The organism is Mumia spirodelae (assembly GCF_050632745.1).
In the GTDB taxonomy this organism is placed as follows: Bacteria; Actinomycetota; Actinomycetes; order Propionibacteriales; family Nocardioidaceae; genus Mumia.
Map to the genome: position 1 here is coordinate 1 of NZ_JBODSD010000004.1, position 55,289 is coordinate 55,289.

52 protein-coding genes (1 of these 52 running past the window's edge) are annotated in these 55,289 nt (G+C 70.4%); 20 read left to right on the forward strand and 32 right to left on the reverse strand.

Translation table 11 applies throughout. The features are described 5' to 3' along the window. The coding region (locus tag ACQSSQ_RS17965) for an integrase core domain-containing protein (protein ID WP_431328490.1) at positions 1–184 on the forward strand (184 nt) is incomplete at its 5' end. On the opposite strand, the gene ACQSSQ_RS17970 is transcribed toward ACQSSQ_RS17965, so the two are convergent. The 3 genes from ACQSSQ_RS17970 to ACQSSQ_RS17980 form a co-directional block, all read right to left on the reverse strand. Next, complete coding sequence (locus ACQSSQ_RS17970) at positions 181–465, reverse strand: Fe-S cluster assembly protein HesB (RefSeq protein ID WP_431328491.1); 285 nt, start codon at positions 463–465, stop codon at positions 181–183. The two genes, ACQSSQ_RS17965 and ACQSSQ_RS17970, sit on opposite strands and share 4 nt — an antisense overlap. Positions 466–550: 85 nt before the next feature. Further along, positions 551–1,558: an amidohydrolase family protein gene (locus ACQSSQ_RS17975; RefSeq protein WP_431328492.1), complete on the reverse strand. Its 1,008-nt coding sequence runs from the start codon at positions 1,556–1,558 to the stop codon at positions 551–553. After that, positions 1,558–1,938, reverse strand: coding sequence for a metal-sulfur cluster assembly factor (locus ACQSSQ_RS17980; protein ID WP_431328493.1), 381 nt, complete (start codon positions 1,936–1,938; stop codon positions 1,558–1,560). The genes ACQSSQ_RS17975 and ACQSSQ_RS17980 overlap by 1 nt, the downstream gene beginning before the upstream one ends. Positions 1,939–2,094: 156 nt before the next feature. Between ACQSSQ_RS17980 and ACQSSQ_RS17985 the strand changes: the two genes are divergently transcribed. Then, positions 2,095–2,862, forward strand: a complete 768-nt coding sequence (locus ACQSSQ_RS17985) for an IclR family transcriptional regulator (protein ID WP_431328494.1) — start codon at positions 2,095–2,097, stop codon at positions 2,860–2,862. A 19-nt stretch (positions 2,863–2,881) separates the two neighbouring features. Further along, positions 2,882–3,829, forward strand: a complete 948-nt coding sequence (locus tag ACQSSQ_RS17990) for a hypothetical protein (RefSeq protein WP_431328495.1) — start codon at positions 2,882–2,884, stop codon at positions 3,827–3,829. 19 nt (positions 3,830–3,848) lie between these two features. Here ACQSSQ_RS17990 and ACQSSQ_RS17995 read toward each other — a convergent pair whose 3' ends face one another. The 4 genes from ACQSSQ_RS17995 to ACQSSQ_RS18010 form a co-directional block, all read right to left on the reverse strand. Further along, the gene (locus ACQSSQ_RS17995) at positions 3,849–4,604 is read right to left on the reverse strand and encodes a VOC family protein (RefSeq protein WP_431328496.1); all 756 of its coding nucleotides are present in this window, start codon (positions 4,602–4,604) and stop codon (positions 3,849–3,851) included. Positions 4,605–4,622: 18 nt separating this feature from the next. Next, positions 4,623–7,436 carry a DUF2804 family protein gene (locus ACQSSQ_RS18000; protein ID WP_431328497.1) on the reverse strand — a complete coding sequence of 938 codons (2,814 nt, stop codon included), beginning with the start codon at positions 7,434–7,436 and terminating at the stop codon, positions 4,623–4,625. After that, positions 7,433–8,737 carry an MFS transporter gene (locus ACQSSQ_RS18005; RefSeq protein WP_431328498.1) on the reverse strand — a complete coding sequence of 435 codons (1,305 nt, stop codon included), beginning with the start codon at positions 8,735–8,737 and terminating at the stop codon, positions 7,433–7,435. Before ACQSSQ_RS18005 ends, ACQSSQ_RS18000 begins: the two co-directional genes overlap by 4 nt. 75 nt (positions 8,738–8,812) lie before the next feature. Then, entirely contained in the window at positions 8,813–9,577 is a 765-nt protein-coding gene (locus ACQSSQ_RS18010; protein ID WP_431328499.1) for a DUF4190 domain-containing protein, read from the reverse strand. Positions 9,578–9,936: 359 nt separating this feature from the next. Here ACQSSQ_RS18010 and ACQSSQ_RS18015 point away from each other — a divergent pair, with 359 nt between their 5' ends. After that, positions 9,937–11,418, forward strand: coding sequence for a hypothetical protein (locus tag ACQSSQ_RS18015; RefSeq protein WP_431328500.1), 1,482 nt, complete (start codon positions 9,937–9,939; stop codon positions 11,416–11,418). Between the two features lie 6 nt (positions 11,419–11,424). On the opposite strand, the gene ACQSSQ_RS18020 is transcribed toward ACQSSQ_RS18015, so the two are convergent. Further along, entirely contained in the window at positions 11,425–12,051 is a 627-nt protein-coding gene (locus tag ACQSSQ_RS18020) for a TetR/AcrR family transcriptional regulator C-terminal domain-containing protein (protein ID WP_431328501.1), read from the reverse strand. Positions 12,052–12,130: 79 nt separating this feature from the next. On the opposite strand from ACQSSQ_RS18020, the gene ACQSSQ_RS18025 reads away from it, so the two are divergent. Continuing rightward, on the forward strand, positions 12,131–12,607 hold the full coding sequence (locus ACQSSQ_RS18025) for a hypothetical protein (protein ID WP_431328502.1): 477 nt from the start codon (positions 12,131–12,133) through the stop codon (positions 12,605–12,607). Between the two features lie 18 nt (positions 12,608–12,625). On the opposite strand, the gene ACQSSQ_RS18030 is transcribed toward ACQSSQ_RS18025, so the two are convergent. The 3 genes from ACQSSQ_RS18030 to ACQSSQ_RS18040 form a co-directional block, all read right to left on the reverse strand. Continuing rightward, positions 12,626–14,002, reverse strand: a complete 1,377-nt coding sequence (locus ACQSSQ_RS18030) for a T3SS (YopN, CesT) and YbjN peptide-binding chaperone 1 (RefSeq protein ID WP_431328503.1) — start codon at positions 14,000–14,002, stop codon at positions 12,626–12,628. 116 nt (positions 14,003–14,118) lie between these two features. Next, on the reverse strand, positions 14,119–15,216 hold the full coding sequence (locus ACQSSQ_RS18035) for an NAD(P)H-binding protein (protein WP_431328504.1): 1,098 nt from the start codon (positions 15,214–15,216) through the stop codon (positions 14,119–14,121). A 55-nt stretch (positions 15,217–15,271) separates the two neighbouring features. Further along, the gene (locus tag ACQSSQ_RS18040) at positions 15,272–16,204 is read right to left on the reverse strand and encodes a serine/threonine-protein kinase (RefSeq protein WP_431328505.1); all 933 of its coding nucleotides are present in this window, start codon (positions 16,202–16,204) and stop codon (positions 15,272–15,274) included. Here ACQSSQ_RS18040 and ACQSSQ_RS18045 point away from each other — a divergent pair. The 3 genes from ACQSSQ_RS18045 to ACQSSQ_RS18055 all read left to right on the forward strand — a co-directional run bounded on the left by ACQSSQ_RS18045 (position 16,203) and on the right by ACQSSQ_RS18055 (position 21,121). Continuing rightward, positions 16,203–16,760 carry an RNA polymerase sigma factor gene (locus ACQSSQ_RS18045; RefSeq protein WP_431328506.1) on the forward strand — a complete coding sequence of 186 codons (558 nt, stop codon included), beginning with the start codon at positions 16,203–16,205 and terminating at the stop codon, positions 16,758–16,760. The two genes, ACQSSQ_RS18040 and ACQSSQ_RS18045, sit on opposite strands and share 2 nt — an antisense overlap. Before the next feature lie 94 nt (positions 16,761–16,854). Further along, positions 16,855–17,568 carry a hypothetical protein gene (locus ACQSSQ_RS18050; protein ID WP_431328507.1) on the forward strand — a complete coding sequence of 238 codons (714 nt, stop codon included), beginning with the start codon at positions 16,855–16,857 and terminating at the stop codon, positions 17,566–17,568. A gap of 148 nt (positions 17,569–17,716) precedes the next feature. Then, a complete protein-coding gene (locus tag ACQSSQ_RS18055; RefSeq protein WP_431328508.1) occupies positions 17,717–21,121 on the forward strand; it encodes a M14 family zinc carboxypeptidase in 3,405 nt (1,134 codons plus the stop codon). Between the two features lie 83 nt (positions 21,122–21,204). Here the strand turns inward: ACQSSQ_RS18055 and ACQSSQ_RS18060 are convergent, their stop codons facing one another. Both ACQSSQ_RS18060 and ACQSSQ_RS18065 read right to left on the reverse strand, forming a co-directional pair. Next, positions 21,205–21,630, reverse strand: a complete 426-nt coding sequence (locus ACQSSQ_RS18060; protein WP_431328509.1) for a type II toxin-antitoxin system VapC family toxin — start codon at positions 21,628–21,630, stop codon at positions 21,205–21,207. Continuing rightward, positions 21,627–21,881, reverse strand: coding sequence for a type II toxin-antitoxin system Phd/YefM family antitoxin (locus ACQSSQ_RS18065; protein ID WP_431328510.1), 255 nt, complete (start codon positions 21,879–21,881; stop codon positions 21,627–21,629). Before ACQSSQ_RS18065 ends, ACQSSQ_RS18060 begins: the two co-directional genes overlap by 4 nt. A 123-nt stretch (positions 21,882–22,004) precedes the next feature. Here ACQSSQ_RS18065 and ACQSSQ_RS18070 point away from each other — a divergent pair, with 123 nt between their 5' ends. Genes ACQSSQ_RS18070 through ACQSSQ_RS18085 form a run of 4 tightly spaced genes read left to right on the forward strand, consistent with a single transcriptional unit; the run spans position 22,005 to position 24,581 of the window. Beyond that, entirely contained in the window at positions 22,005–22,343 is a 339-nt protein-coding gene (locus ACQSSQ_RS18070) for a PadR family transcriptional regulator (protein ID WP_431328511.1), read from the forward strand. Next, complete coding sequence (locus ACQSSQ_RS18075; protein WP_431328512.1) at positions 22,340–23,272, forward strand: HAAS signaling domain-containing protein; 933 nt, start codon at positions 22,340–22,342, stop codon at positions 23,270–23,272. The genes ACQSSQ_RS18070 and ACQSSQ_RS18075 overlap by 4 nt, the downstream gene beginning before the upstream one ends. Positions 23,273–23,304: 32 nt before the next feature. Then, complete coding sequence (locus ACQSSQ_RS18080; protein WP_431328513.1) at positions 23,305–23,976, forward strand: hypothetical protein; 672 nt, start codon at positions 23,305–23,307, stop codon at positions 23,974–23,976. A gap of 5 nt (positions 23,977–23,981) precedes the next feature. Next, positions 23,982–24,581 (forward strand): hypothetical protein, encoded by a 600-nt coding sequence (locus ACQSSQ_RS18085; RefSeq protein WP_431328514.1) that lies wholly within the window; start codon positions 23,982–23,984, stop codon positions 24,579–24,581. Between the two features lie 137 nt (positions 24,582–24,718). Here the strand turns inward: ACQSSQ_RS18085 and ACQSSQ_RS18090 are convergent, their stop codons facing one another. After that, a complete protein-coding gene (locus ACQSSQ_RS18090; protein ID WP_431328515.1) occupies positions 24,719–25,303 on the reverse strand; it encodes a GNAT family N-acetyltransferase in 585 nt (194 codons plus the stop codon). A 146-nt stretch (positions 25,304–25,449) separates the two neighbouring features. On the opposite strand from ACQSSQ_RS18090, the gene ACQSSQ_RS18095 reads away from it, so the two are divergent. Further along, positions 25,450–27,531, forward strand: coding sequence for a chymotrypsin family serine protease (locus ACQSSQ_RS18095; protein ID WP_431328516.1), 2,082 nt, complete (start codon positions 25,450–25,452; stop codon positions 27,529–27,531). Between the two features lie 22 nt (positions 27,532–27,553). On the opposite strand, the gene ppk2 is transcribed toward ACQSSQ_RS18095, so the two are convergent. Continuing rightward, the gene (gene ppk2 / locus ACQSSQ_RS18100) at positions 27,554–28,375 is read right to left on the reverse strand and encodes a polyphosphate kinase 2 (RefSeq protein ID WP_431328517.1); all 822 of its coding nucleotides are present in this window, start codon (positions 28,373–28,375) and stop codon (positions 27,554–27,556) included. Between the two features lie 61 nt (positions 28,376–28,436). On the opposite strand from ppk2, the gene ACQSSQ_RS18105 reads away from it, so the two are divergent. Beyond that, the gene (locus ACQSSQ_RS18105; RefSeq protein ID WP_431328518.1) at positions 28,437–28,802 is read left to right on the forward strand and encodes a cupin domain-containing protein; all 366 of its coding nucleotides are present in this window, start codon (positions 28,437–28,439) and stop codon (positions 28,800–28,802) included. Between the two features lie 4 nt (positions 28,803–28,806). Here the strand turns inward: ACQSSQ_RS18105 and ACQSSQ_RS18110 are convergent, their stop codons facing one another. After that, positions 28,807–29,148 (reverse strand): YciI family protein, encoded by a 342-nt coding sequence (locus ACQSSQ_RS18110; protein WP_431328519.1) that lies wholly within the window; start codon positions 29,146–29,148, stop codon positions 28,807–28,809. 182 nt (positions 29,149–29,330) lie between these two features. On the opposite strand from ACQSSQ_RS18110, the gene ACQSSQ_RS18115 reads away from it, so the two are divergent. Both ACQSSQ_RS18115 and ACQSSQ_RS18120 read left to right on the forward strand, forming a co-directional pair. Next, positions 29,331–31,241 carry an amidase gene (locus ACQSSQ_RS18115; RefSeq protein WP_431328520.1) on the forward strand — a complete coding sequence of 637 codons (1,911 nt, stop codon included), beginning with the start codon at positions 29,331–29,333 and terminating at the stop codon, positions 31,239–31,241. Between the two features lie 61 nt (positions 31,242–31,302). After that, on the forward strand, positions 31,303–32,562 hold the full coding sequence (locus ACQSSQ_RS18120) for an acetamidase/formamidase family protein (protein WP_431328521.1): 1,260 nt from the start codon (positions 31,303–31,305) through the stop codon (positions 32,560–32,562). Positions 32,563–32,748: 186 nt separating this feature from the next. Here the strand turns inward: ACQSSQ_RS18120 and ACQSSQ_RS18125 are convergent, their stop codons facing one another. The 12 genes from ACQSSQ_RS18125 to ACQSSQ_RS18180 form a co-directional block, all read right to left on the reverse strand. Further along, positions 32,749–33,534, reverse strand: coding sequence for an SDR family NAD(P)-dependent oxidoreductase (locus ACQSSQ_RS18125; RefSeq protein WP_431328522.1), 786 nt, complete (start codon positions 33,532–33,534; stop codon positions 32,749–32,751). Between the two features lie 5 nt (positions 33,535–33,539). Next, positions 33,540–34,493, reverse strand: a complete 954-nt coding sequence (locus ACQSSQ_RS18130) for a carbohydrate ABC transporter permease (protein ID WP_431328523.1) — start codon at positions 34,491–34,493, stop codon at positions 33,540–33,542. Then, positions 34,474–35,352 carry a carbohydrate ABC transporter permease gene (locus ACQSSQ_RS18135; protein ID WP_431328524.1) on the reverse strand — a complete coding sequence of 293 codons (879 nt, stop codon included), beginning with the start codon at positions 35,350–35,352 and terminating at the stop codon, positions 34,474–34,476. The genes ACQSSQ_RS18130 and ACQSSQ_RS18135 overlap by 20 nt, the downstream gene beginning before the upstream one ends. A 75-nt stretch (positions 35,353–35,427) precedes the next feature. Beyond that, on the reverse strand, positions 35,428–36,771 hold the full coding sequence (locus tag ACQSSQ_RS18140; protein WP_431328525.1) for an ABC transporter substrate-binding protein: 1,344 nt from the start codon (positions 36,769–36,771) through the stop codon (positions 35,428–35,430). Between the two features lie 56 nt (positions 36,772–36,827). Beyond that, positions 36,828–37,817 (reverse strand): dihydrodipicolinate synthase family protein, encoded by a 990-nt coding sequence (locus tag ACQSSQ_RS18145; protein ID WP_431328526.1) that lies wholly within the window; start codon positions 37,815–37,817, stop codon positions 36,828–36,830. A 116-nt stretch (positions 37,818–37,933) separates the two neighbouring features. Then, positions 37,934–38,665, reverse strand: a complete 732-nt coding sequence (locus ACQSSQ_RS18150; RefSeq protein ID WP_431328527.1) for an amidohydrolase family protein — start codon at positions 38,663–38,665, stop codon at positions 37,934–37,936. After that, positions 38,662–39,543: an amidohydrolase family protein gene (locus ACQSSQ_RS18155; protein WP_431328528.1), complete on the reverse strand. Its 882-nt coding sequence runs from the start codon at positions 39,541–39,543 to the stop codon at positions 38,662–38,664. Before ACQSSQ_RS18155 ends, ACQSSQ_RS18150 begins: the two co-directional genes overlap by 4 nt. Before the next feature lie 30 nt (positions 39,544–39,573). Then, the gene (locus ACQSSQ_RS18160; protein ID WP_431328529.1) at positions 39,574–41,322 is read right to left on the reverse strand and encodes a family 43 glycosylhydrolase; all 1,749 of its coding nucleotides are present in this window, start codon (positions 41,320–41,322) and stop codon (positions 39,574–39,576) included. A gap of 21 nt (positions 41,323–41,343) precedes the next feature. Beyond that, entirely contained in the window at positions 41,344–42,450 is a 1,107-nt protein-coding gene (locus tag ACQSSQ_RS18165; protein ID WP_431328530.1) for a mandelate racemase/muconate lactonizing enzyme family protein, read from the reverse strand. After that, positions 42,447–43,211, reverse strand: coding sequence for an amidohydrolase family protein (locus ACQSSQ_RS18170; protein WP_431328531.1), 765 nt, complete (start codon positions 43,209–43,211; stop codon positions 42,447–42,449). Before ACQSSQ_RS18170 ends, ACQSSQ_RS18165 begins: the two co-directional genes overlap by 4 nt. Further along, a complete protein-coding gene (locus ACQSSQ_RS18175; RefSeq protein WP_431328532.1) occupies positions 43,205–43,942 on the reverse strand; it encodes a creatininase family protein in 738 nt (245 codons plus the stop codon). The genes ACQSSQ_RS18170 and ACQSSQ_RS18175 overlap by 7 nt, the downstream gene beginning before the upstream one ends. A gap of 78 nt (positions 43,943–44,020) precedes the next feature. After that, positions 44,021–44,842 carry an IclR family transcriptional regulator gene (locus ACQSSQ_RS18180; RefSeq protein WP_431328533.1) on the reverse strand — a complete coding sequence of 274 codons (822 nt, stop codon included), beginning with the start codon at positions 44,840–44,842 and terminating at the stop codon, positions 44,021–44,023. A 206-nt stretch (positions 44,843–45,048) separates the two neighbouring features. Here ACQSSQ_RS18180 and ACQSSQ_RS18185 point away from each other — a divergent pair, with 206 nt between their 5' ends. After that, complete coding sequence (locus ACQSSQ_RS18185) at positions 45,049–45,681, forward strand: bifunctional 4-hydroxy-2-oxoglutarate aldolase/2-dehydro-3-deoxy-phosphogluconate aldolase (RefSeq protein WP_431328534.1); 633 nt, start codon at positions 45,049–45,051, stop codon at positions 45,679–45,681. After that, positions 45,674–46,615 carry a sugar kinase gene (locus ACQSSQ_RS18190; protein ID WP_431328535.1) on the forward strand — a complete coding sequence of 314 codons (942 nt, stop codon included), beginning with the start codon at positions 45,674–45,676 and terminating at the stop codon, positions 46,613–46,615. Before ACQSSQ_RS18185 ends, ACQSSQ_RS18190 begins: the two co-directional genes overlap by 8 nt. Positions 46,616–46,642: 27 nt before the next feature. On the opposite strand, the gene ACQSSQ_RS18195 is transcribed toward ACQSSQ_RS18190, so the two are convergent. From ACQSSQ_RS18195 to ACQSSQ_RS18210, 4 genes are all read right to left on the reverse strand, one after another. Next, positions 46,643–47,038 carry a RidA family protein gene (locus ACQSSQ_RS18195; RefSeq protein ID WP_431328536.1) on the reverse strand — a complete coding sequence of 132 codons (396 nt, stop codon included), beginning with the start codon at positions 47,036–47,038 and terminating at the stop codon, positions 46,643–46,645. A gap of 28 nt (positions 47,039–47,066) precedes the next feature. Further along, on the reverse strand, positions 47,067–48,923 hold the full coding sequence (locus ACQSSQ_RS18200) for an FG-GAP repeat domain-containing protein (protein WP_431328537.1): 1,857 nt from the start codon (positions 48,921–48,923) through the stop codon (positions 47,067–47,069). Continuing rightward, the gene (locus ACQSSQ_RS18205) at positions 48,920–51,307 is read right to left on the reverse strand and encodes a hypothetical protein (RefSeq protein WP_431328538.1); all 2,388 of its coding nucleotides are present in this window, start codon (positions 51,305–51,307) and stop codon (positions 48,920–48,922) included. The genes ACQSSQ_RS18200 and ACQSSQ_RS18205 overlap by 4 nt, the downstream gene beginning before the upstream one ends. Before the next feature lie 260 nt (positions 51,308–51,567). Then, positions 51,568–53,583: a sulfatase gene (locus ACQSSQ_RS18210; RefSeq protein WP_431328539.1), complete on the reverse strand. Its 2,016-nt coding sequence runs from the start codon at positions 53,581–53,583 to the stop codon at positions 51,568–51,570. A gap of 199 nt (positions 53,584–53,782) precedes the next feature. Here ACQSSQ_RS18210 and ACQSSQ_RS18215 point away from each other — a divergent pair, with 199 nt between their 5' ends. After that, positions 53,783–54,508, forward strand: a complete 726-nt coding sequence (locus tag ACQSSQ_RS18215; RefSeq protein WP_431328540.1) for a hypothetical protein — start codon at positions 53,783–53,785, stop codon at positions 54,506–54,508. A gap of 91 nt (positions 54,509–54,599) precedes the next feature. Beyond that, a protein-coding gene (locus ACQSSQ_RS18220) for a hypothetical protein (protein WP_431328541.1) crosses the window boundary here: on the forward strand, positions 54,600–55,289 show its 5' portion. It continues 258 nt past the right edge of the window; the window shows 690 of its 948 coding nt (coding positions 1–690); it begins with the start codon at positions 54,600–54,602; the stop codon falls past the right edge of the window.

Sequence of the window (55,289 nt, forward strand, 5' to 3'; positions counted from 1 at the left end):
AGAGCGCTTCCACCGCACCCTGGCCGAGGGCTGGGCCTTCAAGAAGTTCTACAACTCCGAATCAGCCCGCCTCGCCGCCCTGCCAGCATGGCTCCACGAGTACAACCACCACCGGCCCCACTCAGCACTCGGCAAAGCCGCACCCATCACCAGGTTGAACAACCTGGCTGGACATCACAGCTAGCGCGGCGGCTGCGGCGCGAGCTGGAACTGCACGTCCCCGTCGGGAGTGACCTGGGCGTCGAGGATCTTGTCGTCGAGCAGCTGCGAGGCCGTCTCCTCGAGGTAGACCTTCGCCTCCCCGTCCTCGACGAGCGTGTCCCCCGGCTCGCCGGTGAGCACGGCGGCGATGGCGAACCCACCGTCATTCGGTCCGCTGATGCGGAGGCCTCCGTTCTCGGACGGGACCTGCTTGTTGACGAGGGTCGTGACGATGTCGCTGGCGTTCTCGGTGAGGGTGAGCACGAGCTCTCCTTCCGTGGCGGTCAGATCCCCTCCACCGTTCGTCGCACCATCGACTCGTTCAAGCGCGAGTCCAGTGGGTGGACCTTCACGCCGCAGGGCGACCGAGCCGCGCCACCGTCTCCTCGACGTCCATGCCGTGCAGCCGGAGCAGGTTCTCGCCCAGGATCTTGCGCTTCGCCTGCTCGGTCAGCGGCGGATAGCCGTACCCCTCGACGAGGTCCTGCGGGATCTCGAAGTCCCAGAACGCCTGCAGCGCCCACTGCGGCTGCCAGATCGGCGCCTCGCTGCCGTAGACGATCTTGTCCTCGCCGCACCAGAACAGCAGCTTGCCGAGGATCTCCGCGAACTGGCGAGGCGCGCGGACCACGAAGTTGATCGTGGCCGCCAGCGACGCGTACAGGTTCGGGAAGCGGATCAGCTGCCAGCACGTCTCGTCGAGGAACGGCAGCCCGACGTGGTAGATCACGAAGTTGATGTCCGGGAAGGCGTCGGCGGCCCCGTCCATGTCCCAGGTCTGCGTGTGCTCGATCATCTGCGGGCCGAGCGGGACGCCCTTGTGCACGCCGACGAGGTTCACCCCGAGCTCCTGCATCCGCTCGAACACCGGGAAGGCGACCCCGGGATCGTCCATCCGCCAGGGCACCTGACCGCCGTCCTCGTAGCGGACGTTGTAGAACTTGAAGGCCTTCGCCCCGAACTCCTCGACCTGCCGCGTGACCTCGTCGAGCGCCCGTTGTCCCTCGAGCGGGTTGACGGTGCCCCACATGACGGTGCGGTCGGGGTCGCGCTCGGCCATCTTGGCGCACTCGGTCCACGGCGAGAGCCCGTCCTTGTAGAGGTCGGTGAGCGGGAGCGGCATCGCGACGAGCATGTCGGTGTCCGAGTTCTCGTACACCATCTGGTGGATCTCCTCGGGCGTCCACCTGTGCAGGAACTCGTCGGCCGACATGAGCGGCTGGCCCTCGGGGGTGAGCACGGTGTGGAACGCGTACAGGTGGTTGGAGAACATCTGGCCGGCCGGACCGCGGGCGTTGTCGGCCTCGAAGTTGAACGGGTGGGCGACCCCGTCGAACACGAACGCGTCACCGATCATCACGAACCTCCTGCTGGTGTCTTGTCGCGGACGTACGCCGCGGGGTCGCCGACCGCCGCCGGGTCCGGGAGGAACCGCAACCGCTCGCGCGCGCCGGCGCTGAGCCGCTCAGGGGTCCACGCCTGCGACCACACGACCTCGACCGACGCGTCGGTGACGCCGGGCAGGGCGCGGACGGCGGACTCCGCCTCGGAGAGGACTGTGGTGGCGAAGGGGCACCAGCCCGACGTGAGCAGCAGCTCGACGCGGGCGACCCCGTCCTCGACCTCGGCGCGGTGGAGCAGCCCCATGTCGACCACGGAGATGCCCTTCTCGCGACAGCACGGGTCGTACACGGCGCGCAGGGCGTCGCGGATCGTCGTGTCGACCGTCTCGGCCATGGTCCCTCCCGGTACGCGGCCATCGTCGCGCGGCGCCACGCACGTCGGTAGGCGTCTGGCGCGGGCGGGATTTCGCATGGCGAAACGGGCGGGCGGGTGGATCAATCCCTCGTACGACGGGGGCCGGCGGGTCTAGATTCGGGTCGAGGAGCCCCCATGAACGAGGTGTCGTCCGGTCGTCCCGAGGACTTCGTGCAGAGCGTGGCGAGAGCGCTGCGCGTGCTCGAGACCGTCGGCGCGCACCCACGTCTGCCGGTCAAGGCGATCGCCCGACGCTGCGGGCTCAACCTCTCGACGACGTACCACCTGGCGCGCACCCTCGCGTACGAGGGATACCTCGAGCGCTTGGAGGACGGGACGTACGTCGCGGGACCGGAGGTGGCGCGCCGGTTCTACGACCGGCTGGCCGGACTCGGCGAGCCTCGCGCGGCGCACGACGTGCTGCGGACGCTCACGGCGCGGACCGGCTACAGCTCGTACCTCGGCCGGATCAGCGGCGGTGAGGTCGTGGTCGCCGACTGCGTTGAGGGGCCGCTGTCGCCGTACCTGGAGGAGTTCGAGCGCGGCCTCGCCGTCTCCGCGCACGCGACCGCCCTCGGGCAGGCGCTGCTCGTGTCCTTCCCGGCACGCGAGAGGCGCGCGTACCTCGCCGAGGTCGGCCTTCGCCCGTTCACCGCGCACACCCGGACCGACCTCGAGACGCTCGACGCCGCCCTCGCCTCGCTCGCCCCGTCGGCGGTGGTCGTGGAGCACGGCGAGTTCCGCGACGGGGTCTCGTGCGCGGCCACCCTCGTACGACCGGGGCCGGGGTTCGCGGGACCGGTCTGGGCCGTCGTGGTGAGCGCGCGGGGCGAGGACGTCCCGCAGCCGGTGCGCGAGGAGCTGCTGGCGGCCGGGGTCGCGCTCGCGGCAGCGGCGGCGTGAGGCGAGAGGAGGCGGTCGCGTGACCCATCCGCCGGGGCCGCTGAACCCGCCGTCACCGTCGGGCGACGTCGAGCTCATGAAGCGGTCGCTCATCACCGTGCTCGACCGCAAGCCGGCCGCGCGCACCTCGCGCGTCCATCCGGAGGTGCGGAAGGTCCTCGAGCGCGCGGTCGACCGGCTGACGGCGCTGACCGGCATCTCCGGAGACGGCTCGGACTCCACGACACGCGACGCTCGGCTGGGGGCGATCCGCCGCGAGCACGCGTGGTTGACGACCGCGACGCCGAAGAACCCGCCGTCCGAGGAGCAGTCGTGGATGCTGGTCGACGAGCTGCAGACGCTCTGGATCACCACGGCGAGCACGGTGGCGATCGCCGACGCGGTCACCCGGGCGAGCGACCCGGCGGCACCGGAGGGACTCGCCGCGACGGCGCAGCGTGACTGGCTTCTGGGCAACCACCTCGAGCACCAGCGGGGCCGGTCGCGCGCCCGTGCACGGCACGCGCTCCGCGCACGCTACCTCCGCAACGCCGGATACATGCTGACGTCGTTGGTGGTCGTGGCGACCGTCGTCGCGCTGGTCATCAGCGACGACGACGGCGTCATCCTCCTCTGCGGGCTCGCCGGGGCGATCGGAGGGACGCTCGCTGGGGCGCTCAGCATCCGCGACACGCGCAAGCTGCGCGACGCCCTCTTCTTCCAGACCTGGTGGTGGGTGCAGCCGGCGGTGGGCTTCGCCGTCGGGCTCTTCGTGTACGCGGTGCTCTCGTCGCAGGTGATCATCCTGCCCGGGTCCGATGCGACCGAGACCGTCGTGCGGTCGACGAGCCTGATCGCGTACGCCTTCGTCGGCGGCTTCTCCGAGCCCTGGCTGCTCGGCGTCATCAGCCGCATCGGTGGAGTCGCGGACAAGGCCGCCACGGACAAGGAGCGGACCTCGGCAGAGCCCCCGGGCAGCTCTCCGTAGCCGACGGTGATGAGCCGTTCTACGGGTGCGTGAGCCGCGTACGCGACAGGAACGCCTCTGGGCTGCGTGACTCGAGAAGCTCGACGAGCACACCGTCTCCCGTCGTGCCGTAGCAGACGGCCGCGATGCCACCGCTCGACACCGTGACGTCGTGGTGCCAGCCCACGGACTCGAGACCCTCGCGTACGACGTCGATCCCGTCGACGTCCAGGCACAGGTGGTTCACCCCGAGGTCCACGGGGCGAGCGGGTGCCGCGGTCGCGCCGCCGGCGACCTCGACCTCGACCGGGCCGGGGATCGTGGGCAGGGTGTTCGCGTCGGCGTCGGCGACCTGGACGAGCACGCCGACGAGCCCGGTCGGGGTGTCGGGTGCGGCCGCCACGAGCGTGACGGGCGTCCCGTCAGGGCAGCTCACGCGGCGCTCCCCCAGCGACGTGCCGCCGGCGGCGATCGCACGGGCGCGGGTGTCGTCCGGGTCGGCGGTCGCCCAGACGAGCCCCGTGATCCCGGGCGCTCCCGGCTCCCGTCGGGCGGGCGCCGGTGACGAGAACGCGAACAGCTCCATGAACGCGGCGTCCGTGCGGACGAGCACCACCTCCGCAGCGGTCCCCTCGGTCGCGAGCGACTCGTCCGCCGGCACCGTGCCGACGGGCCACCCGAACGCGCCGTGCTCGGCCGCGGCCAGGCCCTCACTCCAGAACCGGCGTGCCGCCTCGAGGTCCGCGACGCTGATGCCGACGTGGTTGAGGGCGACCACGCGCCCGGCGTTCTCCATGGCGGGAACCTACCGGTCCTACCAGCGGTTGTGGACCTCCTCCGCCCAGCCGACGATCTCGTCGACGCGGATCCACGCACCTCCCTCGTCGCGGACCGCACCGGACCAGTGTCCGAAGCACTGGTGGGTCCGCGACGAGAACACCTTGAGGTCCGTCGCCGCCGCCTTCACGTGGAAGGGCGTGAACGTGAGGTCGACCGTCTCGCCGGTGACGCGCCACGGCGCCATCCAGTCGTCGGTGTCGTAGCTCCAGACGAGCTCCTCGCTGATCTTCGACAGACGGCCGTCGACCAGCAGGGAGTTCTCGACCGAACCCGTCCCGTCGGTCCACGTGCCTCCGACCTGGATCCCTATGGGCCGACCACCGGTGCGTCCGGAGCCGGCACCCCAGTTCCAGGTGACGGCGTACGGCCAGCGGCCGCGCCCGTGGTCCAGCGTGGCCCAGGACTCGCCCTCCGGGACGACGTACGCCACGCCGTCGACGCTCACCGTCCCGGTGGCCGGCCGAGCGACGTCCTTGACGGTGTACTGGAAGAGCCGGTCGGTCCACGGCACGACGACGCCCAAGCACTCGTGGCCGGCTGGCCGGTGGGCGAGGACGTCGAGCGCGATGCGCTCCCCTCGTGCCCGCAGGCGCGTGCCTCCTTCGACCTCGTCGATGGCGATCTGCACCTGCTTCGTCCGAGCACGCGCCGGGCCCGCGCCGAGCGTGCCGGGCAGGGTGGCGCTGCGCCCGAGCACGCAGATCGCGTCGTGGGAGATCGTCTCGCCCGTCGCCCGGTCGAGCAGCCAGATGCCGTGCACCGCCGCGTAGTCGATGTCGGAGACCACCAGCGACGCGATGTGCGTCGGCGTCGTCACCGCCCAGTACTCCCAACGCTTGTTGCGTCCGCGCCCGACGCGACCTCGGCCTATCCCGTCGGTGATGACCTGCGGCGTACGGGTCCAGCCGACCGCGTCGGGGTTGAGACGCCCGTCCGGCCGCGTCAGGGAGACGGGTGCCGTGATCTCGCGCTCGTGAACCGGCACCGGAAGGGCGGGCCCGCCTGCTGCCCGAGCGAGGCGTTGCCGGAGCCGCTGGTTGGACGTGCGCACGGCGTCGGCGTCCACCTTCAGCACACGACGGTCGTACGTCATGAGACCGTTCGTCTCCTCCTCGACGTCCGCGAGCTGGGTGTAGACGAACGCCGCAAGGCCCTCGTCGACCGCCCGGCCGATCTCGTGGTGCTGGAGGCGGAGGAACGCGTACGCGAACGCGTCGCGGTCGGCGTACCGGCGGTAACCGAACTCCTTCTCGCTCCACACGTGGCCGGGGACGCGGTGGGAGTAGCCGCCGTACTCCGACAGCACGGCTGCACGGGCGTCCTCGGCGTCTGCACGCGACAGCCGGTAGGGCCGGAAGTAGACGTGCCGGCTCGCGAGGTCGCCGCCGCCCTGGTCGTGCCAGCCGCTGGCGTGGTCGACCACCCTGGTCGGGTCGAGGCGCTTGACCCGGTCGGCCACGCGGCGAGCGTCGAACTGCCCCCACCCCTCGTTGAACGGGACCCAGACGGCCACGCTCGGGACGGACTGCAGCAGTTCCACCGTCCGGTCGAGCTCGTCTGCGAACTCGGCGCGCCCCTCGGCATCCTGCCGACCGAACAGCCGGTGCCGCGTGTCGTCCAGCCGGACCGGAGCGACGACCGGCGTCGTGATCACTGCCGCGTGGTAGGGCCGGCCGCCGTTGACCATGTCCTGCCAGACGAGCATGCCGAGGCGGTCGCAGTGGTGGTACCAGCGCAGCGGCTCGACCTTGATGTGCTTGCGCAGCATCGTGAAGCCGAGCTCCCTGGCCGTGCGGATGTCGTGGACGAGGGCCTCGTCCGACGGCGCGGTGTACAGACCGTCGGGCCAGTAGCCCTGGTCGAGGAGTCCCGCGTGGAGGTACGGCTCGCCGTTGAGCAGGAGGCGGGTGCGCCCTGCGGTGTCGGGTCCGATCCCGAACGAGCGCATCCCGACGTAGCTGGTGACGTGGTCGTCGCCGAGGCGCGCCGCGACGTCGTACAGGAACGGGTCGTCCGGGGACCAGGGGCGTACGCCGGGACCCAGCGGCACGCGCGTCGGGACACCGACCGGCACGTCACGTCGCACCACCTCGTGCCCGCCGGCGCTGACCACGACCTCGGCGAGCTCCTCCCCCGCGTCGGCGCCGCCGGCCGCGACCACGCACACCTCGACCGCGCCGGTCGCCAGGCGTGGGGTGAGGACCAGGCGCTCGATCCATCGCCGCGGGACGGACTCGAGCCACACGGTCTGCCAGATCCCGGACTGCGGCGTGTACCAGATGCCTCCCGGGCGCAGCGTCTGCTTGCCGCGGCTCCGCCAGGAGGTGTCGGTGACGTCGCGGACACGGACGACGACCTCGTGCGTGGCGCCGTCGAAGCCGTCCGCCTCGAGCGCCGGCGTGATGTCGAGGGCGAACGGCAGGTAGCCGCCCCGGTGTCCGCCGACCGCGATGCCGTTGACCCAGACCTCGCAGTCCTGGTCGACGGCGCCGAAGTGCAGCAGGACCTGGTCGCGGACGAAGCCGTCCGGCAGGGTGACAGTACGCCGGTACCAGAGCGCCTCGTCCGGCTGCAGCGTGCGCCCGACTCCGGACAACGGTGCTTCGGGCGAGAACGGCACGAGGATCTGGCCGTCCCACCGGCTCGGTACGTCGGGAGCGGTCGCGCCCGTGACGGCGTACTCCCAGCGGCCGTTGAGGTTGAGGTAGGAGTCGCGGACCAGCTGGGGTCGCGGGTACTCGGGCAGCACGGCATCGGGGTCCAGCGTCTCGCCCCACGGCGTCCTCACGAGGTGACCTTCACGGGAGCATCGGCCGGCGTGAGCCGACGGAGCCGGGCTGCCGGGACGAGGATGAGGAGCACCACCAGCACAGCGGCCGGGAAGATCCACGGCGTCGGCACCTGCTTGACCACGCCGAGGTCGACGTACGTCTCGTCGGCGCTCGCGATCACCGCGGCGCCGATGAACGGTCCGACCACCATGGGGATCAGGATCGCGAAGATCATCCGTAGTCCTTGGACCTGCCCGGCCCGGTCCACCGGCGTGAGGTTGCGGACGGTGGCGGAGATCGCCGCGACGCCGAGCATGAAGCCCGACATCATCACGATGCCGGCGCCGATCACGGGGAGCAGGCCGCGGGCGAAGAACATCAGGACCAGCCCGACGGCGTACACGGCGGCGACCGGCACGATCGCGCGCGACGGCCCGACCCGGTCGAGGACCCGCCCTCCGAGGATGCTGACGACGGCGGCTCCGAGCAGCACCGCGGCGAGGACGACCGCGTAGCTGTCGATCTCGAGGTAGCGCTGGACGTAGATGATCAGGTACGGCAGGAAGACCTGCGTGCTCGTGCCGAGGACCGCCCAGGTCGCCAGCGTCAGGTAGAGCCGGGGGTTGCCTCGTACGGTGCTCGGTCGCAGTCCGTGGAGGACCGACGCGAGGTAGGTGTCCGTCGCCCGGGGGTGCCTCGGCTCGCGCACACCGAACCACGCGATGATCCCGACCACCGCGGTGACGCCGCCGACGATCGAGAAGAACAGCAGCCACGCGCCGTCCTTCGTCAGCGGGTCGAGCGCGCCGAAGACGAGCAGCATCGCGAGGAGCGGCATCGTGGCGAGCACGCCGTCGACCCGCCCGCGGTTGCCGGGATGCGTCGAGTCGGTGACCCAGGCGTTGAAGGCGGCGTCGTTCGCCGCCGAGCCGAGCACGCTCATCACGCAGTCGAGCACGATGATCGTGATCACCGCGACGGTGACGGCGTCGAACGCCGGTGCCAGCGATGCCGCCGTGTCGAGGCTGACCAGGCCGAACCCCGCCGTGCACGCTCCCCACAGGACGTAGCCGGCCGCGATGAGCTCACGCCGCCGGCCGCTGCGGTCCGACGCCGCGCCCGCGAGCAGCGTCGCGACCGTGGCCGCGACGGCGCTGAACGCGACGAGGGTCGCGAGGACCGTCGGGGAGTCGGTGATCGTGTCGTAGACGAAGACGTTGAGGTACATGTTCTCGACCGTCCAGGCCAGCTGGCCGGTGAGACCGAGGAGAACCACCCACGTCCACAGGCGTCTCCCCGCCGGGGGGCTGTCGTGCATGGACGCACCCTAGTGGGGGACGCGCAGAGCCCGCCCTGGGTCATCCCGGGCGGGCTCTCGAGCGGCGGGTGCCGGTCAGAACATCTCGTCGACCTTGATGGTGTCGAAGCCGGTCCAGCCGCCCTCGGTCGTCGAGTACGACTCCATCTTCGTGGACTGGCCCGCTGCGATCTCGTTGCCGGTCGCGGTGATCTCACCGACGTTCTCATCGCCCCGGTAGAGCCGGATCGTGAACATCGGGGCCTCGGCGTCGTCACCTTCGAGGGCGTCCTCGTGGTCGACGTTGGTCACCCGGAAGGACGTGATGGTCGGCGTGCCGAACTCGTCCTCCTGGATCTTCCACCCGGCGTCGGCCTGGAAGCCGTCGTACGTGAACGCCTCACCCTCGGTGACGGTCACGACCTCGGGCTCGTCGGTGATGTCGTCGAGGTCGTCGCTGACGTCGTCGACGACGTTGAAGAACATGACCATCCCGACCACGCCCATGACGATGGCAAGGGCGCCGGACACGACGCCGGAGAGGGCCGTCTTGCCAGCCGTCGCACGCCCCTTGCGCTTGCGCTGCCACGCGACGAAGCCGAGGACGACGGCCGTGAAGCCCGCCATGATCGCCAGCCACCCCGTCAACGGGATCAGGCCGAGGACGAGGCCGACGACACCGATGATGAGCGCGGCGACGGCGAGGCCGTTCTTGGGCTCGGGACGCGGGTCGCGCGGCGATGCCTCGTACGGGTTCGGCGGCTGCGGCGCGGATCCGGCGAGCGGGACCCACTGGCCGTCCTGCGTGAGGACGTGGCCGTTCGCGACGTCTCCGGGCTTGTAGTGCGGTGTGGTGGTCATGCTGTCTTCCTTCCCCCGGCGGCACTCCGTCGTGCCGCTCGAAGAAGGGACGGGTCCGGCGCGGCGCCATGACGTATGGCGGGGTGCGACGTGCGTCACAGGCCAGCGGCGCGGGACCAGCGCGGCTGTGGACGACGGCATCGCCTGCCACGGGATCTCTGCCACCGTGGGGCTTTCCGCGAACGTGATCCACCTGTGACGCGAAGTTGGCATGCGCGTGATGACTTCTCGATCGTGCGCGCGCGGACCCGTAACGCGGCCCCACCAGACCCCGATGCAACCTACCGTGGTCGGTCCGCTCCGCGGCCACGAGAAGGGAGTGAAGACACGTGCAGGGATTCGGCGGAGGTGTCGTCCTCATGCCGCGTCGCGCCTGGGACGCCTACCGCGACCAGATCATGCAGCCGGGCGTCGCCGCGGACGACGACGTGGTGGTGAGCCACGTCCGTGCGCGGTTCCTCGGCAGCTTCGTCGAGTCGGTCGCGCGGGTGCGGCTCGACGAGACCCATCGCGCGCTGACGCTCCCCTTCCCCCTCGAGCAGGGCCAGCGGGCCCCCGAGATGCGCCCGGTCTTCGTCGCGACGATGCCGCTCCGCGCCGGGCCGCTCGGGCATGACGTCGTCGCGGCGGCGGGGCTCCCGCGCGACGAGCTCCGTACGGTGTTCGGCCAGCCGCTCACGGACCCGGTCGCGGTGATCGACCTGGTCGGCGGCCCCGTGTCGGTGATCGAGCAGTGGTGGAACGCCGACCTTCCGTCGCTGGCCGTGCTGGTCGGGGCAGACGATCCTTCGGCGCCGGTGGTGGCCGCCGCGCGACGCCTGGTGCCGGCGGCGGCCCGTGGCGTCGTTCCCGTCCTGCTCATCCCCGAACGCGTCCGCGACGTCGTCCAGGCGGTCGTCGGCGACCGCGGGCTGGTCCTGCCTCGTACGGGGTCCGCCGTGGTCGCCGCGACCGCCCCGGACCGGACCGCCCGCACCATCGTCGAGTTCACGCCCGGGCGCACCGACCCCCGTGCCGCGTCGCTCGCCGTCGCGGCCGGCGCGATCGAGGTCGGGACGACCGTCCAGGAGGCACTGGCGGTCCACGGGACGAGCTCGGCTCTCGCTGGCGAGCTCGAGGACGACGCCGCACCCGATCCTGCGCTCCTGGCCGAGCTCGCGCGCGAACGCGGACGGATCGCCGTGCTCGAGAGCGACCTCCGCAAGGCCCGGCGGCACATACGCGCGCTCGAGCACCAATACCGACCGACGGCTGCTCCCCCGCGTGAGGACACCGGGCCGGAGCGGCTCGTACGAGGTGCCGACCCCGACGTGCCTCACCAGCCGGAGGCATCCGCGCCTGAGCGTGACTTCCCGACGTTCGCGAGGCTCCTCGAGGCCGCGGACTCCGAGCTCGCTCATGTGGTGCTGGCCGACGATCTTCGGGAGCGCTCGGCGATCCTCGACACCTATCCCAAGGCGGGACGATGGCGTCGACGGACGTGGGCGGCGCTCACGACGCTCGACGCGTACGCCGCTGCGAAAGCCGACGGTCGCACCCGCGCCCCTAACCTCCGCGCGTTCGTCGCCGGACGGCCGAGCGAGCTCCTCAACGAACGTCACGTCGCGACCGCCGAGACCGCGTACACGCGACAGAACCGCGAGCTTCGGGAGCTCCGGACGTTCCCGGTGCCGACCGCAGTCGCGCCGGAGGGGCGTGCGTTCTTCGGCCCGCACGTCCGGATCCAGCTCGGCGGTGGGCGTCCGAACCCTCGTCTGTACTTCTACGACGACACGAGCGGGGCGACAGGCAAGGTGTACGTCGGGCACCTCGGCGAGCACCTGCGCAGCCGACGGGGCTGAGCGACCTCAGTCCCCCGCGGCGGGCGCGGCTCCCGCGACCAACGCCTCGATCGCGAACGCGAAGCGCGCCTCGGGATCGGCTGCTCCCCCAGCGACGGCCTGGCTGAGCAGCGGGAAGCGTTCCTGGTCGACGGCGAGATCGTCGCCCGCGTCGGACCCGTCGCCCTGAGTGGTCAGCTGCCCGATCACGAGCGCGGTCAGCGCGTGCACCAGACGCAGGCCGTTCACGGGGTCCAGACCCGCGCGGCCGAGCGCCTCGAGGATCCCCTCCACGATGCGCGCCGTCGCCGTGGTCACCGCTGGTCGGGTGGCGAGCAGCGGGACGACCGAGGGGTGCGCGAGCAGCGATGCCCGCAGGTCGTACGCGTAGGTGACCAGCATGGCCTGCCAGTCCGCAGCGTCCGGCGGGACCCGGACCGCCTCCGCGACGACGCGTTCGACGATGCCGTCGAGGAGGGCGTCCTTGCTCGGCACGTAGTGGTAGATCGTCATCGCCTCGACCCCCACCTCCGCCGCAAGGCGACGCATCGACAGCTTCTCGACGCCGTCGCGCTCGGCCAGCGCGACCGCCGCGTCCAGGACCTGGTCGGCGGTCAGGCCCGCTCGCTCACCTTGCCGCCGACGTGCAGCCATCCGAATCTCCCTTGAACTTCTTACAGCGTATGTTTAGTCTCGCATAGTCTTACACCGTATGAATGAAGGAGGTCGACCCATGTCGACGACGGCAACCCGCAACGCCCGCCGCGGAGCGAGCACACGCAACAGGCAGGTCCGCGACGCCGCAGCGATCGGTCTCGCGCTGCAGATCGTGACGACCGTCCTGCCGCTGCTGGACCTCGCGTACTTCGGCACGATCGAGAGCCACGTACGCGACGCGTACCCCGCCTGGCCGGCGTCGGACGTCGCGCTCGACCGTGACGCGATCGCCTGGAGCCTGGTCGTGATCGGCGTCCTCGGCGTCGTCGGCTGGATCGTCACGATCTGGTCGGCGCGCCGCGGGCGGGCGGTCAGGGCGATCGTCACGTCGTTGTTCGTCGTCGGGACCGTCGTCAACCTGACCGTCGCCGGGCTCGGCGGCGAGGCGTACGACACGATCGTGCCGCTCTGGCTCGGGGTCACGACGCTCGTCCTCCCGGGCCTCGCGGGCATCGCCGCGCTGGTCGCGGCGTGGTGGGGCGGTCGGGAGTAGCGACGCGGCTCCGCTCCCTCAGCCGCCCGTCTGCTCGGACGGGTGCGAGGGTCGCTTGGGCGCCCGCACCCCGCTCGCGACGACGACGCGCAGCGCGCTGCGCAGGAGGGCGCTCGTGACCTGCCACGCGGCCGCCTCGTCGAGGCAGACCTCGGCCTCCTCGGGATCACCGGCGAACTCGGCACGCTCGGCCGACGAGTGCCACGCGATGCTCTGCTTCTCGCAGTCGCGCAGGAAGCCGAGGATGAGGTCCACGTCGTAGTGGCAGATCGCCGCGGCCACCTCGGGCTCGATCTCTCCCTCCCCCGCCGCGTCGAGCTGGATCAGGGTCAGGAGCTCCGGGCGGAGATCCTCGGCGTCGTCGACGGCGCGGACCTCCGTACGGTCGAGCGGCACCCGCCCGGGCCCGTCCTCGCTCGCCTCCTCCGACTCCTGCTCCTCGCGGGCGTCGGCAGGGGCGTCTGCACCGGCGTCGGCAACCAGGTCCGCCTCGAGGTCGATCACGTCGACGGCGCGACGTCCGCCCGTGCGGGCGACCAGGTCGTCCGTCGCGTCGGCGACAACGTCGAGCGTGACGGACAGCAGGTCACGCAGGTGGCTCGGGACGAACGGGCTCGCGGGGACGTGCACGCGGGCCGTCACCTGGTCGCCACGCAGGACGAAGGTGACGTATCGCGTGTCCCGGTTGAGGATCCCGACCTCACGCGCGGCCGCCTCGCGGTCGCGGACGTCGAGGACGACGGAGCCGAACAGGTCCACCGCCGGCTCGTCGTCCGGCACCCGGACGTAGATCCTGGCCGCAGCGGTGCGCACCGGGATGTCGCCGTCGTCGTTCTTGGTCGGCGCGTGCCCGAAGACGGACGTGAGCGCGTCGTCGACCAGCTCCGCGAGGTGGTCGCGATCGCGCGGCATGACCGCGAGCGGCTCCTCGTCCTCCTCGGCGGGCTCGACGCTCGCACCGGAACGCACGGGGATCGGGACGGTCAGCGCCTGCACCGCGGACTCGGCCCCTCGCACCTCGAGAAGCGCCGGGTGCTCGACGCCGAGGACCGCGCGGAGCACCGCGACGGCGGCGACCGCGAGCTGCTCCCCGTCGTCGGGCTCGACGGCGAAGAAGTAGTCGTCGTCGTCCTTGTCCCACCCGAGCGCGTCAAGGGCACGCTCCTGCACCTCGTCGATCGCGTACGACGATCCGCCCGCCGCGCGCCTCGGCACGACGGCATCGACGATCCCGTCCAGGAGCCCGAACTGCATGAGGGGCCCACGGTCGTCGTCCGCACCGAGCGGCGTGAGATCGAACTCCTCGCCGTCGTGCAGCTCACGGCGCACGCACGCAGAGAGCCGGTCCGTGAACTGGTACCAGCTCTGGTCGGTCGCCTCGTCGAACGCGCTCATCCACCCCCCTACGGTGGCCGAGATCCCGCGACGGGCCGCGGGGTCGAACACAAACTCTAGGGCCGCGCGGTGACGATCGGGTCTCGTTCCGGCCGCAAATGCGGGCGGAGCTCGAGTCAGATGTCGGTCGGCATCACGGCCGTGCCGTTCTTCATCCGCTCCCGGAAGCTGCCGGTTGGGAACTCACGATCCTTCAGCTTGTCCATGAACCCGCGCAGGGTGCGGGACCCGTACGCCGGCGCGACGTGGTCGACGACGGACCAGTACTTCGCGGCCTCGAGGTAGTACGCGACGGGCGCGACCTTCTTGCTCATCTTGCCGATGCGGGTGAGGCGCGCGATCTTCTTGTCCCAGGTCGCCATCGGCACGACGTCCCACTCAGGCTCCCGTCCGGTGATGTCGAACATCATCTGCCCGGCGTCCTTGAGGGTGACCACGTTGTCGGCGACCCACGGTCCGCCGACCGGCAGGACACGCCCGTACGCATCCGCCGACAGGACCTGGTTCGTGATGAACTCCGCGAGGTCCTCCCGCGCGATCGGGTTGACGACGTTGTACTCACCGTGGTCGAAGATCCGGTACGGCAGCCCGTTCTTGACGTCGCCGAACGTCATCGACAGGTACGGGTAGTACGCCGTCGGTCGCACGATCGTCCACGGGAGCGCGCCGTGGTGCTGGCCCATGAGCTCGCCCTCGACCTGCAGCTTGTAGACCTGCGGGATCAGCTCGGGCCGGTACGCGCCGTAGTCGCTGATCTGGATGAACTGCTGCACGTCGTGCGCGACGGCGGAGCGGATCCCGTTCATGACGGCGTCGTAGTCGACCTGCTTGCACTCCTCGGCATCGTTCGGGCGACGCCCGCTGAGCAGGGAGATGACGACGGCGGTCGGCGCGGCCGCGACCGCGTTCTCCACGTCCTCCGCACGCGTGGCGTCGCCGGTCACGACCTCGGCGTCGGCGAAGGCCTCGTCGTCCTTGACCGATGCGTCACGCGCCAGCACCGCCGGGCGGTAGCCGCGACGCGCGAGCTCCGGCACCAGCGCTCGTCCGATGTAGCCGGTCCCGCCGAGCACGAGCACCCGCTCGCCGTTGCCGCTGCCGGACGGCCCGGTCGCGTACGTGTCCGAGGTGCTCGAGAGGAGACGTGCGCGCAGCTCGCGGGAGTGCTGCTGGGCGGCATCGGTGTCGAGGGAGGAGATCGTGCTGTAAGCCATGGCGCAGATCGTATATCGTATTAACGATGGTGACCAGAGAACGCCGAGAAGGGCGTCAGCGGGACAACAACCCGTACGTGGCCGCGAACATCGCCACGAACACGGCCACGCAGATCACCAGCACGAGCACCGTGGAAACCTCCCTGCGCTGACGAGTCGGCTCCTCGTCCACCAAGCGCTCGAGCGCGTCCGCAAGGTCCGCCGCGGTGGCCGGCCGCTTACTCGGCTCCCAGCTCAGCGACCGCGCCATGAGCCGGTCGAGCGCGACCGGCCGACCCACGGAGGTTGCGAGAGGCGCCGGCTTGGCGTCGGGGCGGCGGGCCATCACCGCCGCCGCAGTCGGGTCGGCGAACGGAGGGCGCCCGCTGAGCAGGTGGTACGTCACCGCCGCCACCGCGTACACGTCGGCACGCGCGTCGAATCCGTCGTTCTGGTGGACCTGCTCGGGCGCCATGTAGAGCGGGGTGCCGGTGGTGACGGTGAGACCCGAAGCCTCCGCGAGGACTTTGGCGCTCCCCAGGTCCGAGACCAGGAGGCGTGGCGGCGTCGTACGGTCGTCGACGAGCAGGTTGCTCGGCTTGACGTCACGGTGCACGATCCCCGCCTCGTGCAGCACGTGGAGTGCACGCGCCGCCTCGACCCCGTACGCGAGGGACTCCCCCGCGCTCAGCGTGCCCGTCCGGTCGGCGAGCGTGCCGCCGGGGACGTACTCCATCACGAAGTACGGCCGGCCGTCGTCGCTGACGCCGACGTCGAACACCCGGACCACGCGTGGATCATCGACCCGTCGCAGCAACCTCGCCTCGGCGAGGAAGCGCTCGCGCACGTCGGCGTTGTGCGTCCAGTTGTCGGCGAGGACCTTGACGGCGACGTCCGCGTCGAGATCACGATCCTCACCGAGCCAGACGGTGGCGAAAGCGCCGGACCCGAGGACACGCACCAGGCGGTAGCGCCCGAGCACCTTCATGGGGACAAGATAGTGGGCCATGAGCTCCCCCTCGTCGCGCGAGATGCCGCCCGACCTGGTCGCACGCGCACGCTCGGGCGACCCCGAAGCGCTCGAGGACCTGCTGACGATCGTCCGGCCCGCGGTCGTACGACGCTGCTCGCGGTTCCTCCCCCACACCGAGGACGCCGAGGACGCAGCGCAGGACGCTCTCGTCGCGATCGCCCAGAACATCGGGAGCTACCGCGGCACCGGCTCGTTCGAGGGCTGGGTGACCGTGATCGCGTCCAACAGCGCACGCATGACGTATCGCCGTCTGCGCCGCCGCGCTGCGGACAGTGGCGTGCCGGACCTTCCCGAGACCGCTGACCCGCGGACGACGAGCGTCATCGCGGGGACACGCCTCGACCTCATGGAGGCGCTCGACCGCCTGGAGCAGAGCAAGCCTCAGGTCGTCGAGCCGTTCGTGCTGCGCGACCTCGGCTCACTGCCGTACGGCGAGATCGCCGAGATCACGGGCACCTCGGTCGGCACCGTACGCGACCGCATCCACACGGCCCGTACCTTCATGCGGGCCGCCCTCCGGGCAACGTCGTGACCTCTTCCGTCCTGCGCGCCAACACTTCGGCCGGTCCGCGCATCAGAGGGAGTGAACGGGCGCACGAGGTGCCCCAGCAGCAGGAGGAACGAGCATGAGGCTCGACCACGCAGTCATCGCAGCCGTCACCGCGGTCATCACCGGCGTCGGCGGGGCGGTCGCCGTCGCGCAGATCAGCGACGAGACCACGCCGAGGAGCAAGCCACCGGCCAGCACCGCACCGTCCTCGGCCCCCACCGCGACCACCGCGCCGTCGACCTCCCCCACCGCCACCGCGCCGTCAACCTCCGCAACCCCCGGTGACGACGCGCTCGACGACGAGAACCTGATCGGCGAGGCCGTCTACTTCGACATCACAGGGCACCACGTCAAGCGCCCGAAGCAGGTCCCGTGGCTGACGCTCGGCCCGTGCACGGGCGACCTCGAGATGGGCGACGTCGTCGGTGACGACGTGACGCGACTCGACGGCAGGCTGGCTGGCGAGGGTGGCCGGCACGTGATCGAGCAGCTCGCGGAGACGAGCACGCCGAACCTCGCGTCCCAGGCGGCCGACGCGATCGTGACGCTCGTCCAGCAGTGCGACGCCATCCAGGGCGGCGACTTCGGGTACGGCGACCCGGTCCTCGTGTCCTCCGAGCCGCACCACATGATCTGGTACTTCCCGGCATTCGACTCCGACCAGGCCGCGGGCGGCTACGTCGTGTTCACCACCGGCGCGCGCGTCGGTGTGGTCGAGGTCAACGACGCAGTCGACGAGGACGCGGTCAGGCAGCTCGCCCAGCAGGCGGCACGCATCGCCGGGGCGTAGGCGGGCTCGAGGCGCGGCTCCGCAACAGCGGTTCCCCCAAAGATTCTCTGCCCGTTTAATTTCAGATAACAACAGCAGTGTGACCCGTTTCACCCTACGGTTCGATCATCCGCTTTTCCTCCCCTCAAGAAAAAGGATGGAAGACCCGATGCAGAGATCCTCACCCCTGCGAAGGAAGGTCACGGCCGTCGGCCTCGCGCTGGCAGTCCCGAGCCTCATCGCAGCCATGGCGGCGAGCCCGGCGGCATTCGCCGAGCCGTCCGACACCGCGCCCGAGACCACTGTCACCCTCGAGCGCCTGCCTGACGAGGTGCCCTCCGTCGTGGAGTTCACCGTTCCCGGAGTCGACGAGCTCGATCAGCTCGTCGCGACGGGCGTCGACCTCGACCACGGCGTGGAGCAGAGCGCAGACGGCCTCAGCGTCCACGCCGTCGTCACACCCAACGAGGTGAAGGCGCTGAAGAAGGCCGGCTTCGCCCCCGGCGAGACCCTGTACACGCAGGACGACACCGAGAAGGCGCTCGCCGAGCGCGATGCGACCGTCGCGGCCGCCGTCCAGGCCAACGAGGAGTTCGCGGACGACGCGACCGATCCCGATGTCTCCGACGTCAAGATCACGCGCGCGCAGTACTTCACCTCGTTCGGGGTGCCGGTCCTCTCGGTCGAGGCCCGCTACGCCAACGGCCAGACGGAGACGGCGGCGCTGACCGTCGAGCGCGACAGCGGTCCGGGCACGGAGTTCGGCAGCGGCGGTACGCAGAGCATCACCCGGTTCGTCGACTCGGGCGTGTACCTGTACCACCGCGGAGCGAGCCCGACGAGTGGCGCGCAGGCCGTCACCACCCGGCCGGACCGGGTCCGCGTCGTCAGCCCCAGCGGCGACGTGGCGATCGCCAAGGTCCAGGACTGGCTGCCGACCGGCGACGAGAACGACCCGTTCAAGGGTGAGGGCTACCAGGAGGACTTCATCCGGTCCTACATGGACCCGACCGACCTGTACGACCGGATCAAGCAGCTCGCCAAGCAGTTCCCGGACCTCGCCGAGATCGTCGAGCTGCCGTACCAGACGAACGGCTACCGTCGCCTCGCGCAGGCCGTCATCCCGGCCGGCACGAGCACGGCTGACAACGCACGGCGGATCGCGATCGACTCCAAGGCGTACGGGTCCGAGGGCGGCAACGGCATCACGGTGACGGTCGTGCACCCGACCGCGGCCGACCAGGCGTTGACGATCAGCGTCGCCGACAAGGCGATCACCGTCTCGTCCGCGACCGACTCCGCGGGCGCGGCCACCAGCACGGCTGCTCAGGTCGTCGCCGCGCTGAACGCCGACGCCGCAGCGAGCGCCCTGGTCAACGCGTACACCTACCGCGGCAACGCGGGCGACGGCGTCGTCCCGGCGACGGCGGCGACCACGCTGACCGACGGCCTGCAGGCGCCGGCGAAGGTCACGCGCGGGCCGCAGCAGGTCTACGCGATCAAGATCGGCAAGCACCGCGACGGCTCCAAGCCGGGCGTGTTCTTCTACGCCCAGGAGCACGCGCGCGAGTGGGTGCCGCCGCTGGTGACGCTGGAGACCGCCGAGCGGCTGCTGCGCAACTACGCGCTGCACCCGGCCACCAAGGATCTCGTCGACAACCTCGAGATCTGGGTCCTCCCGTCGGTCAACCCCGACGGTGGCCACTACTCGTTCTACGACTTCGCGTCGCAGCGCAAGAACATGGCCAACCACTGCCCGCTGACCGGGAGCGCCGACGCGAACTCCCGCACCTCGTGGGGTGTCGACGTCAACCGCAACTACGACGAGTACAGCCTGTTCGACGGCTACTCCGGCGCCAGCGACAGCTGCACGAGCGGCACCTACGCTGGTCCGGCCGAGCTCAGCGAGCCGGAGTCGCGCAACGTCGACTGGGTCGTCGCGAACAACCCGAACATCAAGTGGTCGATGAACGTCCACAGCTCGGGCAACTACTTCATGTGGTCGCCGGCGGCGTACAAGGCCGACGGCCGCGTCACCGCTCCGGAGCCCACCATGGAGCAGGAGGAGAAGTTCCAGTACTCCTCGTCGCGCATCCTGACCGCGATCAAGCGCTACCGCGGTCTGACGGTGACCCCGGCGCGCACGGGCCGCGTCGTGGACACGCTGTACTCCGCGGCGGGCAACTCCGGCGACATGCTCTGGTACAAGTACGGCCTGTACGCGTGGGACTTCGAGGTCGGTACGACCTTCCAGCCGCCCTTCGAAGCCACGACGCCGACCGGCGCCGGGGCACACCAGGAGGCGATGGAGTTCGCGAACGGCCTGGTCGAGATGGCGCGCCTCGCGCGTGAGCACGACCTCGACGACGTCACCCCGGTCTCCGAGATCAAGGTCAGCCCGAGCTCGGTCGAGGGCAAGGTCAACGTCGAGTTCAGCACCAACGAGCCGGCCGCGATCTACTACACGACCGACGGCACGGTGCCCAACCTGAGCTCGACGGTCTACGGCTTCGCCGGTCTGCGCGACAGCGGCGAGCGCATCAAGGTCGACGAGGGCGCGGAGGTCCGCTGGATCGCGGTCGACAGCCGCGGCAACGTGGAGCGCCACTTCGTGCCGGGCACCGACGGCAACTACCGGAGCTGGATCGCGACGGTCGGGTACGAGCCGCCGCTGCCGGCGTCGGCGACCTCGGTGACGCTCGACAAGAGCACGGTCGTCGCGGGCCAGACCGGGGTCACGGCCTCGGTCCAGGTCACGGCACCAGGCCCCGGCGACCAGCCGAAGCCGACCGGTGTCGTCACCGTGTACGTCGACGGTGAGGCCTCCGGGTCGGCGGAGATCGACGACCAGGGGCGTGCGGCTGTCGCGCTGCCGGCGATCGCGACGGCGGGCAACCACCTGGTGACAGCCACGTACGGAGGCAGCGCCGAGCTGGCCGGGAGCACGTCGCAGCCCGTCGCCCTCAAGGTGACGGCAGCCCCCGGCGTACCGACGGCAGCGGTGTCGCTCGCGGTGAAGCCGACCAGCATCGCGGCCGGCGCGTCCGGCGCGGTCGCCTCGGTCGGGGTCACCGTGACGAAGGACGGCGCGGCGTCCGCAGGCTCGGGCAAGGTCGACGTGCTGGTGGACGGCCGCAAGGTCGGCACCGCGGCGCTCGACAAGCAGGGCCGTGCGAACGTCAGGCTCGCGGCGTTCGCGACGGCGGGCACCAAGGTCGTCACCGCCCGTTACCAGGGCTCGGGCGGCGTCGGCGCGGTCACCTCGGCGCCGGTGGTCCTCAAGGTCACCAAGGCCAAGGCCAGCGTCGCGGTCAAGGTGACGCCCAAGAAGGTCACGACCAAGAAGCGCGCCAAGGTCGCCATCACGGTGACGGCCAAGGGTGTGAACGCGAACGGTACGGCGCTGGTGAAGGTCGGCTCGCGGACCTTCGCGGTCAAGGTCAACGCCAACGGCAAGGCGTCGGTGAAGCTGCCGCGCCTGTCGAAGGGCACCAAGAAGGTGACGGTGACCTACCTCGGCAACGACAACGTGCTGTCGGTCAAGAAGGTGGTGACGATCAAGGTCCGGAGGTGACTCCGGTGATCGCGTAGGTACGGTGAGGGGCCGGCTGCCGGGAGGCGGTCGGCCCCTCGTCGCGTCGTGGCGACGGCAGGCCCCTAGGCGTTCGTGTCCCGAACGGCGATCCCCTCGGCCCGCCACGCCTGCAGCAACCGCGCATCGTCAGACGCGGCCACGAGGCTTGCGTCGCCGATCGCGAGAGCCGCTGCGCAGTGCGTCGCGTCATAGCCCCGGAGCCCGTGGGCGACGGCGAGCCTGGACGCCTCGGACATGAGCGCCGGGTCGAGCTCGATGACATTCACCTCGGACCACAAGGAGTCGAGCACGGCTCGACCCTCCTTGAGACCGTTCTCGGAGACGCGGCCCATCCGGCATCCCTGCGCCATCGCGGCGACGGCCTCGATGTACGCCAATCGCGTTGCCGCGACGTCGTCCGCGGCGTCCCAGACCTCACCGCACGCCTCCGAAGAGGGTTCCGCAACGAGAAGCGGGACCAGCGCGGAGGTGTCGACGTACAGGATCACCTGCGCTGCTCGTCGACGAGATCGCTCACCGTCCCGCTCGCCTTGATCGGAGCGCGACGTCGTCCCTTCCTCCGGGCCGCCGGCGTGACTTTGCCCTCGGCCACGAGCTGCTCGAGCTTGGTCGGCGCGCCGACGGGGATGATCCTCGCGACCGGCCGTCCATGGTCGGTCACCGTGATCGTGCGCCCCTCCCGCACGCTGGCCAGGTGCTTGCTCAAGCCATCGCGAAGCTCGCGGATGCCCACGTCCATGGTCGTCCTCCAATGTGGCGCTAATGGCAACCCACTATAGCGCCACACGCTGAGACGACCGTGTGAAGCCAACAATGATGTGCGACTTGCCTTCGGTGTGTGCCGCACAGTATCGTGCGAGGCATGGACGACGAACTGGTGAAGCAGCACGTGCAAGAGCTGCGCCGCGGCACCGTCGTGCTCGCGTGCTTGGTGTCGTTGCGCGACCCCGGCTACGGCTACGGCCTTCTCGAGTCGCTCGACGAGGCCGGCATCGCGGTCGACGCGAACACGCTCTACCCGCTGCTGCGCCGCCTCGAGAAGCAGGGCGTGCTCACCAGCGAGTGGAACACCGACGAGGCGCGGCCGCGGAAGTTCTACCGCACCAGCGCGGACGGCGAGCGGCTCGCCGAAGCGCTCGTCGCCGAATGGCACGACATCGACACCGCGCTCACGCGCTTCATCACCGGAGGGACCCGATGACCGCCACACTGACCGACCGCTACGTCCGTGCCGCCACCCGGTGGCTCCCGGGCGGGTCGCGGCGCGACGTCGAGGCCGAGCTGCGCGAGCGCATCGCCGACACGCTCGCTGCGCGGGGCGACTCCCCCGCCGCCGAGCGCGAGGTCCTGGAGGAGATGGGCGATCCGCTGCTCGTCGCGGTCGAGTACACCGGACGCGAGCCACGCCTGATCGGGCCTCGCCTCTTCATGCCGTGGCTTCGGCTGCTCCTGCTCCTCCTCGCGATCGTCCCGCCGCTCGCCGCCGCGGGCCACCTCATCGGCGCCCTCACCGACGACGAGGCGATCGCCCCGTCGCTGCTCGGGGCGGTCGGGGTGGCTGTCGGGGCCGCGATCCAGGTGGCGTTCTGGGTCACCGCGGTCTTCGCAGTGTTGGACTGGACCGGCGCTCTCGAGAACGAGGAGGTCGAGCCGTGGAGCGTGGACAAGCTCCCCGCCGCCAGCAGGCCCGGCCAGTCGTTCGGTGACACGATCGCGACCGTCGCCTTCCTTGCCGTGATGGCGGGCCTGCTGGTCTGGCAGCAGATCGCGTCACCTATCAGCTCCGACGGCGAGAGCATCCCGGTGCTCGACCCCGCGCTCTGGTCGTGGTGGGTCCCGGCCGTGCTGGCGCTGCTGGCGATCGAGGTCGGCTTCACCCTGTGGGTCTACCGCACCGGATGGTCGTGGACTGCCGCCGCGGTCAACGCCGCGATCGCGGTCGCCTTCGCCGCACTGACGCTCCCGGCCCTGGCCGCCGGCGACTTCCTCAACCCCGAGCTCGTCACCTCGCTCGAGTGGGACGCCTCGACGGTCGACACTGTGCTGCAGTGGATCACCGTCGGCGTCGTGCTCGTCACCGCCTGGGAGATCATCGACGACGGGTTGAAGGCGCGGCGGGCGGTGGAGTGAGGCGTGGACGACCGGTCCGCTAGTGTCGCCGCGTGGTGAATTGGCGACACAGCGGCAGGGTCCGCGTTCTTCTCCCCCTCACGGTCCTGACCGCGCTCCTCGCCGGATGCGGCGGCGGCGCATCCGACGCGCAGTCGACGTTGACCGAGGACCAGCTCGAGCAGGTGCTGGTGACGCTGGACGACCTCCCGGAAGGCTTCGTCGAGTCGGCGGGAAGCACCGACGGTGACGGCAGCGCACGCGCCAGCCTCAACGACGCCGAGTGCCTCGCGGGGCTGGACCTCGGCGACGCAGACGAGGCTGCGACGGCGGAGGTCAGCTTCGACCGGGTCGGCCTCCTCACCATCACGAGCACGGCAACCTCGTACGCGGACGACGTCGCCACGGCGTTCGACGAGACGCGCGACGCGATCGCGTCGTGCTCGGAGGTCGAGGTCAGCGCCGACAACGGGTCCGGCTTCAAGGGGACCCTCGACTCCGACGACACGGCGGCGTCGGACGACGTCGACGCTCAGATCAACGTCCGCCTCACCGGGACGCAGCAGCCGACCGGTCAACCGGTGGAGATCACGTTCGGGCTCGCTCGGATCGGCAACGACGTCGTGTCCGTCAGCGCCGAGGGTCTCGGCGGTCCGTCGGGCGAGTCGTTCCAGGAGCTGATGCGCGCGACGACCGATCGCCTCGCCGACGCGCACACGGGCTGACCTCGGTGCGCACCGACGTACCAGTCGGGTCGTGGGCACCGGCCCACGGTCCGCTGCACCGCTTCCTCTCGCCACGCCGTGGTACGGCGGTGGCGATCGGCGCGGGGATGCTCACCGTCGCCGTCGGGCTCGCCGGCGCGGGTGTCGTGCAGCGCCACACGCTGGAGGGTGAGTGGCTCACGGTCGTCGTCCTCGTGGCGCTCGTGGTCTTCCTCGGCGGGCTCGGACTCGCCGCGGTCCTCGGGTCGGTGCGCGGCGGACGCGCCGAGATCACGATCGGGCCTGAAGGGATCACGAGCAACCGCCTCTCCCCCGCGTCCTGGGCGTGGCGCGACCTCGAGCACGTCGAGGTCGAGGTCGCGCTGCGGCGCGAGCTGTTCGTCACGACGCTCGAGCCGAAGAGCCTCCGCACGCGGGCCACGATCGCGATCGTGCTCCGGCCCACCGCGCCCGCCCGACGGGAGCCCGCGCGCATCCGGGTCCTCGCGCCCGCGTTCACGTCGGGCGAGAACATCCCGATCGTGCGCGACCTCGACGCGGCGCTGCGCGCGTACGGCGGTCAGCGGTTTCTCGGCGTGCGCGAGCAGCTGACGCACACGCTCTGACGCAACACGCGCGCGCGGCGAAACATACGAGGCGCCGGTTTCGTGCACCGAGCGACACGGATACCTGTCGCTGCGTGCACGAAACCGGCGCCTTGTACGGCTCAGCGCCGCTGCAACCGCCGTCCCGCGAGCTAGCGTCAGGAGTCGCCACGCAGGTCGCGGCGGACGAGCACGCGCGGGAAGCCGTTGAGCACCGACTCGGTGTCCGCCACCTTGGTGAAGCCCGCGCGCTCGAACACCGCGAGGGTGCCGACGTACGCCATCGTCAGGTCGACCTTGGCGATGCCGTTGTCGACCGGGTACGCCTCGACCGCGGGCGCTCCGTTGTCCCGCGCGAACGCGACCGCTCCCTCGACGAGGTGGTGCACGATGCCCTGCCCTCGGTGCCCGGGCCGCACCCGCACGCACCACAGCGACCACACGTCGAGGTCGTCCACGTGCGGGATCCGGCGGTTGCGGGCGAAGCTCGTGTCGGCGCGTGGGTGGATCCCCGCCCATCCGACCACCTCGTCACCGTCGTACGCGAGCACGCCCGGTGGCGGATCCTGTCGCACGAGCGCCCGCACGCGCTCGCCGCGCGCGGGGCCGGCGAGCTCGCGGTTCTCCTTCGACGTCGTGAGGCGGTAGCAGAGGCACCAGCACACGTTGGCGTCGGGACGCTTCGGTCCGACCATGGTCGCCACGTCGTCGAACGACGTCGCCGGGCGGACCACGATACTCATGGACACCGAGCCTAGGGGGAAGCGGCGACGTCGCGCCGATGCCGTACTCGGAAGTTTCGTGACATTTTGTGTCAGATCCTGTCGCATGTGCCAGGCTGACAGCCTCTCGGAACATCCGCTGGTACAAACGACCGTTGGGGGACGTCGTGACCGACCGCGTGCAAGAGATCCTGCCCATCAAGCGGGCCGCAGAAGACGAGCTCCTGAGCAGGCCCGGCGTCACCGGGGTCGACATCGGCTACAAGTACGTCGACGGTGAACGCACCGACGAGATCGTGATCCGGGTGCACGTCGCCGAGAAGCGGGACGTACCGGAGGGCGAGCGCATCCCCGCGGAGATCGAGGGCATCCCGACGGACGTCATCGAGAGACGTTACGAGCCGCTGGAAGACTTGAGCTGGTACAACCCGCTGAAGGGCGGCATCAGTGTCGGACCCGCCGCCTTCGTCAACGGCTTCTACTCGGGAACGCTGGGTGCGATCGTCGTCGACAACGTGACCGGCGACGGCATGGTGCTGAGCAACTATCACGTGCTGTGCGTCAACGAAGGTTGGCGGGACGGAGGGCACTCCAAGGAGATCGACCAGCCGAGCGTCAACGACAACCCGATCACGTACCGCCCCATCGCAACCGTCAAGCGGGGCCTGCTCAACGGCGAGGTCGACGCCGCTGTTGCTCGCCTCGACGGACTGCTCTCGGGCTACGTGTGCGAGGTGCAGGACGTCGGAGTCCTCACCGGCACCGCCGACTCGCCCCTGCGTCTCAAGGTCCGCAAGCGGGGTCGTACGACGGGGTTGACCTACGGAATTGTTGACGGCGCCGACGCGAAGTTCACGATCAACTACGGAAACGGTGTGGGACCGGTCGAGTTCCAGCACCAGATCACCGTTCATGGTGTCTCACCCACCACGACCTTCGCTGGACCGGGCGACTCCGGATCGGTGGTCGTCGATGAGTACGACCGGGTCGTCGGGCTGCTCTTCGGTGGAGGAGGAGGCGGCGGGGCCTTCACTCCGATCGATCGCGTGCTGAAGAAGATGAACGTGCGGCTCGCCATCGCAGGAATCGGGGGCTTCGACCTGACGACGAGAGCCGATCGGGTGTTCGCGCTGAACTTCGGCGGCAAGGGCACGCTCGACCACCTCGCGCTGTACCGACCCGGCAAGGGCGCGTTCTACCTGGTGGAGCGCGACGGCTCCGGCCCCGACGGGAACGCCCGTTTCAAGCCGCTGTACCAGCAGCCCCAAGGCGGTTCAGGGATCGGCGGCTTCGACCTGACCGAGTACGAGGATCGGATCATCGCCTTCGACGGTGCCAGCACCGGAAGGCTCGACCACCTGGTCTGCTACCGGCCAGGCACAGGGATCACCTTCGTCCTGAAGCACGACGGCGCCGAGTCCGACGGCACACCCACGTTCACGCCCGTCTACTCGGAGACCGACGGCGTTGCCGGGTTCGATCTGTCGTCCAGCGCGGACCGGGTGATCGCCTACGACCTCGAGAGCGCCGGCAAGCTTGACCACCTCGTGCTGTACCGACCTGGCAAGGGCGCCGTGTACGTCGTCCGGCGCGACAGCGCGACCGGAGACGCACGCCTGAAGTTCACGGCCCTCTACCAGCAGCCTCAGGGCGGTTCCGGCATCGGCGGGTTCGACCTGACCTCGAGTCGCGATCGGATCATCGCCTTCGACGCGACGGGCTCCGGCAGCTGCGACCACCTGCTCTGCTACCGACCCGGCACCGGCATCGCGTTCGTCCTGCGGTGTGACGGGGAGAAGCCGACGGGCGGTCTCGCGTTCACCCCGGCCTTCATCGGGAGGAGCGGGATCGCGGGCTTCGACCTGTCCGAGACCACCGACCAGGTGATCGCCTTCGACTATGACGGCTCCGGCAAGCTCGACCACCTGGTGATGTACCGGCCCGGCACGAGTGCGGCGTACAAGGGCATCCTCTTCATCGTCAAGTGCAGCGGCCTGAACAGCCAAGGAGACCTCGAGTTCACGACGGTCTACCAGCAGGGCGATCACGATCCCGGCCTCGGCGGTTACGCGCTGACCTCCATCGACGACCAGATCATCGCCTTCGACGGCGCCAGCACCGGCAAGCTCGACCACCTGGTCCTGTACCGGCCGGGCACCGGGATCGCCTGCATCCTCGAGCACAACGGCTCGACATCTGATGGGACCCCTGTCTTCAAGCCGGTCTACCGCGCCGACGGAGTCTCCTGACGTCCTGGTGCGGTCGTCAGGACTAGCTTCCGTCGAGCAGCTCGGCCACGTGGTCGGGCACGTACGTCGACCGGTCGCGCGGGGGACGCTCGTACGACCTCGAGGCCGGCGGACGGTCGGGGATCTCGATGCGGGGCGGCTCGACCTCGGTGTACGGCACGGTCGAGAGCAGGTGCGCGATCATGTTCAGCCGGGCCCGCTTCTTGCTGTCCGACTCGACCACGAACCACGGGCTCGTCACGGTGTCGGTGTACGCCATCATCTCGTCCTTGGCCCGCGAGTAGTCCTCCCAGCGGTTCACCGACTCGATGTCGGTGGGGCTCAGCTTCCACCGCCGGATCGGGTCGTCGGCTCGGGAGCGGAACCGCTTGAGCTGCTCCGCGTCGGACACCGAGAACCAGTACTTGCGGAGCAGGATCCCGTCCTCGATGAGCATCTGCTCGAACTGCGGCGCCTGGCGCATGAACAGCGCGTACTGCTCGTCGGTGCAGTAGCCCATCACGCGCTCGACCCCTGCGCGGTTGTACCAGGAGCGGTCGAACAGCACGATCTCCCCGCCCGCCGGGAGATGCTCGACGTAGCGCTGGAAGTACCACTGCGTCTTGTCGCGCTCCGTCGGCGCCGGGAGCGCGGCGATGCGGGCGACGCGTGGGTTCAGGTTCTCCGTCACGCGCTTGATCGTGCCGCCCTTGCCGGCCGCGTCACGGCCCTCGAAGAGGATCACGATGCGGGCCCCGCTTGCCCGTACCCACTCCTGGAGCTTCACCAGCTCGACCTGCAGGCGCGCGAGCTCGGCCTCGTACGCCTTGGCGGTGAGCTTGGGCTGGTTCCGTGCGGCGCTCATCCTCGGACAGTAGCGCCGCGAGGGCGCGCCCGCTGCGGTCGGATCCTCGTACGATCGGCTCATGAGCGACGGCGTACGCAACCTGCAGGCGGCACTCTCGACGATCACCCAGCCCTGGCAGCCGCACCGGCTCGCGAGCATCAACGACTACGACGTGAAGGTCGTGAAGATTCACGGCGAGTTCGTGTGGCACACGCACCCTGAGACCGACGAGCTCTTCCTCGTGCTCAGCGGCGAGCTCACGATCCAGCTCCGAGACGGGGACGTGACGCTCGGCCCGGGCGACGTGTACGTCGTCCCGAGGGGCGTCGAGCACTGTCCGCGCGCCGATGCCGAGGTCGAGGCCGTGCTGATCGAGCCGATGGGCACCGTGAACACCGGGGACGCCGGCGGCGAGATGACCTCGGAGCTGCGCGAGCTGGCGTAGGCGGCTACACCGCGTCGTCGGGCAGGAGCTCCCACACCACCTGCTCGCACCGGCACGCGGCGGCGATCTTGGCGGCCCACGCACACGCCTCTTCGCGCGAGGCGACGTCGACCACCGAGAACCCGCCCACGGGGGCCGTGCGGTCCGGGTCGGAGAGGACGATCGTGCCGTCGGTGGCCGCGACGCCCGCGGTGACCTGGCCGCTGTCGATCCCGCCGCCGAAGATCCACACCCCGGCTCGTTTGGCCTCCTCGACCACGGCGTGGGACTCGACGCCGGCGCGTGCGAGCTCCTCCTCGGAGAGCTTCATCGCGCCGTCGGGGAACGAGATCAGATAACGGGGCATCCCGGGACTCCTCTTCGTGGTGGTGCGGGTGCAGGGAGGACCGGCCGGGGTGGAGAAAGTCGTCGGTGCTCGGCCTATCACCTGCCGCTACACCAACAGTTGACTGCTCGGCAATGGAAGGGAAACACCGCGTCCCTAGTTTTTCATCGACCGCTGAACCACCAACGTTCGGAGATCGGTACATGAGAAGCACGCCACGCACCCGCCTGCTGAGCCTCGCCGGCGCCGCAGTCACCCTCGTCACCGCGACCGCACTCGTCACCCCGACCGCATCCGCCGCGCCGGACGCCTCGGACGGCCGCCCTTCGCAGAGCAAGGGCAAGCACCTCGCCCGCGTCGACCTCTCGACGCTCACCATCGCGGAGACCCTGAAGGCGCTCGAGACCGGCAAGTACACGTCGGTCGAGCTCGTCGAGGCCTTCCTCGACCGCATCGAGACCTACGAGCCGTACTACAACGCGTTCACGCAGATGAACCCGGACGCGCTCGCGGACGCCGCCGCATCCGACGCCCGGCGCACGAAGGGCAAGGGCAAGAAGCCGCGCGTCCGTGCTCTCGAGGGCGTGCCGATCGTCATCAAGGACTCGATGGACGTGAAGGGCATGCCCACCACCTCCGGCTGGTCACTCACCTCCCCGATCTCGGGCGGCCTCTCGCTGATCCCGGAGACCGACGCGCCTGCCGTCGAACGCCTCCGCGAAGCCGGCGCCATCATCATCGGCAAGACGAACCTGCCGACGCTGGCGAAGAGCGGCTCGAACGCGAACACCAGCTCGTACGGCCCGACGTACAACGCGCTCGACCAGGCCTGGGCACCCGGCGGCTCCTCCACCGGCTCGGCGACCTCCGTCGCCGGCGGCTTCGCCGTCGCGGGCATGGCGGAGGAGACCGGCGGCTCGATCCAGAACCCGGCGTCGGCTCAGAGCCTGTACGCGGTCAAGCCGACGTTCGGCCTGATCCCGAACACCGGCAACTTCCCCCTCCAGGGCGTCACGCGCGACGTCCTCGGCCCGCTCGCCAAGACGGCCGAGGACGCCGCGATCATGCTGGACGTCCTCGCCGGGTCCACCGCGGACGACCCGAAGACCGAGGACGCGGTCGTCCCGAAGGGCGGCTTCACCTCGAAGCTCTCCACGAAGGCGCTGAAGGGCAAGCGGATCGGCCTGTACGGCCCGGGCTGGCGGACCGGCGCCAACAGCGAGCTCTCCCCCGAGACCGCCGAGCTGTACGCCGACGCCGTCCGCAGGCTCGAGAAGCAGGGCGCGACCGTGGTCGAGGACCCGTTCGAGGGGTCCGGCTTCAACGCGCTGCGGACCAACGGCGCCGCGACCGGCGGCGGCAACAACTGGGCCGTCGACCAGTACCTGAAGCGCCTCGGCGCGAGCGCGGCCGTCAGCTCCGCCGCCGAGCTCAAGGCGTGGGGCGACGCCCACGGGTTCGAGGAGGACCCGCACATCGGCGCGATGCTCGACGGGGCCACCGAGGAGCCGGACCTCACCCCGTTCCTGGAGAACCGCGACGCGTACCTCGAGATCTTCGACAAGGTGCTCGAGGACAACGACCTCGACGCGCTGATGTTCCCGCAGCAGGTCCGCGAGGTCGGCCCGGTCTTCGGCGGCAGCGTCTCGGCCAGCACGGTGTCCGAGATCAACATCGCCCAGCTGCCCGGTGTCGTCGTGCCGGACGGGACGTACGACAGCGGCAAGCCGTTCAACCTCATCTTCATCGACGAGAAGTGGAGCGAGGCCGAGCTGCTCGGGTACGCGTACGACTACGCGAAGGCGTACGGCGGTCGGACCGTCAACCACGACCTCTCGACCACTCCCCCGGACACGACCGCACCGACGGTCACCGTGAAGCCGGGCTCGGTGGGCGCGGACGGCGTCTACTCGACGGTGTCGTACAAGCTCTACGACGCGGGCAAGATCGCGCGGGCCACGATCAACGACGTCGAGAAGGACCTCGTCGACGACACCTGGTCCGACCTGAACGGCATCAAGCCGGGGGTGTTCGGTGCGAAGGCGGGGAAGAACACGCTGAAGGTCTACGACGTGTTCGGCAACGAGACGGCCGTGGAGTTCACGTTGGGGTGAGCGGCGCCATGACCACGCACCCGACTCCTCCAGGAACCCACCCTCGAAGGGAAGACCTGCCATGTCGAACACGCACTGGAGCTCCGTCAGTCGACGGAGCCTGATCGCCGGGAGCGTCGCCGCCGGACTCACCGCGAGCGTCGCCGCCGCCTCCCCCGCCTCGGCCGGCCAGAAGGGTCGGCCCGGCCGTCCCGGCCGCGCGAAGTGGGACCACCACCTCAAGTCCACGCCCGACAACCTCCACCTCGGTGGCTTCCCGATCGGCTGGGAGCCGGGCCTCACGATGCGGTCCGGCCAGACCGTCCGGGTCGACGCCGTGTCCCACCAGGGCTTCACCGGCGCGTCCGTCCATCCTCACGACTACTTCGGGGCCTTCGGCGTGAAGCCGAAGGAGGTCCTCGAGGACGGCGTCGCCTTCTGGGAGACGCTCCCGGAGCGGGACGCCACCGGACGACGCTACGGCGGGCACGTGCTCACCGGGCCGATCTACGTCGACGGCGCCGAGCCGGGTGACACCATCGCCATCGACATCCTCGACATCGACACCCGGGTCCCGTTCGGCTTCAACAACACCGCACCGACGGGCGGGGTGATGGCCACGTTCTACCCGGGCTGGCGCGAGGGCGACAAGGGACTCGACATCCCGGCCGAGATCCCGCCCGGGTTCCCCGCCGGCGTCTGGCCCGACGTCCGGACGCACCTCTACCGGACCGGGATGCACCGCGGCGAGGAGGTCGTCTTCTTCTCCGACGACATCATCATCCCGACGCACAAGTTCATGGGGATCATCGCGGTCGCTCCCCCGACCGGAGAGTTCATCGGCAACACCGAGGACGCTCCCCCGCCGGCAACCGGGGTGCAGAGCTCGACCCCACCCGGCAAGTTCGGCGGCAACATGGACGTCCGCGACCTGACCGTCGGCACGACCCTGTACCTCCCGGTCTTCCAGCCGGGCGGGCAGATCTTCGTCGGGGACCCGCACAGCTGCCAGGGCGACGGGGAGGTGAGCGGGACGGCGGTCGAGCACTCGCTCGCCGGCACGTTCCGGATCACCCTGCACAAGAAGGTCGAGACCGAGCTCCCCTGGGCCGAGGACGACGACCACTGGATCATGATGGGCATCCACTGGGACCTCGACCGCGCCATGCGCATCGCCGTCGAGAAGACGGTGGACTTCCTCGTCACCAGGCAGGGGCTCACGGTGCCGAAGGCGTACTCGTTCGCCTCGATCGCCGTGAACTACCACAACGCCGAGGTCGTCGACCGTACGCAGGTGGTGACGGGCTACATCCCGAAGTCCGTGTTCAAGCGCCGGCGGTGACGGAGACGGAGTGACGTCGTGGGGGCTGGCTCGGGCCGGCCCCCACCGACGAACGTTCAGACCACGTCATCGAAGAAGATCGCCGGGTTCAGGAACTGCCGCTCCCACAGCGCCTGCTTCTCCACCGCCGTCAGCCGTGCGAGCTCGGCGGCGTCATCCCAGGAATCACGGATCGTCGCGATGGCATCAGCGCCGTCCGCCTGGGCGCGGGACGGTCGCAGCGCCGATGTCGTCGGCGAGCCCGCGCGAGCCGGCGAGCAGCCCGCCGTCGACCGGCAGGTCGGCGCCGGTGATCCAGGCGGCGCCGTCCGACAGCAGGAACGCGACTGCCGCGGCGACGTCGTCGGGTGTCCCGACCCGGCCCAGCGGGTACCAAGCGGCCGCACGGTCGAGCGCGTGCCCGTCCTCCACCGATCGCGACCCCCACGCCTGCGTCGCGATCGTCCCCGGCGACACCGCGTTCACACGTACGCCGTGCGGGGCGTACTGCACGGCGAGCGAACGGGTCAGGTTCAGGAGACCGGCCTTCGCGGCGCTGTACATGTCGTTGCCGAAGAACGCGTGCCCGTTGACCGACGCGACATTGACCACGGCCCCGTGGCCGACCTCGCGCATCGCGGGGAGCACCGCCTGCAGCACCCGGAACGTGCCCCCGAGCACGACGTCGAGGTCCTGCGACCAGGTCGACTCCTCGATCGTCTCGAACGGTACGTTGCTGCACACGGCGGCGTTGTTGACGACGTACCGGGGCGCGCCGAAGCGTGCGACGACGTCCGCGACGCCCTCGGTGACGGAGGCGGCGGACCGCAGGTCCATCTCGACGACCTCGGCGTGCGTGAGTCCCTCGGCCGCGACCTCCGCCGCACGCGGATCGCGGTCCGCGAGAACGACGCACACGTCGTCCGTGCCCGCCGCCCGCGCGATCGCGGTCCCGATGTCGCCACCTGCTCCGGTGACCAGGGCGATCTCCATGGACATCAGCCTTTCAGCGCTCCGACGGTCAGTCCCTTGGTGATCTGCTTCTGCAGCAGCGCGAACACGAGCAGCACCGGGGCCACGGTGATCATCATCCCGGCGAACAACGTCACCCAGTTCGTCCCATAGCTCGCGGCCTGGCCGAGCTGGAACAGCCCGAGCGGCAACGTCATCTTCTCCGGGCTGTGGATGAGCAGCAGTGCGTAGAAGAACTCGTTCCAGTTCTGGAGGAAGCTGATGATCGCCACCGAGGCGACACCCGGGCCCATCAGCGGCAGGATCACCGACACGAACGTGCGCGACGGTGAGGCCCCGTCGATCGCGGCGGCCTCCTCCAGCTCGTACGGGAGGGTCTTCATGAAGCCCGTGAGCACGAAGACGTTGAACGGGATGTTGTACGTGGCGTACACGACGATGAGCCCGATGCGGGAGTCGAGCAGCCCGAAGTCCTGCATGAGGTTGTAGAGCGGCGCGAAGGTCACCATCCACGGGATCATCAGCCCCATCAGGAAGACGCTGAGCACGATCGTGCTCCCCCGGAACCTGATGCGGGCCAGCGGGTACGCCGCGAAGACCGACACCAGCACACCCAGCACGGTCGCGGTGACCGTCACGAAGACGCTGTTGCCGAAGTACGCGCCGATGTCGGCGTCGTTCCACGCGCGGGTGTAGTTCTCCCAGCGCCAGGTCTCGGCGAGGCTCCAGGGCGAGGTGCCGAGGAACTCGCGGTTCGACTTCATCGACGCGTTGAACACCCACGCGAACGCGGCCGTCGTCGACAGCACGACCGTGCCGAGCATCAGGTAGAGCGCGAGGTGGTACGGCCGGAACGGGGCCGGCGCCCGGCCTGACCGTCGCCGCCGGGGACGCGGGGGTACGGAGGGTTCCGTCGCGGACGGAGCGGCGCTGGCGGTCGGCGACTCGGTGGGTGCGAGGTCAGTACTGGAGTTCGTCACGCTTCATCACCTTGTTCAGGAGCTTGGCGACGACCAGCAGGAGGACGACGAGCACGGCGCCCATCGCGGCCGCGTACCCGAAGTCGCCCTGGTCGAACGCGATGTTGTACATCAGCGTGCCGACGGTCTCGGTCGACCCGAACGGGCCGCCGTTGGTCATGATGTAGATGAACGCGAACGCCTGCATGCTCTGCACGAACCACAGCACGAACAGCATCCGCAGCAGGTCGCCGAGCATCGGCAGCATGACGCCGAAGAGGATCCGCACCTCCCCCGCGCCGTCGATCCGAGCCGCCTCGATCACGTCGGTCGGCAGGCGTTCGAACCCGGCGCACAGCAGCACGACCCAGATGCCGATGCCGTGCCAGACCGACACGAACGTGACGGCGGCGAGCGCGGTGGCGGGGTCACCCAGCCAGGTACGGGCGAGCGCGCCGAGGCCGAGGCCCTCGAGCGCCGGGTTGACGATGCCGAGCGTCGGGTGCAGCAGGAACTTCCACATCAACGACACCACGGCCACCGACAGCACAACCGGCGCGAAGACGAAGAAGCGGAAGAACCGCTCGCCGCGCAGGCGGTGCGACAACGCCCACGCGAGGGCGATCGCGGGCGGGAAGAGCATCACCGCGCCGATGATCGTCAGCAGGAAGGTGTTCTTGAGGGCGTTGTAGAAGTCGGGGTCGCCCGACAGGCGCTCGTACTGGTCGAGACCGACGAAGGTGAGCGTCCCCGTGCGGGAGAACTCGTTCATCGACAGGTCGACCGTCCGCACCAGCGGGTAGAGGAAGAACAGGGCGAGCATCACGAACGCGGGAAGCAGGAACGGGATGATGATGCGTCGCTGTGCCGAACGGTACATGGCACCTCCGGGTGGTCTGCCGCTGTCGCGGCCCGTCCTCGTCGACGGGCCGCGACAGCGTGCGGGGGTCGTCGCTCAGTTGCCGTACACGCGCTTCAGACCGGCGTCGATGGCGTCGAGCGTCTCCTCAGCGTCCTGCTTGCCGAAGAACAGCTTCGCGACCTCGGGGTACACGATGTCCTTCGCCTTGGACTGGAGGATGCCGTAGTAGGCCGGATAGAGCTGGTCGACCGAGCCGACGACGTCGGAGATGCCCGGGAGTCCCGGCGGGCTGGGAACACCCGTGACCGCGGAGACCTCACCGATCTCCTCGGCGCGGGCCGTCTGCGTCTCGACGGTCGTCATGCGCCGCGTCCACTCGAGCGCCAGCGGGATGTTGTCGCTGTCGGCGGCGACCGACATCAGCTGGGCCATCGCCATCATGCCGTTCTCGTCGCCCGCACCGCCCTCGACGGTCGGGAACGCGAGCACACCGAGCTCGAAGTCGGCGGGGATGACGTCCTTCATCTCGCTGACCAGCCAGCTGCCCATCAGGATCATGCCGGCCTTGCCCTGGAAGAACTGCGCTTGGGCAGCGGTGAAGTCGGTGCCTTCGAACCCCTCCAGGAAGTCACCGTTGTCGCGCAGGTCCTGCACCTTCTGCAGGCCGTCGAGGAAACCGGGGTCGTCCTTGACGCTCCCCTCGCCCTCGATCAGGACGTCGTGCACCTTGTCGTAGCCGACGGTGCGCATCCAGAGGTTGTCGGTCCACATCCCCATGTACGGCTCGAACAGCCCGGTCACGGCGATCGGGTCGACACCGGCGGACTTGAGCTGCGCCGAGGCTGCCGTCAGGTCGTCCCAGGTCTTCGGGGGCGTGATGCCGTTCTCCTTGAAGATCTTGGCGTTGTAGAAGAGGACCTGCAGCGACAGCTCCGACGGGATGCCGTAGATCTCCTGCGTCTCCGGGTCCTGCATGAACTGCATCGCCGCCGGGCTGAAGGAGTCGATCCAGGGCTTACCCGTCTCCTTGTCCTCCTGCTCGAGGTACGGCGTCAGGTCGAGCAGCTTGCCGTCGCGCGCCCAGTCGAGAAGGGCCGGGTTGGTGCCGTCGAACATGCCGTAGTCGACGTCGAGCGGATCACCCGAGCGCCACCGCTGCTCGATCGCCGGCCGTGCCTCGGTGTTGGCGAACGTGAGCTTCACCTCGGCGCCGTCGACGTCCTTGCCCATCGAGTCGGCGATGTCCTCCAAGAACGCCAGCGACGGTGTCCCCTTCGCGGGGAGCACGCCGACCTCGATCTCGCCGCCCTTGATCTCGTCCTGCCATGCCGACGCCTCAGGGGCGTCTGCCTTGTCGTCCCCGGAGCCGCACGCGGCCACCGACGTCATCGCAGCGAACAACGCTCCGACGACCACCATCTTTCGCCAGGTCCTCACCGCTGGTCCTCCCTTGTCTGTCCTTGCGTTGGGGGTTGTGCCGCGTCGTCGCGGCGTCACATCTCCGAGAGATCGGGCAGCAGCTCCGCGAACTCGGCGAGGAAGACCTCGATCCGGCGGAGCTCCTCGGCATCGAGCACGTGCGAGGGGGCGCGGCAGTAGTCGCTGCCGATGAGGCCGCGCCGGTACGAGATCCTCTTCTCGGCCGCGATGATCAGCTCGGTGTCGAGCATCCAGTACGAGATGTACGGCAGCAGGCGCCGGTGGAGATCCTCGCCCGCCTCGACCTCGCCGCCGCTCAGCAGGCGCCAGATCTCGACGTAGATCTCGGTGAACGAGCAGCCCGGCTGACTGCCGACCGCGCCGCGGCGCCACGCGTCGGGCAGCTGCACGCCGGCGTAGCCCTCGATCGCGGGCAGCGGCGGCTCGGCGTCGGCCAGCTCACCGATGAGACGCCCCGGAGGGCTCGACTCGACCTTGACCAGACGCAGGTTGGCGTGCTTGCGGGCGAGGTCGCCGATCACCTCGGCGTCGAGGCTGGTGCCGGTCTCCGACGGCGCGTACTGGAGCACCACCGGCGTCGGCGCCACCGCTGCGAGCACGGCGTCGACGTGGCCGACGATCGCGGCCCGCGACGGAGAGAGCAGGTGCGGCGGCAGCAGGTTGATCAGGTCGGCGCCGGCCTCGACCGCGTCGCGCGAGCGAGCCGCCGCGACCATCGTCGCGTGGTCCTGCACCGCGACGATCGCGGCGACGTCGTCGCGCGGTCCGGTCGTCGACAGCAGGATCGCCAGGAGGCGGCGACGCTCGTCCTCGGTGAGCTTGTAGAACTCCGACGCGAAGCCGGGGAACATCATGCTGCTCACTCCGGTGCCGATCACGTACTGGACGACGCGCGCGAAGCCCTCCTCGTCGACCTGACCGCTGCTGGTGAACGGGACCTCGAGCACCGGCGAGATCCCGCGCACCAGGGCCGCGGCATCGCCCGCCGTCGCAACTGACGCCCGAGACTGGGTTGTCGTTGTCGGCGTTGCGTCAATGGTCATGTGCTGCGGTTCCTCACTGTAGAAGCTGCGTCGGTTCTCGAAGGTATCTACGCGATTTCGAAAGCATCTTCGCGTGGGTAGATGATAGAACGCCCGTGACGACGGCCACAAGGGGTTCAGCCGAGCAGTCGGCGTACGACGTCGCCGAGCACCTCGGCGCGCTCTGCGTCCGAGATCGGCCAGTCGACGACACGGCCCAGCTCGGCGTCCGGGACCGTGTACGGGGCGTCGGTCGAGAAGACGAGCCGGGACGCCCCGATCTCGGGATCACGGGCGAGCTCGGACAGCACGGTGTCCCACGGGGCGTAGCACGTGTCGCCGTAGACGTTCGGCGCGTGCCGCAGCGCCGGTGCCGCGTCGATCCAGAAGTCGGTCGCCCCGCTCCTGCCCATGACGAAGGCGAGGTCCGGGAAGCGCCGGGCCAGCGACGCGAGCGGCAACGGCAGCGCACTCGGTGGCGTCCCGGTCCGGACGTACACGAACCACCCGACCTCGCGGGCGAACTCGAGCAGCGGGTCGACCAGCCCGTCGAGCAGGTCGAAGCCCTGCAGGACGCTGTCGACGTTGAGGGCGCGGGCGCCGGCGTCGTACGCGCGCCGCAGGTCGTCGACTGCCGCCGCGCCGCGCCACGGGTTCGCGACGGCGTACGGGATCAGCCGTCCGTCCGAGCGGGCGGCCGCCTCGGCGACGTACGCGTTGCCCTCGTCGTTGTCGTACGCGATGCAGCGCTCGCCGGGCGCGACGAGTGCGGCGTCGATGCCCAGGCGGTCCATGGTGGTGAGGAGCGTGTCGGCCTCGAGCGCGACCTCGCGTCCCTGCCCGAGGCGTACGTGGGCGTCGACGATCATGCGGTCACCGCCGTCGAGAGGCCGAGCGCACCGAGCGCGTCGGCATGGATGACCTGCTCGATCAGCTCCTGCGGCACGCGCGGCAGCGCCGTGCCCTCGAGGATGTCGTTGACGCGGCGCAGCCCGGCGATGGCCTCCCCCGTGTTGGCGATCGGGAAGTCGGAGCCGAGCAGGAGCTTGTGCGTGCACCCCCACTCGACAGCCGCCAGCAGGGACTCGTAGCAGACCCAGGGACGCAGGTAGATCGACGAGACGTCGGCGTACACGTGCGGGTGCTTGCGGATCGTCACCACCGTCTCCTTGCCCCACGGGTGCCCCATGTGGGCCATCACGATCCGCAGCTCGGGGAAGCGGAGCGCGACCTCGTCGGTGACGAGCGGGTAGGTGTAGCGCAGCGGCGCGGCACGGATCGGCGACGCGCCCTGGTGGAAGAGGATCGGCAGCGCGTTCTTCTCGCAGTACGCGTAGAACGCCAGCGCGTCCTCGCCGAGCGGGTCGAAGTTCTGGTAGTTCGGGCCGAGCTTGACCCCGACCAGCCCGAGCTCACGGCACCGCTCGGCCTCGTCGAGCGCGTCGGTCGCGGTCGGGTTGACCGACATGAACCCGATCCGCCGGTCGGGCGCCGCCGCGACGAACTCGGCCGTCGCGTCGTTGGTCCGCTCGGGCGGGTGCGGGATGCCGGTCGACTTCAGCGGGTCGTCCACCGCGATGTTGAACACGATCGACACGTCCGCGGCCGCCATCGCCACGTCGAAGTCGTCCCACGAGCTCGTGGTGACGACCGGCCGGTCCGTACGCCAGTTCGTGAACACCTGGCGTTCGTCGTCGGGCACCGTGTCGCGGTGGGTCGGGGTGTGGGCGTGGACATCGACGATCATCGAGATGCCTTCCTTTCTCGGGGTGGCCGGCTAGTCGGCGGACACGAGCAACGCCCGTGCCGGGTCGGTGAAGCCGGCGCCGATGATGACGGAGGTGCCGTACGGGTTCGTGGTGAAGCCGCCGTCGTTGTGCCAGGCCCGGATCTGCCCGTCGGTCTGGACGAAGTTCAGCTCCGCGCGCCCGTCGGCGTCGAGGTCGGCGAACTGGACGCGGGCCGGGTCGGCGAAGCCCGCTCCGACGATGACGGAGGCGCCGTACGTGTTCCCCACGAACCCACCGTCGTTGTGCCAGGAACGGATCTGCCCGTCGCTCTGGACGAAGTTCAGCTCCGCGCGCCCGTCGGCGTCGAGGTCGGCGAAGGAGACGCGCGCAGGATCGGTGAAGCCCGCACCGATGACCACCGATGCTCCGTACGGGTTGGCACTGAACGCACCGTCGTTGTGCCAAGCCCAGATCTGCCCGCTCGGCTGGATGGAGATGAGCTCCGCGCGCCCGTCGTCGTCCAGGTCGGCGAACCGCACCCGCGCCGGGTCCGTGAACCCGTCGGCGATCTGGACCGACGTGCCGAACGGCGCGGCCGCGAAGCCGAGGTCGTTGTGCGCGGCACGGATCTTGCCGTCGGTCCCGATGTTGATCAGCTCGACGCGTCCGTCGTCGTCCAGGTCGGCCATGCGCAACCGTGCTGGGTCGTACCCGCTCGCGACCACCACCGACGTGCCGTACGGGTTCGCCGCGAAGCCGACGTCGTTGCGCCAGATGCGCAGGTCGCCGTTGGCCTCGAACCAGCCGAGGTCGGCCCGCCCGTCGCCGTCGAGCGACGCGGCTCGGGTGCCGCCCTGGACCGGGGTCAGGCCCGACCACGAGAGGTCGACGGAGAACATGTGGCGCGCACCGCTGACCCAGCCGTGGAAGACGACCTTGTCACCGCCGGTCAGGCCGGTCGTGTCGGTGACGACGTCCGCGCCGCCCGGCCCGCAGATGCCGGTGTTGCCCTGGGTCATGAACGCACCGGCGACTGACCACGGCCCGCCGAGGCTGCCTGCGGTCGCGTATCCCGTGTAGTAGCCGCACCCGCCGTAGCTGCCGCCCGAGTAGAACAGGACGTACCCACCGGGTCGGCGGACCACGTCGGGCGCCTCGATGATCTGGCCCGCCGCGCCGCTGATGAGCGGGATGTTGGAGCCGATGAGGGCCGTGCCGTTGGCGTTCGTCTGCGTCGCGTAGATCGTGCTGGTCGCACCGATGGCGTTGCCGTCGTTCTTCCAGATCAGGTAGCGCGCGCCGGTGGAGTCGACGAACGTGTTGGCGTCGATCGCGCCGCCCAGGGAGAGCGGGCAGATGAGGGGGCTGCCGGCCGGGACGAACGGGCCGAGCGGCGAGGACGCCGTGGCGGTGCCGATGCATTGACGCCCGGACGCGGTGTGCCACGCGGTATAGGTCAGCGTCACGCTGCCGTCGGGGTTCGGCTGGACGTCGGGCGCCCACGTACGCCCGCCGGTCGCCCAGCTCGGCGCCGGACCGCCGGGCATCGCGTCGCCCTGGACGGTCCACGGTCCGTCGATCGTGGGCGCGCTCGCGACGGGCACGTGGCGGTAGGTGTTGGTGGAGTAGGCGTACCAGGTGCTGCCGACGCGGACGATCTCCGGATCGGCGAAGTCCTCGGAGATGAGCGGCTTCGGCACCTCGATCGCCCGGGCCGGCGCGACGCCGAGCGCGAGGGCGAGACCCGCCACGCCGAGGAGAGAGACGGCCCGGCGGCCGAGTGCGGTGATGGTCATGGGCAGGCTCCTTGAGAGGCGTCAGCGGAACTGCTTGACGAGGTCGGCGCGCGGGACGACACCGAGCCCGGGCTCCGCTCCGAGGCGTACGACGCGACCGTCGCTGTCGAGCGGCCTCTCGAGGACGTCCTCGTCGTAGTAGTGGGCGCCGATGATGTCCGACGGGAAGCGTGCGGACAGGTCGGTGAGCGCGCAGGCGACGTGCAGCTGCGCCGCGGCACCGATGCCGAGCTCGCCGTTGGACCCGAGCAGGACGTCGATGCCGAACACGCCGGCGAGGTTGCCCATCGCCAGCGCCCGACCCGGTCCCCCGCTCTTCCCGATGTAGAGGCTGACGCAGTCGGCGGCGTCGCGCTCGACGATCCGGCGCAGGTCGGCCATCGAGAACACCGACTCGTCCGCGACGACCGGCACGCCCAGGTCGCGGATCGCGCGGAGCCCGTCGAGGTCCTCCGGTGCGACCGGCTGCTCGACGAACTCCACATCCCACTCCCGGAGACCGTCCACCGCGCGCCGCGCGTCCGACCGGCTCCACCCGCCGTTGGCGTCGACGCCGAGGAACGTGTCGTCGCCGACCAGCTCCCGCACCCGGCGTACGCGGGCGACGTCGCCGTCCACGCCCAGCCCGACCTTGACCTTGAACGCGCCGAACCCCATCCCTCGCGCCGCCGCCAGCACGGTGTCGAGGTGCTCCCCGTCGCCGGAGAGCGAGAGCTTGATGTCGACGGAGTCGCGGTACGGCCCACCGAGCGCGACCGCGAGCGGGACGCCGAGGTTCCGTGCGTACGCGTCCCACAGCGCGGTGGAGACGCCCGCCTTCGTGAACGGGTTCGCCGCGAGGACGCGGTCCATCAGCGTCTCGAGCCGCCCCACCGGCACCAGCGGCTGGCCGACGATCGCGGGTGCGACGTACGTCCGGATGAGGTGCTCGGCGCTCGCTCCGTCCTCGCCGCTCCAGAGTGCCGTCGCACTGACCTCGCCGTACCCCTCGACGTCGTCGGTCGTGACGACGCGGACGAGGAGGAAGTCCGAGCGGTCGTGGGTGCCGCGCGCGCCGCGGACGACCAGGTCGGGAGTCACCGCGAGGCTGACCCGCGCCGTGTGGACGGCCGCGACCCGCGCGGTCATCGCGTCCCCGCCAGCAGGGCGCGGGGGTTCTCCTCGAGCATCGCCTGACGCTGCTCCGGGGTGATCCCCCACCCGTCGATCTCGGCGACGCGGGCGACGGCGTAGTCCTGGCTGGCACGGTCGGACAGCCCCGCATCGGTCCCGAACAGCACCTTGCCCTCGGGCGCGTGCGCGAGGATGTGGCGGGCGGCGTACGGCGGGGTCCCGCACAGGCAGAGGTAGAGGTTCGGGGTCTCGACCGTCACCGCCAGCGCCTCGCGCCACGTGTCGTGCAGGCCGCCGTGGCCGAGGACGACGGGCAGATGGGGGTGCCGCCGGGCGAGCGCGGCGATCTGGGCGGCCGTCGAGTACGGCGGGGTGCCGTCGTGGCTGAGCAGGATGCCGCCGGTCGCGACGAGCACCTCGCAGACCGGGTCGAGGCTGCCCTCGTGCATGCTGAACCCCTGCAGCCACGGGTGGAGCTTGAGCCCGCGAAGGCCGAGTGTGCGCATCATCCGCTCGGTCTCCTCCGCCGCGTCGTCGCGCCGCGGGTGGACCGTGCCGAAGCCGTGCAGCCGGTCGGGGTAGCGCCCGACGAACGCTGCCAGGTCGTCGTTCGCCTGCGGGCTGGCGTCGAAGAGGCCGTCGTGGCTGAGCACGACCGCCTGCTCGATCCCCGCCGAGTCCATGAACGCCACGAAGTCGTCGGCGTCGAACGGCGCCCCGCCGAGCCAGCTCGTCGTACGCCAGGTAGGGGTGTGGGTGTGGAAGTCGATCACCATGCCTCCGCGAGTGCGATCAGTCGGTCCGCGGCCTGCGCCACGAGATGGTCGAGCCGACGGGCGCCCGCGTCCGCGTCGGCACGGTCGGGACGGTCGGTGTAGCCGTCGATCGCCTTCCACACGGCGGCGTCGTGGAGGCCGACGTCGGACACCTCGAGGACCACCGGCTGCGGGTCGCGAACGGCCGGCGCCGTCACGCCGTCGGGAAGGAGCGCGAGCACGAGCGAGGTCTCGAACTCCCCCGCGTGCCCGGGCACGAACAGTCCGTCCTCAGCCTCGGCGAGCGCCCAGTAGTCGAGGTGCGCGATCGCGATGCCGAGCGTCGCCGCCGCGTCGGCAGCCGCCGCGTGGCAGACGCCGACGTTGCCGCCGTGCCCGTTGACGAGCACGACGCGCCGACCGCCCTGGGTCGCGATCGAGCGGAGCACGTCGGCGAGCACCGCCATCAGCGTGCGCGGCGAGAGCGAGAGTGTGCCGCCGAACGGCAGATGGTGGTCGGACGCACCGAAGGCGATCGTCGGCGTCACCACGAGCGCGCGCGGCGAGCGGGCGGCAGCCGCCTGCGCGCCGCGCCGGGCGACCTCCTGCGCGATCAACGCGTCGGTGCCGGTCGCCAGGTGAGGACCGTGCTGCTCCGTCGCCCCGAGCGGCACGACGACCAGCGCCTCGGGCAGCAGCGTCGCGAGCGCCTCGCGGTCGGCGTGCTGCCACAGGGTCGCGTTCGCTCCCACAGGGATCGCCTCCGTACCGGTATCCGACCCGCTGGATCAGCGTTCGGAATACCAGAAATAGATTCGGATTACCGAATCCTAGGAGAGCGCGAGCGCGCTTGGCAAGGACTCCTTCGGATAGTCGAGACGACGGGAGACCACCAGCGCGAGATCGCTCAACCCGACCGCCGCATCGTGCTGCCGCTCCTCGGTGAGGTCGCGCGCGAACCCGGTCACGCCCACGGAGCCGGCGACGTGCCCGTCGGCACCGAAGAACGGGACGGCCATGCACGAGATCTCGGCCTGCTCCTCCTCTTCCTCGAGGGCGAAGCCGTTCTCGCGCACGTGGTCGAGCAGCCCGAGGAACGCCTTGCGCCCACCCTTGGGGGCGTTGGGCCCACGACCGGGGGCAAGCTTCGAGAGCAGCGGCTCGAGCTCGTCGGGATCGAGGTACGCCGCGATCGCACGCCCGAGGGCGGTGAGGTTGAACGGCGCGATCTTGCCCGAGTACGTGTCGAACTGGACGAACCCCGGGGTCGCCGCCTTGGCGACGTACACGACCGACGGTCCGTCCAGCACGCCCATGTGCACCGGCATGCCCAGACGGTCCGCCAGCTCGCGCATCTCGCGCGGCGCGACCTGCGACAGGTCCATCTTGCGGACCAGCTGGCTCGCCAGGCCGTACAGGCGCAGCGTCGGCCGCCAGAAGTGGCTGCGGCCGACGATCCGCCGTGCGGCGTACCCCCGCTGCTCGAGCGTGTAGACGATGCTCGCGCAGGTCGCGAGCGGGATCCGGGTGGCCTTCGCGAGCGCCGTGAGGGTGAGCTCCTCGTCGGACTCCACCAGGTGCTCGAGAACCGTCAACGTCCGGTCGACACCCGGTGAGGCCGGGCGGCCCCCCGCGCTCTCGGCATCCGTCATCGCAGTTCCAACCCTTCGCTCGGCCCCGCCTGCGAGGTCTCCGTGGGAAATGTGAGCAACCGACTCTAGTGTGCCGTTCGCTCGTTCATCATGGCGAAGACCCGCGGGAGCGCGGCGCGGGGTCCGGCCGGCTCCTCCGGGGAGGTGCCTGCGCTATCGTACGCGGAATGTCGAAACTGTCTTCTTGATGTCGAAGGATTCTCACCATGGCGGTTCCCGAATCCCCGATCCGCGGCATCGTCGCGATCGTCCGGCTCCGGCGAGAGACGCCGACCGATGCACTGCTCGACGCCCTGCTCGCCGGCGGCGTGCGGCAGGTCGAGATCACGGTCGACAGCCCGTCGGCCCACGAGGTCATCAGCCGTTGGGCGAGGCGAGGAGACGCGCTCGTCGGTGCGGGCACGATCCGGACCGCAGCGGACGCCGAGGCGGCGATCGCGGCCGGCGCCCAGTTCCTCGTCACCCCCACGACCGTCGACGCCGTCCTCGACACTGCCCGGACGCGCGGCGTGCCGGTGGCGTGCGGGGCGCTGACGCCGACCGAGATCGACGACGCGTGGTCACGCGGTGCGGCGGCGGTGAAGGTCTTCCCGATCGGCACCGTCGGCGGCGTCTCCTACCTGAAGGCCGTCCGAGCGCCGCTGCACGACGTCCCGCTTCTCCCCACTGGCGGCGTCGATGCCGGCAACATCACCGCGTACGCCGCGGCCGGCGCGGTCGGAGTCGGTGTCGGGAGCAGCCTGGTCTCGGAGGACCTCGTGGCCGCGGGTGACTGGGATGCGGTGCGCGAGCGCGCGCTGTCGCTGGTCGAGGCGTGGGAGGCGGGTCGCGATGCCTGACGTCCTGACGCTCGGCGAGGCGCTCGGATGTGTCCGAGCGCTCGGACCGGTCCGCCTCGGCGGCGAGGCGTCGCTGCACGTGGTCGGGGCCGAGGCCAACGTGGCGATCGGCCTCGCGCGACTCGGGCACGACGTCACCTGGGTCGGGAGCCTCGGGCGCGACCAGGTCGGCGAGCTCGTCCTCCGTACGCTGCGCGCCGAGGGCGTCGACCTCGCGCACGTCGCACGCCGTGACGCGCCCACCGGCCTGGTCGTCTTCGAGGAGCGGCTGCCCGGGACCGTCCGCGTCGACTACCACCGCGCGCACTCGGCAGGGAGCCGGCTGTCCACGGACGACCTTGCGTCCGCGCTCGATCCCGCGCCGCGGATCGTGCACGTGACCGGGCTGACGATGGCGCTGAGCGACTCGGCGGCCGACGCCGTACGGGCCGCTGCTCGGGGCGGTCGCGAGGCAGGCGCCCTGGTGTGCCTGGACGTCAACTACCGCAGCCGCCTGTGGTCGCGCGACGACGCACGTGCTGCGCTCGCGGCCGTCGTCGGCGACGTCGACGTCGTGGTCGCCTCCGACGACGAGCTGGGGCTGGTCGCACCGCACGGCGAGACGGTCGCGGAGCAGGCCGACGCTCTGCTCGAGGCGGGAGTCGTGCGGGTCGTCGTGAAGCACGGAGCCGACGGCGCGACCAGCATCGGCGCCGACGGGACGCACACCTCCCCCGCGCGCGACGTGGTCGTCGTGGACACGGTCGGCGCGGGAGACGCGTTCGTCGCCGGCTACCTGTCGGCGGTGCTCGACGGGCTCGACGAGCCCGCGCGGCTGGATCGGGCGAACGCGGTCGGCGCCTTCGCCGTCACCGGCCGTGGCGACTGGGAGCGCCTCCCGACGCGCGACGAGCTCGCGCTGCTCACGACGCCGTCCGGGGAGGCGGTGCGGTGAGCAGCGCGAGCGGGTGACGTACGGGCTCTAGGGTCGGCAGTCCTTCACGGCGAGGACGTCGATCTCGACGAGGATGCCGCCGAGGCTCGACCCCGCGGTCGTCCGGACGGGACGGGGCTCGTCGAAGTACTCGGCGTACGCCCGGTCGAACCCGTCCCAGTCACGGTCGACGTCGGCCAGGTGCGCGGTCACCTTCACCACGTCCTGCAGGTCGGCCCCCGCGGCCTCCAGCGCCGCCCGAACGTTGTCGAGCGTCTGCCGCGTCTGCGCCTCGATCTCGTCCCCGACGGTCTGTCGGGTGGCGGGATCGACCGGGCCGAACCCGGCGGTGACGACCAGGTCGCCGACGACGACGGCCTGGGAGTACGCCCCGCGGGGTGCGGGCGCTGCCGACGTGCTGACTCCCTGCTTCGTGGGACTCATCGTGCTCCTCACACTCACGTCCAGCTCCTCACAGTCCGAAGGAGATGACGTTGCCGTAGCCCGTGCCGCCGCTGCGACGCGGGGCCGTCCACGGATCTGCCGTGGTGGCACCGTCGCCAGGGTGGATCCACACCGCGCCATCGCCGTCACGGACGACGAGGTCGAGACCACCTGTGCCGTCGGTGTCGGCGACGTCGAGCGAGCGCACGTCGGACCAGTCGCCCGCCACCTGGACCGGATCGCCGGACGCTGTCGGGAACAGCCACAGCGATCCGTCGCGCTCGAGGTCGACCAGGTCGCCGTAGCCGTCGTCGTCCAGGTCGACGATCGCGAGCTCGGCGGCGGTCTGCCAGTTGCTGCCGACCCACATGCGCGGGTTCCACGGGAAGGCGGTCGTCGAGCCGTTGCCGGGATACGCGTACAGGTCGCCGTCGGGCTCGCGGCCGACCAGGTCGGCCAGCCCGTCGCCGTCGACGTCCCCGGAGTAGAGGGCGTCGAAGATGTTCCACCCCGTCCCCCCGAAGTAGCGCGTCGGCCACGGGTTGCCGGTGGTCGCCCCGTTGTTGAGGTAGATCCAGAGCGTGCCGTTGGCCGCTGTGCGCTCGAGCGCGATCACGTCGACCAGCCCGTCGCCGTTGACGTCGTCGGCCATGATCTCACCGGCGAAGCCCCAGTCGGATCCCGCCGAGCGCGTCGCCGTCCACGGGTTGCCGCTCGTCGAGCCGTCGTGCGTGCGGATCACGAGATCCTGGCCGCTGCCGCGGCGTACGGCGAGCTCGGTCTGACCGTCGCCGTCGACGTCGCCGAGCATGACGTTCGCCGCGTCGGCGTACCCCGTGCCGGCGGCGAAGCTCTGGCCCGTCGCCCACATGGAGCCCGGCGTCGTGCCCTGGAACGGATAGACCGTCAGGTCGCCGGCCGTCGAGCGTGCGACGAGGTCGGGGCGACCGTCGCCGGTGACGTCGCCGAGCTCGAGCCGACCCGCGGAGCCGAAGCCGCTCGCGCCGCTGATGATCGACGTCCAGTAGTTGGTGCTCGTCGCCCCGTTGTGCGGATAGACGAGGATCCTGCCGCCGCCGTCGCGTGCGACCACGTCGGGCCGACCGTCACCGGTGACGTCGCCGAGCGTGAGGGCGTTGGCGAGGTTCCAGCCCGAGCCGCTCCACACCCGCGGCGAGGTGAAGGGGTTGGAGGTGGTCGAGCCGTTGCCGCGATAGACCCACAGGACCCCGCCGCCGTCTGCCGGCTCACGGACGACGAGGTCGCCGAGCCCGTCGCCGGAGACGTCACCGATCCGGATGGCGTCCACGATGTTCCAGCCGGTCCCCGCCTTGACCCGGGTCGACCACGGGTCGGCCGGGTCACCCGTGTTCGGGTAGACCCAGAGCGTGCCGTTGTCGTGGTTCGGGTCGCGCGCGACCAGCTCGGCCCTCCCGTCACCGGTGAGGTCGCCGAGCTCGACCAGGTCGGCGTAGTCCCACGCCGTCACGGTCGTCGTCGGAGGACCGTCCCACGGGTTGGCGGCGGTCGCACCGTTGTGGTCGTACAGCCGCAGCGCCCCTGCGTCGGGTCCGCTGAGCTGGGTGACGAGGTCGGCCAGGCCGTCCCCGGTGACGTCGGGCGTCGTGGCCGCCGCCGCGGCGGTCAGGGCGCGGAGGGTGGGCGCCTGGGACGCCTGCTTCTTGGGGGTCTTCGCCGCCTTCTGCTTGGTCGCCTTCGCCTTCTGCACCCGAGAGAGGTCCCAGGTCGGAGTGGCGTGCTTCGACGGCGTGCGGCCACGGTCGGCGGCAGCGGCGACCGCGGCGTCCGCGTAGGCGACGGTGCCCAGGAGGACGCCGGCGGCCACCGCCGCCGTACCGATTCGACGGCTGACGTTCGCGGTCACAGGACGATCCTTTCCTCGGCGCGGTACTTGCGGCCGTTCACGCGGATCCAGCGCACGCTGGACCCGGGGACGGGGTGGACGACGATGCGGCGGGGCTTGTGGTGCCACCGGCCCTCGAACTCGACCTCGAGCGTGCGGCCGTCGCGCGACAGCCGGAACGCCAGGTCGACCTGGCCGTACTTCGTGGGGATCTTCGAGAACTCGGTCACCTCGCTCGTGAGCCACGCGTTCGGGCAGATCCGCAGCAGGTGGAGGTCGCGGTCGGAGATCGAGTCGTCGACCACGGAGTGGATCAGCGACCACACGATGATCGGGTGGCTGAAGAGGTTGCCGTAGATGGCGTTGCGGTGCTCGCTCGAGACGTACGTGTCCTGCGAGAGTCCGCCGACGAGCAGCCCGTACAGCCCCTCGAGGAAGTGGTCGCGGTCGCCGAGCTCCCAGCTGTGGAAGACGTTCCAGCTGTAGCAGGGCTCGCTCGACGACTGCTCGTGGTCCAGCACCGCGCGATAGAGAGCGTTGTGGTGCACGGGGTCGAACAGCTTGGTGTTGGGACCGACGCGGAAGAACTCGACGAAGGACTTCATCATCGGGTCCGATGCCGGCATCAGCCCGGCCCACACGGCCATGAGAGCGCCGGTGTCGAGCATGGTGAAGTCGTCCCAGACGCCGGTGCCGGAGAACTGCGGCGGTAGCACGGGCCATTCCTTGCCGTCCTCGTCCGTCCACTTCTTCGAGCGGTCGGCCAGGTCGTGCATGGCGGCGACGAACGTCTGCCGGAAGGTCTCCGCGAACGCGGCGAACTCGGCCGCACGGGGATGGCCCTCACGCTCGAGCAGAGCGACGGCGGACGTGAGGCCCTTGTACGTCCAGGCCTGGCCGATCATGCCCTGCGTCTCAGCGCCCTCGTCCGTCGAGTGGCCCGGCGGAAGGATGCCCTTGACCCCGTTGTGGTTGGTCTTGCCGCACGCCTCGACGATGAAGTCGCAGGCCTTGAGGATCGGCTCCATCCACCGGTCGATGAACTCACGCCGGTTGGTGAGCATCGCGTGCGTGGCGAGGATCTCGAGGATCGCGCCGTGGTCGCTCATCCAGTCGATCGCCTGCAGGACCTTCGGTGTCGAGAGGTAGCCCGGATAGGTGCCGCCCTCGAACACCGAGCTCGGCGGCACGCGCGTGCCCTGGGTCTCCTTGTAGATCTCGATGTGCTTCTCGACGACGTCGTGGTAGCCGAGCCGGTCGAGGAACATGTGGCTGACCATCGAGGTCGGCGTGCTCCACAGGACGTCGTACGCGTACGCGCCGGAGAGGAAGGTGTAGAGCCCGGTGTCGGGGCTCTTCTCGGCGACCACCTGGGCGAGCTGCGGACCGCGGCGGATCACCTGGTTCACGTAGTTCTCAGGCGTGCGGATGGTCGCGACGGAGGGCTCGCGCTGCTTCCAGTAGGCCGTGCACTCGGCGAGGACCGACTCACGGCCCTGCGCCACCTCGGCCTTGATGTCGGCGAGCGGCTGCGGCATCAGCGGCACGACCAGGTCGACGTGCGCGCCGACCTCGACCGGCAGCCCGAGCTGCAGGTCGTACACACCGCTGGCCTTGTCGTTCTCGGCCATCCCGATCGTGCCGCCCTGTGCCGTCATCACCATGAGGCGGACGTTGTCGTCCTTGTCGCTGATCGGGACGGTGACGGGCTTGCGCGACGGGTTCCACACGCGCTGCATGGTGAGGCCGCCGTCGATCGGCGCCAGGTCGGGGATGACGCGCAACGGCACGCCGTTCTCCTGCTCGTACGGACCCTGCGGGCGCATGTACGCCTTGCTCAGCCAGAGCTGGAACACGAAGTCCTTGGGCGCCTTGATCGGGTCGACGTACACGACCTCGAAGCGCACCCACGCGTACAGCGGCTCGATCGCCGTGTCGACGTCGCCGCCACCGGGCAGGTGTCCGAAGACGGTCTCGCGGATGACGAGGCCCTCCTGCCGGCGGTACTCCGTCCACAGCACGGGAGCATCGCTGTCCTCGTCCCAGCCCTGCTGGCGGTAGCCGAGGTCGTCGTCCCAGACCTCGTGCTCCGACGTCGGGAACGGACGGAAGCCACCGCCGCGCTGCGGCATCACGACCGTGAACTGGAAGTTCTTGCCGTTGTACGGCCCGGTGTTGGGCTTCTGGGAGATGACGGCGCCGGGCTCGGCCACGAGCGCCCCGTTGTAGATCGAGGTGAAGCGGAACAGGTGGCCCTTCCACCCGATGGGCGTCCAGACGTTGCGCTGCGGGAGCCACCAGTGCTTCGCCAGCTCGACGTCCGGCTCGGGTGACCCCGCGCTGAGTGCGGTGGAGACGAACGTGTCTGCCGCTGCGGGCTCGGCAAGGAGGCCACCTCCCGCCACCGCTATCGCGCCCCCGGCGACCGCGCCGCCTGAGAGCTGAAGGGCTCGCCTTCTCGAGATTCCAGTCACAACCAACCTCCGTCGACGCCGTGTGCCCGCGGGCTGATGCTTCGATATCTCGTAGATATCTTCGCTTTGCTGGGTGATTGGAAACTAGCAGCGTCAGCGCGCGGGTGGCAAGAGGTCACGCACGACAACGCCCCGCCGCAGGCAGCGGCGGGGCGTGGTCTGAGTGTTCGGACGTGTGGGGCGTGGGGTGGCTAGCTCCTCGCGCGGTGCGCGGTGATCCCGTCGAGGGTCACCGTCCCGTCGTCGAGCCGGACGCTCGCCGCGTACCGGTACGAGGCGCGTACGGCGGGGTCGGCGAGGTCGATCGCCCCACCGACGTCTACCGAGTAGAGGAACTCCCAGCCACTCCCCTGGTCCGCGTACGCCGTCGCCGCGGTGCCGCGGAGCACGAACGCGTAGCGGGCGGCGGGGCCGGTGAGGTCGACCGAGCCGTCAAGGTTGCCGAGCGGCTCGCCGCCGGCCGTGATCAGCTTGCCGTCCAGGCGAAGGTCCCAGCCGACCCGGTGCAGGCCGTTGTGGTAGCGGAACAGCAGGTAGTTGCCGGCGTCCTTCGCCAGGCCGACGAACACGGTGTCCTGCGTCCCGGCCTCGGCGAACGTGCCGGGATCGAGCACGATCGCGACGGCGTCGGAGCTCGGTGACACGTCGGAGCGGAACACGAGGTGGGTCAGCTGCGACGACGTGACGGCCAGCTGCCCGTCGCGGACGGCGACCTCGCCGCGCTGCACGCCGACCGGGAGGGTAGCCCATCCCGTGAGGTCGCCGTCGAAGGTCTCGTCCAGCTCGAGGTACGGGTACGCCGTCGGCGAGGGCGGCGGCGGGAGCACGTCGACGTCGTCGAGGTGCCGCCGGAGGGCTGCGCGCAGGATGCGCTCCGTCACGACGTTCTCGCCCGAGATGTCGGTCGTCTCCCCCGGGTCGCGGGCGAGGTCGTACAGCTCCGTACGCCCGTCGCGCAGGTACTGGACGAGCTTGTGCCGCCCCCGTCGTACGGCGGCGTGCGGGTGCGTGCTGCCGATGAAGTGCGGGTAGACCCAGAACAGCGTGTCGCGGTCGACCGGGCGGCCGCGACCGGTGAGGACGGACGCGATGCTCGTCCCGTCGAACTCGTCGCCGGGCCGCCCGCCGGCGAGGTCGAGCGCCGTCGGGAGCACGTCGATCGTGCTGGTCGGCGTCGCGTCGTGGCGGCCGGGACGGATCGTGCCCGGCCACGACGCGATCAGCGGCACCCGGATCCCGCCCTCGTACAGCTCGCCCTTGCCGCCGCGCAGCGGGGCGTTGGCGTCGCGATAGGGACCGCCGTTGTCGGACGTGACGAGCAGCAGGGTGTCGTCGGCGATGCCGAGATCCGTCAGCGTCGCGACGACGCGGCCGACCTGGTCGTCGATGCTCTCCAGCATCGCGGCGAGCGCCGGGCGGTTGGGCGACTCCCCTGCGCCGGGCTTCGCCTGGTACTTGGCGAGGAGGTCGGGCTTCGCGTCGAGCTTGGTGTGGACGGCGTAGTTCGACAGGTGGAGGAAGAACGGCTCGTCGCGGTGGCGCGTGATGAAGTCGACGGCCTCCTGCGCGAGGCGGTCGGTGAGGTACTCCCCTGGCTCGCGCGCCGGCAGGCTCGGCATGAAGAAGTAGGGGTGGAAGTAGTCGCCGTCGGCGATGTACTGCTCCTCCGACGCGATCACCTCGTCGAACCCGTGCGCGTACGGGTTGCCGGGGCGGCTGCGGTAGTCGCCGGAGTAGCGCTCGGTGAGGTGCCACTTGCCGATGAGCCCGGTGGTGTAGCCGTACGGCCCGAGGACGTCGGGCACCGTGGGGATGTCGGTCGAGAGGTGCTTGTCGCTCGGGGCCGGCTCGCCGCGGAGGAAGTCGGTGATGCCGGTCCGCGCGGGGTAGAGCCCGGTCATCAGCGCCGCGCGGGTCGGCGAGCACAGGGGCGCGGCGGCGTACGCGGAGTCGAACTGCAGGCCTTCGCGGGCGAGCCGGTCGATGTGCGGCGTCTCGTTGAAGGTGTTGCCGTAACAGCCGAGCTCGTCCCAACCGAGGTCGTCGATCGAGATCACGAGGACGTTCGGGCGGCGTCGTCCCGCGGCCTCGGCGCGCGCGAGGGCGCTCGGCGCGATGGTGACGGTGAGGGCGGTGGCCGCCAGCCCACGGAGGACGGTGCGGCGGGATGGATGGAGGACGTGCTCGGGTGCCTCGGTGGAGGGCATGGAGACGCGTCACCTTTCGCTCGGGAGTCGGTGGGGTCGCGCAAGCCGTTCGAGGCTAGGGGCTCGGATGCGGGCGGGCGAGGGTCTTGGTCACCGTGAGCGGAAGTCGGCGGTGACGTTGGGGAACCCGCGTCATGACAACCATCGTCGAGCGTCTCTCTCCCAAGACCTTGTCACGAACCATCGCTTGGGAGTCCTCATGAAGCGCGCCGTCGCCGTCGCCGCATCCACCGCCATCGCCTCCGGTCTCGTCCTCGTCGCGGGAGCGGCGCCGAGCTCCGCCGCCACGACCGGGAGCGCGCGAGCTGCCTCGGGCGTGCTGTGGGACGACTGCTTCTACCACCGCGCCTCGTACTCCGTCGGTGCGGCTGCGAGCGCCGAGTACTGGAACCTGGACCTCAATCTCATCGGTCCCGACGGTCGCAATGCGGGCGGTGACTACCTCTTCCAGGGCACGGACCCCGCTTCCGGCACCGCGTCGTTCTACTTCTGCGGCGGTATGGACCGACCGGGTACGTACAAGATCCGCGGCACGATCACGGCGTACGACGCCGACTACAACGAGACCACCTACGCGATCCCGACGAGCTCGTTCACGATGCGGCAGCCTCGTACGACATCTGCCCTCGCCGCCAAGCCGAAGAAGACGCGGGTCGGCAAGGTCGTCCGGCTCACCGGCACGAGCAAGGTCGAGCGCCCGAACGGCTACTACGCGCTCACCACAACGCGGGTGCGGCTGCAGCAGAAGGTCAACGGCACGTGGCGCAACGTCAAGGCCGCGGAGTACACGAACTACGCCGGCCGTACAGCGTTCCGGGTGAAGGCCAAGAAAAAGGGCACGATGTCCTTCCGCCTGCGGACGCCCTCGTCGAGCACCGAGACCGGGTCGGTGTCGAAGGTCGTCAAGGTCCGCGTCCGCCGCTGACCCTGCGCCGGCCGTCCACAGGGTGCGTCACCGCCGCGCGCCCTGTGGACGGCGCCCGCGCGCCCTGCGCCCGCCGCGCCACGGTGGACCTATGACTGATCCTGAGACCGATGGCCCCACCGACTCCTCGTATCTCGGAGACGAGCTCGCCGAGATCGTCCGCGAGGCACCGCGCACCCCGCTGCGTGTCCTGATCAAAGCAGCGCGCGATCAGATGCCCGATCGCCCGTTCCGCGACGTCGACGTGCTCAACGCGATCTCGCGGCTGAGCATGCTCGTCGGATATGCCGACGGCACCGTCAGCCATCTCGCGGACGTGCTCGACGGATGCATCTTCACCCAGCGCGTACGATCCCCCACCGCGGGTTGCACCACGCTCCGCGGCGGCATGTCCTTGCTCCCGATCGAGCTGCTCATCCACGAGGAGCACGAGCACGGTCGCCCGCTCGAGGTGTCCGTCTCGCCGTTCGGGGACGAGGTCCTGGTCGGGCCTCCCGGTTGGCTACCAGACCTTCAGCCGTATGAGCTCGTCGGTCTGCGGTGGACGGATGGCGCGGTCGTCGCGGAGCGGGTCGAGGAGCCGATCCTGTCGCCCGAACGGATCGCGGAGCTCTCCGAGCTGCTCGCCGACCACTACCGCAAGCAGGAGTGGTGGGGATTCGGCGAGCGAGGCTTCGACGCGAGACCGGGCGACGTCATCCGCGCGGTCGCCCAGGCCAAGCTGGAGGTGCCGTCACTCTTTCGCGACCCCCTTCCTCCGCTCGCCGAGCTCATGTACGAC

What these genes read in the sequence shown, in the direction of transcription:
- ACQSSQ_RS17995 (WP_431328496.1), bottom strand. Translation starts at nt 4,604, where the DNA reads ATGGAGAACGCCGGGCGCGTGGTCGCCCTCAACCACGTCGGCATCAGC.
- ACQSSQ_RS18105 (WP_431328518.1), top strand. Translation starts at nt 28,437, where the DNA reads ATGAGCGACGGCGTACGCAACCTGCAGGCGGCACTCTCGACGATCACC.
- ACQSSQ_RS18065 (WP_431328510.1), bottom strand. Translation starts at nt 21,881, where the DNA reads ATGGACGTGGGCATCCGCGAGCTTCGCGATGGCTTGAGCAAGCACCTG.
- ACQSSQ_RS18005 (WP_431328498.1), bottom strand. Translation starts at nt 8,737, where the DNA reads ATGCACGACAGCCCCCCGGCGGGGAGACGCCTGTGGACGTGGGTGGTT.
- ACQSSQ_RS18185 (WP_431328534.1), top strand. Translation starts at nt 45,049, where the DNA reads ATGGCGGTTCCCGAATCCCCGATCCGCGGCATCGTCGCGATCGTCCGG.
- ACQSSQ_RS18075 (WP_431328512.1), top strand. Translation starts at nt 22,340, where the DNA reads ATGACCGCCACACTGACCGACCGCTACGTCCGTGCCGCCACCCGGTGG.
- ACQSSQ_RS18195 (WP_431328536.1), bottom strand. Translation starts at nt 47,038, where the DNA reads ATGAGTCCCACGAAGCAGGGAGTCAGCACGTCGGCAGCGCCCGCACCC.
- ACQSSQ_RS18215 (WP_431328540.1), top strand. Translation starts at nt 53,783, where the DNA reads ATGAAGCGCGCCGTCGCCGTCGCCGCATCCACCGCCATCGCCTCCGGT.
- ACQSSQ_RS18015 (WP_431328500.1), top strand. Translation starts at nt 9,937, where the DNA reads ATGCCGCGTCGCGCCTGGGACGCCTACCGCGACCAGATCATGCAGCCG.
- ACQSSQ_RS18160 (WP_431328529.1), bottom strand. Translation starts at nt 41,322, where the DNA reads ATGACCATCACCGCACTCGGCCGCCGGGCCGTCTCTCTCCTCGGCGTG.
- ppk2 (WP_431328517.1), bottom strand. Translation starts at nt 28,375, where the DNA reads ATGAGCGCCGCACGGAACCAGCCCAAGCTCACCGCCAAGGCGTACGAG.
- ACQSSQ_RS18070 (WP_431328511.1), top strand. Translation starts at nt 22,005, where the DNA reads ATGGACGACGAACTGGTGAAGCAGCACGTGCAAGAGCTGCGCCGCGGC.
- ACQSSQ_RS18150 (WP_431328527.1), bottom strand. Translation starts at nt 38,665, where the DNA reads ATGATCGTCGACGCCCACGTACGCCTCGGGCAGGGACGCGAGGTCGCG.
- ACQSSQ_RS18040 (WP_431328505.1), bottom strand. Translation starts at nt 16,204, where the DNA reads ATGGCCCACTATCTTGTCCCCATGAAGGTGCTCGGGCGCTACCGCCTG.
- ACQSSQ_RS18135 (WP_431328524.1), bottom strand. Translation starts at nt 35,352, where the DNA reads ATGTACCGTTCGGCACAGCGACGCATCATCATCCCGTTCCTGCTTCCC.
- ACQSSQ_RS18030 (WP_431328503.1), bottom strand. Translation starts at nt 14,002, where the DNA reads ATGAGCGCGTTCGACGAGGCGACCGACCAGAGCTGGTACCAGTTCACG.
- ACQSSQ_RS18025 (WP_431328502.1), top strand. Translation starts at nt 12,131, where the DNA reads ATGTCGACGACGGCAACCCGCAACGCCCGCCGCGGAGCGAGCACACGC.
- ACQSSQ_RS17980 (WP_431328493.1), bottom strand. Translation starts at nt 1,938, where the DNA reads ATGGCCGAGACGGTCGACACGACGATCCGCGACGCCCTGCGCGCCGTG.
- ACQSSQ_RS18165 (WP_431328530.1), bottom strand. Translation starts at nt 42,450, where the DNA reads ATGACCGCGCGGGTCGCGGCCGTCCACACGGCGCGGGTCAGCCTCGCG.
- ACQSSQ_RS18115 (WP_431328520.1), top strand. Translation starts at nt 29,331, where the DNA reads ATGAGAAGCACGCCACGCACCCGCCTGCTGAGCCTCGCCGGCGCCGCA.
- ACQSSQ_RS18020 (WP_431328501.1), bottom strand. Translation starts at nt 12,051, where the DNA reads ATGGCTGCACGTCGGCGGCAAGGTGAGCGAGCGGGCCTGACCGCCGAC.
- ACQSSQ_RS18090 (WP_431328515.1), bottom strand. Translation starts at nt 25,303, where the DNA reads ATGAGTATCGTGGTCCGCCCGGCGACGTCGTTCGACGACGTGGCGACC.
- ACQSSQ_RS18055 (WP_431328508.1), top strand. Translation starts at nt 17,717, where the DNA reads ATGCAGAGATCCTCACCCCTGCGAAGGAAGGTCACGGCCGTCGGCCTC.
- ACQSSQ_RS18210 (WP_431328539.1), bottom strand. Translation starts at nt 53,583, where the DNA reads ATGCCCTCCACCGAGGCACCCGAGCACGTCCTCCATCCATCCCGCCGC.
- ACQSSQ_RS18120 (WP_431328521.1), top strand. Translation starts at nt 31,303, where the DNA reads ATGTCGAACACGCACTGGAGCTCCGTCAGTCGACGGAGCCTGATCGCC.
- ACQSSQ_RS18180 (WP_431328533.1), bottom strand. Translation starts at nt 44,842, where the DNA reads ATGACGGATGCCGAGAGCGCGGGGGGCCGCCCGGCCTCACCGGGTGTC.
- ACQSSQ_RS17985 (WP_431328494.1), top strand. Translation starts at nt 2,095, where the DNA reads ATGAACGAGGTGTCGTCCGGTCGTCCCGAGGACTTCGTGCAGAGCGTG.
- ACQSSQ_RS18170 (WP_431328531.1), bottom strand. Translation starts at nt 43,211, where the DNA reads ATGGTGATCGACTTCCACACCCACACCCCTACCTGGCGTACGACGAGC.
- ACQSSQ_RS17975 (WP_431328492.1), bottom strand. Translation starts at nt 1,558, where the DNA reads ATGATCGGTGACGCGTTCGTGTTCGACGGGGTCGCCCACCCGTTCAAC.
- ACQSSQ_RS18035 (WP_431328504.1), bottom strand. Translation starts at nt 15,216, where the DNA reads ATGGCTTACAGCACGATCTCCTCCCTCGACACCGATGCCGCCCAGCAG.
- ACQSSQ_RS18110 (WP_431328519.1), bottom strand. Translation starts at nt 29,148, where the DNA reads ATGCCCCGTTATCTGATCTCGTTCCCCGACGGCGCGATGAAGCTCTCC.
- ACQSSQ_RS18190 (WP_431328535.1), top strand. Translation starts at nt 45,674, where the DNA reads ATGCCTGACGTCCTGACGCTCGGCGAGGCGCTCGGATGTGTCCGAGCG.
- ACQSSQ_RS18050 (WP_431328507.1), top strand. Translation starts at nt 16,855, where the DNA reads ATGAGGCTCGACCACGCAGTCATCGCAGCCGTCACCGCGGTCATCACC.
- ACQSSQ_RS18010 (WP_431328499.1), bottom strand. Translation starts at nt 9,577, where the DNA reads ATGACCACCACACCGCACTACAAGCCCGGAGACGTCGCGAACGGCCAC.
- ACQSSQ_RS18155 (WP_431328528.1), bottom strand. Translation starts at nt 39,543, where the DNA reads ATGATCGTCGATGTCCACGCCCACACCCCGACCCACCGCGACACGGTG.
- ACQSSQ_RS18125 (WP_431328522.1), bottom strand. Translation starts at nt 33,534, where the DNA reads ATGGAGATCGCCCTGGTCACCGGAGCAGGTGGCGACATCGGGACCGCG.
- ACQSSQ_RS18045 (WP_431328506.1), top strand. Translation starts at nt 16,203, where the DNA reads ATGAGCTCCCCCTCGTCGCGCGAGATGCCGCCCGACCTGGTCGCACGC.
- ACQSSQ_RS18145 (WP_431328526.1), bottom strand. Translation starts at nt 37,817, where the DNA reads ATGACCATTGACGCAACGCCGACAACGACAACCCAGTCTCGGGCGTCA.